Annotated in this window: 57 protein-coding genes and 2 tRNA genes (2 of these 59 cut by a window edge); 37 read left to right on the forward strand and 22 right to left on the reverse strand. The window is 55.1% G+C overall.

Translation table 11 applies throughout. The features are described 5' to 3' along the window. Together rstB and tus are read left to right on the forward strand one after the other, a co-directional pair. Positions 1 to 717 carry the 3' portion of a two-component system sensor histidine kinase RstB gene (rstB, locus tag ACOTYB_RS07300; RefSeq protein WP_220153781.1) on the forward strand. The gene continues 582 nt to the left of window position 1, outside the view, so the window shows 717 of its 1299 coding nt (coding positions 583-1299); its start codon lies beyond the left edge, outside the window; the stop codon is at positions 715 to 717. Positions 718 to 791: 74 nt separating this feature from the next. Beyond that, positions 792 to 1721, forward strand: a complete 930-nt coding sequence (gene tus / locus ACOTYB_RS07305; RefSeq protein WP_003857559.1) for a DNA replication terminus site-binding protein — start codon at positions 792 to 794, stop codon at positions 1719 to 1721. On the opposite strand, the gene fumC is transcribed toward tus, so the two are convergent. After that, a complete protein-coding gene (fumC, locus tag ACOTYB_RS07310) occupies positions 1722 to 3116 on the reverse strand; it encodes a class II fumarate hydratase (RefSeq protein WP_003857560.1) in 1395 nt (464 codons plus the stop codon). It lies immediately after the preceding gene. A gap of 182 nt (positions 3117 to 3298) precedes the next feature. Then, positions 3299 to 4945, reverse strand: coding sequence for a class I fumarate hydratase FumA (fumA, locus tag ACOTYB_RS07315; protein ID WP_032609072.1), 1647 nt, complete (start codon positions 4943 to 4945; stop codon positions 3299 to 3301). A 199-nt stretch (positions 4946 to 5144) separates the two neighbouring features. On the opposite strand from fumA, the gene manA reads away from it, so the two are divergent. Together manA and ACOTYB_RS07325 are read left to right on the forward strand one after the other, a co-directional pair. Continuing rightward, complete coding sequence (manA, locus tag ACOTYB_RS07320; protein WP_003857564.1) at positions 5145 to 6320, forward strand: mannose-6-phosphate isomerase; 1176 nt, start codon at positions 5145 to 5147, stop codon at positions 6318 to 6320. A 99-nt stretch (positions 6321 to 6419) separates the two neighbouring features. Then, positions 6420 to 7946, forward strand: a complete 1527-nt coding sequence (locus tag ACOTYB_RS07325) for a YdgA family protein (RefSeq protein WP_099544188.1) — start codon at positions 6420 to 6422, stop codon at positions 7944 to 7946. 101 nt (positions 7947 to 8047) lie between these two features. On the opposite strand, the gene ACOTYB_RS07330 is transcribed toward ACOTYB_RS07325, so the two are convergent. Continuing rightward, positions 8048 to 9076 (reverse strand): Mal regulon transcriptional regulator MalI, encoded by a 1029-nt coding sequence (locus tag ACOTYB_RS07330; RefSeq protein ID WP_003857568.1) that lies wholly within the window; start codon positions 9074 to 9076, stop codon positions 8048 to 8050. A gap of 179 nt (positions 9077 to 9255) precedes the next feature. Here ACOTYB_RS07330 and malX point away from each other — a divergent pair, with 179 nt between their 5' ends. From malX to add, 3 genes are all read left to right on the forward strand, one after another. Continuing rightward, on the forward strand, positions 9256 to 10848 hold the full coding sequence (gene malX / locus ACOTYB_RS07335; protein WP_032658247.1) for a maltose/glucose-specific PTS transporter subunit IIBC: 1593 nt from the start codon (positions 9256 to 9258) through the stop codon (positions 10846 to 10848). 50 nt (positions 10849 to 10898) lie between these two features. After that, complete coding sequence (locus ACOTYB_RS07340) at positions 10899 to 12071, forward strand: MalY/PatB family protein (RefSeq protein WP_220153779.1); 1173 nt, start codon at positions 10899 to 10901, stop codon at positions 12069 to 12071. A gap of 96 nt (positions 12072 to 12167) precedes the next feature. Further along, on the forward strand, positions 12168 to 13166 hold the full coding sequence (gene add / locus ACOTYB_RS07345; protein ID WP_220153778.1) for an adenosine deaminase: 999 nt from the start codon (positions 12168 to 12170) through the stop codon (positions 13164 to 13166). Between the two features lie 56 nt (positions 13167 to 13222). On the opposite strand, the gene ACOTYB_RS07350 is transcribed toward add, so the two are convergent. Further along, a complete protein-coding gene (locus ACOTYB_RS07350) occupies positions 13223 to 14263 on the reverse strand; it encodes an oxidoreductase (RefSeq protein ID WP_023313975.1) in 1041 nt (346 codons plus the stop codon). A 239-nt stretch (positions 14264 to 14502) separates the two neighbouring features. Here ACOTYB_RS07350 and blr point away from each other — a divergent pair, with 239 nt between their 5' ends. From blr to gstA, 12 genes are all read left to right on the forward strand, one after another. Further along, on the forward strand, positions 14503 to 14628 hold the full coding sequence (gene blr / locus ACOTYB_RS07355; protein ID WP_151884424.1) for a division septum protein Blr: 126 nt from the start codon (positions 14503 to 14505) through the stop codon (positions 14626 to 14628). Positions 14629 to 14857: 229 nt separating this feature from the next. Beyond that, complete coding sequence (gene ydgT / locus ACOTYB_RS07360; RefSeq protein ID WP_000217941.1) at positions 14858 to 15073, forward strand: transcription modulator YdgT; 216 nt, start codon at positions 14858 to 14860, stop codon at positions 15071 to 15073. Between the two features lie 85 nt (positions 15074 to 15158). After that, positions 15159 to 15599 carry a DUF2569 domain-containing protein gene (locus tag ACOTYB_RS07365; RefSeq protein ID WP_220153777.1) on the forward strand — a complete coding sequence of 147 codons (441 nt, stop codon included), beginning with the start codon at positions 15159 to 15161 and terminating at the stop codon, positions 15597 to 15599. Positions 15600 to 15675: 76 nt separating this feature from the next. Next, positions 15676 to 16257: an electron transport complex subunit RsxA gene (rsxA, locus tag ACOTYB_RS07370; protein ID WP_003857582.1), complete on the forward strand. Its 582-nt coding sequence runs from the start codon at positions 15676 to 15678 to the stop codon at positions 16255 to 16257. After that, positions 16257 to 16835, forward strand: coding sequence for an electron transport complex subunit RsxB (rsxB, locus tag ACOTYB_RS07375; RefSeq protein WP_003857583.1), 579 nt, complete (start codon positions 16257 to 16259; stop codon positions 16833 to 16835). The genes rsxA and rsxB overlap by 1 nt, the downstream gene beginning before the upstream one ends. Continuing rightward, positions 16828 to 18849 carry an electron transport complex subunit RsxC gene (gene rsxC / locus ACOTYB_RS07380; protein WP_409248978.1) on the forward strand — a complete coding sequence of 674 codons (2022 nt, stop codon included), beginning with the start codon at positions 16828 to 16830 and terminating at the stop codon, positions 18847 to 18849. Before rsxB ends, rsxC begins: the two co-directional genes overlap by 8 nt. Further along, complete coding sequence (gene rsxD / locus ACOTYB_RS07385; RefSeq protein ID WP_409248979.1) at positions 18850 to 19902, forward strand: electron transport complex subunit RsxD; 1053 nt, start codon at positions 18850 to 18852, stop codon at positions 19900 to 19902. A 10-nt stretch (positions 19903 to 19912) separates the two neighbouring features. Beyond that, entirely contained in the window at positions 19913 to 20533 is a 621-nt protein-coding gene (rsxG, locus tag ACOTYB_RS07390; RefSeq protein ID WP_003857590.1) for an electron transport complex subunit RsxG, read from the forward strand. Positions 20534 to 20535: 2 nt separating this feature from the next. After that, entirely contained in the window at positions 20536 to 21222 is a 687-nt protein-coding gene (locus ACOTYB_RS07395; RefSeq protein WP_003857592.1) for an electron transport complex subunit E, read from the forward strand. Beyond that, positions 21219 to 21854 carry an endonuclease III gene (gene nth / locus ACOTYB_RS07400; protein ID WP_003857594.1) on the forward strand — a complete coding sequence of 212 codons (636 nt, stop codon included), beginning with the start codon at positions 21219 to 21221 and terminating at the stop codon, positions 21852 to 21854. Before ACOTYB_RS07395 ends, nth begins: the two co-directional genes overlap by 4 nt. Positions 21855 to 22467: 613 nt before the next feature. Continuing rightward, complete coding sequence (gene dtpA / locus ACOTYB_RS07405; RefSeq protein WP_421765788.1) at positions 22468 to 24003, forward strand: dipeptide/tripeptide permease DtpA; 1536 nt, start codon at positions 22468 to 22470, stop codon at positions 24001 to 24003. A gap of 105 nt (positions 24004 to 24108) precedes the next feature. Further along, positions 24109 to 24714: a glutathione transferase GstA gene (gstA, locus tag ACOTYB_RS07410; RefSeq protein ID WP_003857598.1), complete on the forward strand. Its 606-nt coding sequence runs from the start codon at positions 24109 to 24111 to the stop codon at positions 24712 to 24714. Between the two features lie 90 nt (positions 24715 to 24804). On the opposite strand, the gene pdxY is transcribed toward gstA, so the two are convergent. The 5 genes from pdxY to anmK form a co-directional block, all read right to left on the reverse strand. Then, positions 24805 to 25665, reverse strand: coding sequence for a pyridoxal kinase PdxY (gene pdxY, locus ACOTYB_RS07415; RefSeq protein WP_058658201.1), 861 nt, complete (start codon positions 25663 to 25665; stop codon positions 24805 to 24807). A 66-nt stretch (positions 25666 to 25731) separates the two neighbouring features. Continuing rightward, on the reverse strand, positions 25732 to 27006 hold the full coding sequence (tyrS, locus tag ACOTYB_RS07420; RefSeq protein ID WP_003857600.1) for a tyrosine--tRNA ligase: 1275 nt from the start codon (positions 27004 to 27006) through the stop codon (positions 25732 to 25734). A 125-nt stretch (positions 27007 to 27131) separates the two neighbouring features. Then, the gene (gene pdxH / locus ACOTYB_RS07425) at positions 27132 to 27788 is read right to left on the reverse strand and encodes a pyridoxamine 5'-phosphate oxidase (RefSeq protein WP_003857601.1); all 657 of its coding nucleotides are present in this window, start codon (positions 27786 to 27788) and stop codon (positions 27132 to 27134) included. Positions 27789 to 27845: 57 nt separating this feature from the next. Next, a complete protein-coding gene (mliC, locus tag ACOTYB_RS07430; RefSeq protein ID WP_003857602.1) occupies positions 27846 to 28169 on the reverse strand; it encodes a C-type lysozyme inhibitor in 324 nt (107 codons plus the stop codon). 93 nt (positions 28170 to 28262) lie between these two features. Then, a complete protein-coding gene (gene anmK / locus ACOTYB_RS07435) occupies positions 28263 to 29387 on the reverse strand; it encodes an anhydro-N-acetylmuramic acid kinase (protein WP_022650944.1) in 1125 nt (374 codons plus the stop codon). A 255-nt stretch (positions 29388 to 29642) separates the two neighbouring features. Here anmK and slyB point away from each other — a divergent pair, with 255 nt between their 5' ends. Together slyB and ACOTYB_RS07445 are read left to right on the forward strand one after the other, a co-directional pair. Further along, positions 29643 to 30110 (forward strand): outer membrane lipoprotein SlyB, encoded by a 468-nt coding sequence (gene slyB, locus ACOTYB_RS07440; RefSeq protein WP_003857604.1) that lies wholly within the window; start codon positions 29643 to 29645, stop codon positions 30108 to 30110. A gap of 193 nt (positions 30111 to 30303) precedes the next feature. After that, positions 30304 to 31668 carry a GGDEF domain-containing protein gene (locus tag ACOTYB_RS07445; RefSeq protein ID WP_023313968.1) on the forward strand — a complete coding sequence of 455 codons (1365 nt, stop codon included), beginning with the start codon at positions 30304 to 30306 and terminating at the stop codon, positions 31666 to 31668. Between the two features lie 35 nt (positions 31669 to 31703). Here the strand turns inward: ACOTYB_RS07445 and slyA are convergent, their stop codons facing one another. Then, a complete protein-coding gene (slyA, locus tag ACOTYB_RS07450; RefSeq protein WP_006808997.1) occupies positions 31704 to 32144 on the reverse strand; it encodes a transcriptional regulator SlyA in 441 nt (146 codons plus the stop codon). Positions 32145 to 32331: 187 nt separating this feature from the next. On the opposite strand from slyA, the gene ACOTYB_RS07455 reads away from it, so the two are divergent. From ACOTYB_RS07455 to ACOTYB_RS07465, 3 genes are read left to right on the forward strand one after another with little or no spacing between them, the layout of a single operon-like run. After that, the gene (locus ACOTYB_RS07455) at positions 32332 to 32568 is read left to right on the forward strand and encodes a DUF1656 domain-containing protein (RefSeq protein ID WP_003857607.1); all 237 of its coding nucleotides are present in this window, start codon (positions 32332 to 32334) and stop codon (positions 32566 to 32568) included. A 2-nt stretch (positions 32569 to 32570) separates the two neighbouring features. Beyond that, positions 32571 to 33431 (forward strand): HlyD family secretion protein, encoded by an 861-nt coding sequence (locus ACOTYB_RS07460; protein WP_032610212.1) that lies wholly within the window; start codon positions 32571 to 32573, stop codon positions 33429 to 33431. Next, entirely contained in the window at positions 33431 to 35464 is a 2034-nt protein-coding gene (locus ACOTYB_RS07465) for an FUSC family protein (RefSeq protein WP_045344134.1), read from the forward strand. The genes ACOTYB_RS07460 and ACOTYB_RS07465 overlap by 1 nt, the downstream gene beginning before the upstream one ends. On the opposite strand, the gene sodC is transcribed toward ACOTYB_RS07465, so the two are convergent. The 3 genes from sodC to ACOTYB_RS07480 form a co-directional block, all read right to left on the reverse strand. Next, the gene (gene sodC / locus ACOTYB_RS07470) at positions 35443 to 35961 is read right to left on the reverse strand and encodes a superoxide dismutase [Cu-Zn] SodC (RefSeq protein ID WP_220153774.1); all 519 of its coding nucleotides are present in this window, start codon (positions 35959 to 35961) and stop codon (positions 35443 to 35445) included. The genes ACOTYB_RS07465 and sodC overlap by 22 nt on opposite strands. A gap of 81 nt (positions 35962 to 36042) precedes the next feature. Beyond that, positions 36043 to 36939 carry an aldo/keto reductase gene (locus ACOTYB_RS07475; RefSeq protein ID WP_045344117.1) on the reverse strand — a complete coding sequence of 299 codons (897 nt, stop codon included), beginning with the start codon at positions 36937 to 36939 and terminating at the stop codon, positions 36043 to 36045. 48 nt (positions 36940 to 36987) lie between these two features. Next, positions 36988 to 37227 carry a DUF1289 domain-containing protein gene (locus ACOTYB_RS07480; RefSeq protein WP_003857614.1) on the reverse strand — a complete coding sequence of 80 codons (240 nt, stop codon included), beginning with the start codon at positions 37225 to 37227 and terminating at the stop codon, positions 36988 to 36990. Positions 37228 to 37374: 147 nt separating this feature from the next. On the opposite strand from ACOTYB_RS07480, the gene eptA reads away from it, so the two are divergent. The 5 genes from eptA to rnt all read left to right on the forward strand — a co-directional run bounded on the left by eptA (position 37375) and on the right by rnt (position 42054). Next, a complete protein-coding gene (eptA, locus tag ACOTYB_RS07485) occupies positions 37375 to 39000 on the forward strand; it encodes a phosphoethanolamine transferase EptA (RefSeq protein ID WP_045344115.1) in 1626 nt (541 codons plus the stop codon). Between the two features lie 41 nt (positions 39001 to 39041). Further along, a complete protein-coding gene (locus ACOTYB_RS07490) occupies positions 39042 to 39641 on the forward strand; it encodes a TetR/AcrR family transcriptional regulator (RefSeq protein WP_003857618.1) in 600 nt (199 codons plus the stop codon). 53 nt (positions 39642 to 39694) lie between these two features. After that, entirely contained in the window at positions 39695 to 40792 is a 1098-nt protein-coding gene (locus ACOTYB_RS07495) for an alkene reductase (protein ID WP_015570682.1), read from the forward strand. Positions 40793 to 40891: 99 nt separating this feature from the next. Continuing rightward, entirely contained in the window at positions 40892 to 41299 is a 408-nt protein-coding gene (gloA, locus tag ACOTYB_RS07500; RefSeq protein WP_003857623.1) for a lactoylglutathione lyase, read from the forward strand. 95 nt (positions 41300 to 41394) lie between these two features. Next, positions 41395 to 42054, forward strand: a complete 660-nt coding sequence (gene rnt / locus ACOTYB_RS07505; protein ID WP_003857625.1) for a ribonuclease T — start codon at positions 41395 to 41397, stop codon at positions 42052 to 42054. Positions 42055 to 42132: 78 nt separating this feature from the next. Here rnt and grxD read toward each other — a convergent pair whose 3' ends face one another. After that, the gene (gene grxD, locus ACOTYB_RS07510; RefSeq protein WP_003832760.1) at positions 42133 to 42480 is read right to left on the reverse strand and encodes a monothiol glutaredoxin 4; all 348 of its coding nucleotides are present in this window, start codon (positions 42478 to 42480) and stop codon (positions 42133 to 42135) included. A 338-nt stretch (positions 42481 to 42818) separates the two neighbouring features. Between grxD and ACOTYB_RS07515 the strand changes: the two genes are divergently transcribed. Together ACOTYB_RS07515 and sodB are read left to right on the forward strand one after the other, a co-directional pair. Continuing rightward, entirely contained in the window at positions 42819 to 43577 is a 759-nt protein-coding gene (locus tag ACOTYB_RS07515) for a C40 family peptidase (protein ID WP_220153773.1), read from the forward strand. 122 nt (positions 43578 to 43699) lie between these two features. Continuing rightward, complete coding sequence (sodB, locus tag ACOTYB_RS07520) at positions 43700 to 44281, forward strand: superoxide dismutase [Fe] (RefSeq protein ID WP_220153772.1); 582 nt, start codon at positions 43700 to 43702, stop codon at positions 44279 to 44281. A gap of 37 nt (positions 44282 to 44318) precedes the next feature. On the opposite strand, the gene ACOTYB_RS07525 is transcribed toward sodB, so the two are convergent. Together ACOTYB_RS07525 and ACOTYB_RS07530 are read right to left on the reverse strand one after the other, a co-directional pair. Then, positions 44319 to 45485 carry an MFS transporter gene (locus tag ACOTYB_RS07525; RefSeq protein WP_220153771.1) on the reverse strand — a complete coding sequence of 389 codons (1167 nt, stop codon included), beginning with the start codon at positions 45483 to 45485 and terminating at the stop codon, positions 44319 to 44321. A 160-nt stretch (positions 45486 to 45645) separates the two neighbouring features. Next, the gene (locus ACOTYB_RS07530) at positions 45646 to 45735 is read right to left on the reverse strand and encodes a YnhF family membrane protein (protein ID WP_003857632.1); all 90 of its coding nucleotides are present in this window, start codon (positions 45733 to 45735) and stop codon (positions 45646 to 45648) included. 297 nt (positions 45736 to 46032) lie between these two features. Between ACOTYB_RS07530 and purR the strand changes: the two genes are divergently transcribed. After that, positions 46033 to 47058: an HTH-type transcriptional repressor PurR gene (gene purR / locus ACOTYB_RS07535; protein ID WP_003857634.1), complete on the forward strand. Its 1026-nt coding sequence runs from the start codon at positions 46033 to 46035 to the stop codon at positions 47056 to 47058. Between the two features lie 17 nt (positions 47059 to 47075). On the opposite strand, the gene punR is transcribed toward purR, so the two are convergent. Next, a complete protein-coding gene (punR, locus tag ACOTYB_RS07540) occupies positions 47076 to 47987 on the reverse strand; it encodes a DNA-binding transcriptional activator PunR (protein WP_003857638.1) in 912 nt (303 codons plus the stop codon). Positions 47988 to 48098: 111 nt separating this feature from the next. Here punR and punC point away from each other — a divergent pair, with 111 nt between their 5' ends. Then, a complete protein-coding gene (gene punC / locus ACOTYB_RS07545; protein ID WP_220153770.1) occupies positions 48099 to 49298 on the forward strand; it encodes a purine nucleoside transporter PunC in 1200 nt (399 codons plus the stop codon). 298 nt (positions 49299 to 49596) lie between these two features. Beyond that, positions 49597 to 50745, forward strand: coding sequence for a cyclopropane fatty acyl phospholipid synthase (cfa, locus tag ACOTYB_RS07550; RefSeq protein ID WP_409248981.1), 1149 nt, complete (start codon positions 49597 to 49599; stop codon positions 50743 to 50745). Positions 50746 to 50776: 31 nt separating this feature from the next. Here the strand turns inward: cfa and ACOTYB_RS07555 are convergent, their stop codons facing one another. Continuing rightward, positions 50777 to 51418 (reverse strand): riboflavin synthase, encoded by a 642-nt coding sequence (locus tag ACOTYB_RS07555; RefSeq protein WP_045907506.1) that lies wholly within the window; start codon positions 51416 to 51418, stop codon positions 50777 to 50779. 225 nt (positions 51419 to 51643) lie between these two features. Here ACOTYB_RS07555 and mdtK point away from each other — a divergent pair, with 225 nt between their 5' ends. From mdtK to ACOTYB_RS07570, 3 genes are all read left to right on the forward strand, one after another. Next, complete coding sequence (gene mdtK, locus ACOTYB_RS07560; protein WP_003857645.1) at positions 51644 to 53017, forward strand: MdtK family multidrug efflux MATE transporter; 1374 nt, start codon at positions 51644 to 51646, stop codon at positions 53015 to 53017. Between the two features lie 153 nt (positions 53018 to 53170). Further along, positions 53171 to 53247, forward strand: a tRNA-Val gene (locus tag ACOTYB_RS07565). Positions 53248 to 53251: 4 nt separating this feature from the next. After that, positions 53252 to 53328, forward strand: a tRNA-Val gene (locus tag ACOTYB_RS07570). Positions 53329 to 53506: 178 nt separating this feature from the next. On the opposite strand, the gene ACOTYB_RS07575 is transcribed toward ACOTYB_RS07570, so the two are convergent. The 4 genes from ACOTYB_RS07575 to tssE form a co-directional block, all read right to left on the reverse strand. Next, positions 53507 to 53977 carry an Hsp20 family protein gene (locus tag ACOTYB_RS07575; protein ID WP_220153769.1) on the reverse strand — a complete coding sequence of 157 codons (471 nt, stop codon included), beginning with the start codon at positions 53975 to 53977 and terminating at the stop codon, positions 53507 to 53509. Between the two features lie 172 nt (positions 53978 to 54149). Continuing rightward, the gene (gene glgS, locus ACOTYB_RS07580) at positions 54150 to 54350 is read right to left on the reverse strand and encodes a cell surface composition regulator GlgS (RefSeq protein ID WP_220153768.1); all 201 of its coding nucleotides are present in this window, start codon (positions 54348 to 54350) and stop codon (positions 54150 to 54152) included. Positions 54351 to 54706: 356 nt separating this feature from the next. Beyond that, complete coding sequence (locus ACOTYB_RS07585; RefSeq protein ID WP_045339057.1) at positions 54707 to 55102, reverse strand: hypothetical protein; 396 nt, start codon at positions 55100 to 55102, stop codon at positions 54707 to 54709. A 330-nt stretch (positions 55103 to 55432) separates the two neighbouring features. Beyond that, positions 55433 to 55763, reverse strand: the 3' portion of a protein-coding gene (gene tssE, locus ACOTYB_RS07590; protein ID WP_126524980.1) for a type VI secretion system baseplate subunit TssE. It continues 113 nt past the right edge of the window; the window shows 331 of its 444 coding nt (coding positions 114-444); its start codon lies beyond the right edge, outside the window; its stop codon occupies positions 55433 to 55435.

Genomic DNA, 55763 nt, shown 5'->3' on the forward strand with positions numbered 1-55763 from the left:
GGTATTGCCTTTAACCAGATGGCCAATAACATCAACGCCCTGATTGCCAGCAAGAAGCAGCTGATCGATGGCATTGCGCATGAACTGCGCACTCCGCTGGTACGCCTGCGTTATCGCCTGGAGATGAGCGAGAACCTCACCGGGGCGGAATCGCAGGCGCTCAATCGGGATATTGGCCAGCTTGAAGCGCTGATTGAAGAGCTGCTGACCTATGCCCGCCTCGATCGGCCTCAGACGGAGTTGCACCTCAGTACACCGGATCTCCCCGTCTGGCTACAGACGCATATTAACGATGTGCAGAGCGTTAACCCTCAGCGAAAACTGCTGACAGCCATTACCCCCGGCGCGTACGGCGCACTGGACATGCGCCTGATGGAACGCGTGCTGGATAATCTGATGAACAACGCCATGCGCTACAGCGAAACGACGCTGCGCATAGGTTTAGATTTGCAGGGAAGCCAGGCGATTCTGTGTGTGGAAGACGATGGCCCCGGCATTGAGCCGGCGGAGCGTGAAAAAGTTTTTGAGCCGTTTGTGCGCCTCGATCCCAGCCGCGACCGGGCTACCGGCGGCTGTGGTCTGGGGCTGGCTATTGTCCGTTCTATTGCCCAGGCGATGGGCGGTTCGGTTCGCTGCGAAGCGAGCGAGCTGGGTGGGGCCCGGTTCGTCTTTAGCTGGCCGATCTATCACAACATTCCCCTTCCCGTACCTGCCTGACCTAAACCGCACGCTGGCCTGACCCGGCGTGTTGTGCTATATCAATAGTATGTTGTAACTAATTAAGGGCTGCCATGACAACTTACGATCTCATCGAAAGGCTTAACACCACATTTCGGGAAATAGAGCAGGCGTTACTGACCCTCACGGGGCAACTTCAGGACTGCCGCCTGCTGGCCGCCCGCGTCTTTTCCCTGCCCGAGGTGGCAAAAGGCGCAGAACACGACCCGCTGAACACCATTGAGGTGACGCAGCATGTTGGCAAGGCGGCGCTGGAAATGACGTTGCAGCACTATCGTCGCCTTTTCATCCAGCAGCAGTCCGAAAATCGCAGCAGTAAGGCCGCCGTTCGCCTGCCCGGCGTCATCTGCCTGCAAACGGATGCCGCAACGCGTGAAGGAATTGAGGCGCAGATTACGCATATCAATACGCTGAAAGCCGCCTTTGAGAGGATTGTAACCGTTGAGTCCGGGCTGGCACCGGCTGCCCGTTTTGAATGGGTGCATCGCCAGCTTCCGGGGCTGATCACCCTGAATGCCTACCGCACGCTGACGGTACTGCGCCATCCCGCCACGCTGCGCTTCGGCTGGGCCAACAAGCACATCATTAAAAATTTCGCGCGGGACGAGATCCTGGCGCAGCTGGAAAAAAGCCTGAAATCGCCGCGAACGGTCGCCCCGTGGTCGCGGGAACAGTGGATTGAACGGCTGGAGCAGGAGTATCACAGCATTGCCTCCCTGCCAGCTGATACCCGTCTTAAAATAAAGCGTCCGGTGAAGGTGCAGCCTATCGCCCGTGTCTGGTATGCCGGTCAACAAAAGCAGGTGCAATACGCCTGCCCGACGCCGCTGATTGCGCTCTATGATGCCGATCAGGGTGCGGTGGTGCCGGATATCGGGGAACTGCTGAACTACGATGCTGAAAACGTTCAGCATCGCTATAAACCCCAGGCGCAGCCGCTACAGCTGATTATTCCGCGGCTGCACCTGTATGTGGCGCAGTGATTATCTGAGGCTGCCCACCATCGCTTCCGGTCGGACCCAGGCATCAAACTCGGCGTCCGTCAGGTAGCCCAGCGCCAGCGCAGAGGCTTTCAGGGTAAGCCCCTCTTTGTGCGCTTTTTTAGCGATTTCGGCCGCTTTGTCATAACCAATATGGGTGTTCAGCGCCGTTACCAGCATCAGAGACTCATTCAGCAGCTGGCTGATTCGCTCGCGATTAGGCTCAATGCCCACCGCGCAGTGCTCGTTAAAGCTCTCCATGCCATCGGCCAGCAGACGAATCGATTGCAGTACGTTGTGGATCACCATCGGACGATAGACGTTAAGCTCGAAGTTACCCGACGCGCCGCCCATGTTAACCGCCACGTCATTACCCATCACCTGACAGCACAGCATGGTCATGGCTTCGCACTGGGTCGGGTTCACTTTGCCCGGCATAATGGAGCTGCCCGGCTCGTTTTCCGGAATGCTGATTTCGCCGATGCCGCAGCGCGGGCCGGAGGCCAGCCAGCGCACGTCGTTGGCAATTTTCATCAGCGAGGCCGCCAGCCCTTTCAGCGCGCCATGGGTATGCACCAGGGCATCACAGGTCGCCAGCGCTTCAAACTTATTCGGAGCGGTAACAAACGGCTGCCCGGTAATCTTCGCCAGCTCTTCGGCCACGCGCACCGCGTACTCGGGATGGGTGTTTAAGCCAGTGCCCACCGCCGTTCCGCCGAGCGCCAGCTCCGCCAGATGCGGCAGGCTGTTGTCGATATGCTTAAGGTTGTGCTCCAGCATCGCCACCCAGCCGGAGATCTCCTGGCCGAGCGTCAGCGGCGTGGCGTCCTGAAGGTGCGTACGACCAATTTTAACGATGTCGCGGAAGGCCTGCGCTTTCTCGTTAAGCGTAGATTTAAGCACGTTGAGCTGCGGTATAAGCTGCTCGTGGATTGCGATGACGGCCGCCACGTGCATGGCCGTCGGGAACACGTCGTTGGAACTCTGGCTTTTGTTCACGTCATCGTTCGGGTGGACCTTGCGCTCCATGCCGCGCACGCCGCCAAGCAGCTCGCTTGCGCGGTTCGCCAGCACCTCGTTCATGTTCATGTTGCTCTGGGTGCCTGAGCCGGTCTGCCAGATGGCAAGGGGGAATTCGTCGGGATGTTTGCCCGCCAGCACTTCGTCGGCGGCATTGATGATGGCGGTGGCTTTATCGGCATCCAGCAGGCCCAGATCCTGATTGACTTTGGCGGCAGCGCGTTTGGTCAACGCCAGCGCCTGGATTAGCGAGACGGGCATTTTCTCTGTCGAAATGCGAAAATGCTCCAGCGAACGCTGGGTTTGTGCGCCCCATAGCTTGTCGGCCGGGACGTCGATGGCGCCCATGGAGTCTTTCTCGCGGCGATGCATTGTCATTACTTACTCCTTGATAACAAAGATGGGATTGCTCACATGCTTAAGAGATAAGTATTGATGACTTCTGAGAAACGTTATGGCGCTTTGTGCGCTCTTTTTGATGTCGGGTGGCGGCTGCGCCTTACCCGACCTACGAGTATGTAGGCCGGTTAAGCGTCAGCGCCACCCGGCAATTTACAGAATTACTTCACACACGCCGAACACTGGGAAGACTGGATCTGTTTGAAGAAGTCGTTACCTTTGTCATCCACGAGGATGAACGCCGGGAAGTCTTCCACTTCAATTTTCCAGATCGCTTCCATACCCAGTTCCGGGTACTCCACGCACTCAAGGCTCTTGATACTGCCCTGCGCCAGCACCGCCGCCGGGCCACCGATGCTACCGAGGTAGAAGCCGCCGTGCTTGTGGCACGCGTCCGTCACCTGCTGGCTGCGGTTGCCTTTCGCCAGCATGATCATGCTGCCGCCGTTGGCCTGCAACTGGTCGACGTAGGAGTCCATACGGCCCGCCGTGGTTGGGCCTAACGAGCCGGAAGCATATCCATCAGGCGTTTTTGCCGGACCTGCGTAGTAGATCGGGTGATCTTTAATGTACTGCGGCAGCCCTTCGCCGTTGTCCAGGCGCTCTTTCAGCTTCGCATGGGCGATGTCGCGGCCCACGATAATCGTCCCGTTCAGGGATAGACGGGTCGAGACCGGATACTGCGAAAGCTGCGCCAGAATCTCTTTCATCGGACGATTCAGGTCCACGCGAACCGCTTCCCCCTCGCCCGCTTTACGCAGTTCTTCAGGGATGTATTTGCCCGGGTTGTTCTCCAGCTTCTCGATCCAGATGCCGTCGCGGTTGATCTTCGCTTTGATGTTACGGTCCGCTGAACAGGAAACGCCCATCCCCACCGGACAGGAAGCACCGTGGCGCGGCAGGCGGATCACGCGAATGTCATGCGCGAAGTATTTGCCGCCAAACTGCGCGCCCAGCCCCAGGTTCTGCGCTTCGGCCAGCAGTTCCTGCTCAAGCTGCACGTCGCGGAACGCCTGACCATGTTCGTTACCTTCCGTTGGCAGGCCATCGTAGTATTTGGTTGAGGCCAGCTTAACGGTTTTCAGGGTGCTTTCGGCAGACGTACCGCCAATCACAAATGCGATATGGTACGGCGGGCAGGCCGCGGTGCCGAGGGTACGCATCTTCTCGACCAGGTAGTTTTTCAGCTTGCCCGGGGTAAGCAGCGCTTTGGTTTCCTGGTAAAGATAGGTTTTGTTGGCTGAACCGCCGCCTTTGGCGATGCAGAGGAATTTGTACTCGTCACCGTCGACGCTGTAGAGGTCAATCTGCGCAGGCAGGTTAGTGCCGGTGTTCACCTCTTTGTACATATCCAGCGCCGCGTTTTGCGAATAGCGCAGGTTGTCTTCGGTGTAGGTATTGTAAACGCCGCGCGCCAGCGCCGCTTCGTCACCGCCGCCGGTCCAGACGCGCTGGCCTTTTTTACCGGTGATAATCGCCGTGCCGGTGTCCTGGCAGGTCGGCAGAATGCCTTTCGCCGCGATATCAGAGTTACGCAGGAATTGCAGGGCAACGTACTTATCGTTCTCGCTGGCTTCCGGGTCGCTCAGGATATCAGCAACCTGCTGCTGATGCGCCGGACGGAGCATAAAGGAAGCATCATGGAAGGCTTGCTGCGCCAGCAACGTCAGCCCCTGCGGGTCAACTTTGAGGATCTCCTGCCCTTCAAACTCAGAGACAGTAACGTAATCGCGGGTTAACAGATAATACTCGGTCTGATCCTGACTGAGGGGGAAAGGATCCTGATAATGGAAGGGTTTATTCGACATTGTTCTCTCACTTACTGCTTCGGTCTGTTTATTCAGGGCAGATGTTCCGCTGCCCGGCTTAAAAGCGAGTCAGCTTATCCTACACAATTTTTTAACAAAAACTGAGACTAGTACGACTTTTTACATCCGCAGGTTACTTCCATTCGGTTTATTGCTTTAATACGCGGAGTTAATTCCACATATGAATCAGGGCTTGATAATGCAAAAACTCATCAACTCAGTGCAAAACTACGCCTGGGGAAGTAAAACTGCGTTAACGGATCTCTACGGTATCGCCAACCCGGACAACCTGCCGATGGCAGAGCTGTGGATGGGCGCGCACCCGAAGAGCAGCTCAAAAATTGAAGATGCCAGCGGTCAGGTTCGCAGCCTGCGTGACGTCATCGACGCCGACAAAGCCGCACTGCTCGGCGATAAAGTGGCGAATCGTTTTGGTGAGCTGCCGTTTCTGTTCAAGGTATTGTGCGCCGACCAGCCGCTCTCCATTCAGGTTCACCCGAACAAAAAAGCCTCTGAGCTGGGCTTTGCCAAAGAAAATGCCGCCGGTATTCCGTTAGACGCCGCAGAGCGTAACTACAAAGATCCTAACCACAAGCCGGAACTGGTTTTCGCCCTTACCCCTTTCCTGGCGATGAATGCCTTCCGCGAGTTTTCCGAGATCATCTCCCTGCTGCAACCGGTCGCCGGGGCTCACAACGCGATCGCCCACTTCCTTGAAAACCCGAACGCAGAAGCCTTGAGCGAGCTGTTTGCCAGCCTGCTGAATATGCAGGGCGAGGAAAAATCCCACGCGCTGGCGGTGCTGAAAGCCGCGCTGAACAGCCAGCAGGGTGAGCCATGGGACACCATTCGCGTAATTTCCGCGTTTTATCCGGACGACAGCGGCCTCTTCTCTCCGCTGCTGCTGAACGTGGTGAAGCTCAACCCGGGCGAAGCGATGTTCCTGTTCGCTGAAACCCCGCACGCCTACCTCAACGGCGTGGCACTGGAGGTGATGGCTAACTCCGATAACGTACTGCGCGCGGGCCTGACGCCAAAATACATCGACATCCCTGAGCTGGTTGCCAACGTGAAGTTTGTGGCGAAACCTGCTGCGGAGCTGCTTACTCAGCCGGTGAAAAACGGCGCAGAGCTGGACTTCCCGATTCCGGTTGACGATTTTGCCTTCTCCCTGCACGACCTCAGCGCAGACGAAACCGCCATTGCACAGGAGAGCGCCGCGATCCTGTTCTGTGTGGAAGGCGAAGCGACGTTGCACAAAGATAGCGAGCGTCTGGTGCTCAAACCGGGTGAATCCGCCTTTGTCGCAGCAAACGAGTCGCCTGTCCGGGTGAGCGGCACCGGTCGCCTGGCGCGTGTTTTTAATAAGCTTTAGGGACTTACTGAATTTTTTAACAACTCTTGCTAAGCTAGTAACAGGCGTTGTAACACCAGGCGGTTTTAACCGCCTGGTTTCATTTTAGGGATAATCGCAATGAAAAAATCGGTCGTAGCGGTAGGAGTGATTGTTGCTTTAGGCGTGATCTGGACGGGTGCTTCCTGGTATACCGGGAAACAGCTGGAAAGCCGTCTGGCAGAGATGATGACGCAGGCAAACAGCGAGATTAAGCGCAGCGCGCCTGAAGCAGGTCTGGAGCTGAGCTATCAGAACTACCAGCGTGGCGTGTTTACCAGCCATATGCAGGTGGTGGTGAAGCCGGTTGCGGGTAATCAGAGCGCCTGGCTGAAACCGGGCCAGAGCGTGGTGCTGGATGAAGTGGTCAGCCACGGTCCGTTCCCGCTGGCGCAGTTGAAAAAGTTTAACCTGATCCCCTCTATGGCATCCGCCAGAACCGTACTGGTGAATAACGAGGTGACGAAGCCGATTTTCGATATGGCGAAAAATGAGTCGCCGTTTGAGATCAATACCCGCATCAGCTATGCCGGTGATACGCATTCCGACATCGACCTGAAAGCCCTGAATTACGAACAAGGCACTGATAAAGTCGCCTTCAGCGGCGGTAATTTCCAGCTTGATGCCGATCGCGACGGCAAGAATGTCTCCCTGACCGGCGATGCCGCCAGCGGCCTGGTGAATTCAGTCAATGAATATAACCAGAAGGTGCAGCTTACCTTCAACAACCTGAAAGCCAGCGGCAATAGCCGTATGACTGATTTTGATGAGCGTATCGGCGACCAGAAACTGAGCCTCGATAAGATCGCCATTGCGATCGAAGGCAAAGAGATGGCGGTGCTTGAAGGCATGGATCTGGACGGTAAGTCTGACGTGTCCAAAGACGGTAAAAGCATCAACACCCAGCTGGATTACAGCTTGAAAAGCCTGAAAGTACAGAATCAGGATCTGGGTACCGGTAAGTTGTCCCTGAAAATCGGCAACATTGACGGCCAGGCGTGGCACGAATTCAGTCAGAAATACAGTAAAGAGAGCCAGGCTCTGCTGACCGATGCCGCCCTGCAACAGAACCCACAGGTTTACCAGCAGCAGGCGATGACGGTGCTGTTTAATAACCTGCCGATCCTGCTGAAGGGCGAGCCGGTGATTACCGTTGCGCCACTGAGCTGGAAAAACGGCAAAGGCGAAACCAACTTCAACCTGTCGCTGTTCCTGAAGGATCCGGCAGCCACGACCGGCGAGCCGCAGACCCTCGCGCAGGAAGTTGACCGCAGCGTGAAATCGCTCGACAGCAAGCTGACCATCCCGATTGATATGGCAACCGAGTTCATGACGCAGATTGCGAAACTCGAAGGGTATGGTGAAGAAGATGCAGGTAAACTGGCAAACCAACAGGTGAAAGGCCTGGCGGCGATGGGCCAGATGTTCCGCATCACGAAGGTGGAAGACAACACCATTTCCACCAGCCTGCAATATGCTAATGGCCAGGTGACGCTCAACGGCGACAAAATGCCGCTGGAAGAGTTTGTCGGTATGTTTGGTATGCCGACGCTGGGCATGCCTGAACCGGCCGAACCGGCTGCGCCGCCGGCAGTACCGCAGCAGTAAACGAAAAACCCCTCGCATGAGGGGTTTTTTATTGCCGGGTGGCGCTGACGCTTACCCGGCCTCCGATCCTGAGCCGTTGTAGGCCCGTGCAAGCAAAGCGTTTACTTCACCGTCACTAAGCGCGCAGCCACAATCTGATGCCCGGCCTGCACGTCCGTATTTTCAATGCGCTGCATAATTCGTTCTGCCAGGGTGTACCCCATTTCACGAGCCGGCGTCGTCGCCCAGACGATGGGGAGATCGTCTAACGCATTTTCACCGACATCTGCAAACGCCCCCAGCGCCACCTGATGGCCGAAGAACGTTTCTACCCCGCCCTCACCGCTCTGGCGTCCGGCGCGGATCAAACCGAACCACGCCCCCATCGCAATAACGTCGTTATAGCAAATCACCGCGCTGATCGTCGGGCTGTTGCGAAGCAGCGTGCCGATGGCTTCCGCGGCTTTTTTCTGGCTGGATTCACACTCCACCACCCATTCGCTGTGAAACGGCAGGCCATATTTGATGAGCGTGGAGCAGTAACCGCCCACCCGCTCGGCACGCGTCAGGGACGAGCTTTTACCGCCGAGCCAGGCGATGCGCTGATGGCCGCGATGAATAAGATGCTCGGTCAGCATTTGCGCGGCCTGCATGTTATCTGGCCGAAGGGTATCGGCTTCGTCGAGATAGCTGGCGCGCGACGCAAACACCAGCGGTACGCCTTTCTGCGCCGCGCGCTCACACAATTCACTGCCCACGCCGGACGCGCCGGCCACGATCACCCCATCCACCCCTTGCGTCAGCAGCAAATCCAGCCTGGAGAGCAGTTGCTCCGGTTCGCGCCCACCGTGGAGCAGGAAAACCATTCGCCCCTGCGCTTCAAGCGCCTCGGTCAGCCCGGCGGTCAGTTCTGCATAAAACGGCGACGCGAGATCGCGAACGATCAGCCCTATCACCCCGCTTTGCCCACCGCGCAGCGCCGACGCCTGGCGATTACGCACAAAGCCCAACTGCTCAACGGCCTCGTTGACGCGCTGACCCGTTGCAGGAGAGATGCGCCCCTTCCCGCTTAATACCAGCGAAACGGTGCTGACGGAAACCCCCGCCGCCAGCGCGACATCGTTGATGGTGATCTTTTTCGCTACAGCCATGTGGTGGCGTGACTCCTTGATAATGAGATCGCTAAAACGTTTTATCAATACGTTATCTTTATACTACCAGTAAAAGCCTGAGAATGTGATTTAGCGCGCACTAAAGTTTGATAAAACGTTTTATCTTCTCGCCCCATCGAGGTCGTTAAATCTCTTTCTACCATTTAAGGAGTCGTTTTATGACGACGAAAGCAGCACAAAAAATATCGCTGTGGGAGTTTTTCCAGCAACTGGGTAAAACCTTTATGCTGCCCGTGGCGCTTCTCTCTTTTTGCGGGATTATGCTGGGGATCGGCAGCTCGTTAAGCAGTCATGACGTCATTACTCTGATCCCTTTCCTGGGAAATCCGGTACTTCAGGCGATCTTCATCTGGATGAGCAAGGTCGGATCGTTTGCCTTTAGCTTCCTGCCGGTAATGTTCTGTATCGCCATTCCTCTGGGTCTGGCGCGCGAAAACAAAGGCGTGGCGGCGTTTGCGGGCTTCGTTGGCTATGCGGTCATGAACCTTGCGGTTAACTTCTGGCTGACCGCCAAAGGGATCCTGCCGACGACCGACGCGGCGGTACTGAAAGCCAATAACATTCAGAGCGTGATTGGTATTCAGTCCATCGATACCGGGATCCTTGGAGCCGTGATCGCGGGGGTGATTATCTGGATGCTGCACGAGCGCTTCCACAACATCCGCCTGCCCGATGCGCTGGCCTTCTTCGGCGGGACCCGCTTTGTGCCAATCATTACGCTGGTTGTGATGGGTCTGTTTGGTCTGATCATCCCTCTGATTTGGCCGATTTTTGCCATGGGGATCACCGGGATTGGCCGCATTATCAACGGCGCGGGTGATTTCGGCCCGATGATTTTCGGTACGGGTGAACGTCTGCTGCTACCGTTTGGTTTACAGCACATCCTGGTTGCCCTGATCCGCTTTACGGAAGCAGGCGGCACCATGGACGTTTGCGGTCATTCCGTTAGCGGCGCGCTGACCATCTTCCAGGCCCAGCTGAGCTGCCCGACCACTCACGGCTTCTCTGAAAGTGCGACGCGTTTCCTTTCTCAGGGTAAAATGCCTGCCTTCCTCGGCGGCCTGCCGGGTGCTGCGCTGGCGATGTACCACTGTGCCCGTCCGGAAAATCGTCATAAAATTAAAGGTCTGCTGATCTCCGGCGTTATTGCCTGCGTGGTGGGCGGTACGACAGAACCTATCGAGTTCCTGTTCCTGTTCGTGGCACCGGTACTGTACCTCATCCACGCCGTACTGACGGGCCTGGGCTTTACCGTGATGGCTGTGCTCGGTGTGACCATCGGTAACACCGACGGTAACGTGATTGACTTCGTGGTATTCGGTATCCTGCACGGCCTGTCCACCAAGTGGTATCTGGTGCCGGTTGTGGCCGCCATCTGGTTCGCGGTTTACTACGGGATCTTCCGCTTCGCCATCACCCGCTTTAACCTGAAAACGCCAGGCCGCGATGCCGATACGGCCACCAGCGTTGAACAGGCGGTGGCCGGTACCGTTGGGAAATCCGGATATAACACGCCGGCTATTCTGGCGGCGCTGGGCGGTGCGGATAATATTACCTCTCTGGATAACTGCATCACCCGCCTGCGTTTGTCGGTGGCGGACATGTCCAAAGTGGATACCAACGCACTTAAAGCTAACCGGGCTATTGGCGTAGTACAGTTAAATCAGCACAATTTGCAGGTCGTCATTGGCCCGCAGGTACAGTCAGTGAAGGATGAGCTGGCAACCCTGATGCGAACCGTCGAAGCCTGATGCCTCGCCCCCCCTCGTCATGAGGGGGTTTTACTTTACGGAGCACCGTCATGTTTGATTTTTCAACCGTCGTGGATCGACACGGCACCTGGTGTACCCAGTGGGATTATGTCGCTGACCGTTTTGGCGCTGCCGACCTGCTGCCCTTCACCATCTCTGATATGGATTTCGCCACCGCCCCCTGCATTACCGATGCGCTGCACCAGCGAATAAACCACGGGGTGTTTGGTTACAGTCGCTGGAAAAATGACGAATTTCTGGCCGCCGTGGCGCACTGGTTCCGGCAACGCTTTAACAGTCAGATTGATACCGAAACCGTGGTGTATGGGCCGTCGGTCATTTATATGGTCTCGGAGCTGATCCGCCTCTGGTCCTCGCCTGGCGACGGCGTGGTGGTCCATACTCCGGCTTACGATGCCTTTTATAAAGCCATCGAAGGCAACCAGCGTACCGTTGTTTCCGTGCCGATGCAGAAAACAGCGCATGGCTGGGAGGGGGATATGGCCTCGCTGGAAGCGGCGCTATCAAAACCGGAAAACAAGGTGTTGCTGCTGTGTAGCCCGCAAAACCCGACCGGAAAAGTCTGGACTCGGGAGGCGCTGACCACAATGGCGGCCCTGTGTGAACGTTATGACGTAGCGGTGATCAGCGACGAAATTCATATGGACATGGTATGGGGCAAGCATCGTCATACCCCGTGGAATGAGGTTGCGCACGATAAATGGGCGCTGCTGACCTCGGGTTCCAAAAGCTTCAACATTCCGGCGCTGACGGGCGCCTGGGGGCTTATCGCCGATGACGCCAGCCGTAACGCCTATCTGAATGCATTAAAAGGTCGGGACGGACTCTCTTCCCCTTCCGTGCTGGCGCTGACCGCGCATATTGCTGCTTACCGACAGGGCGAACCCTGGCTGGACGCGCTGCGGACCTATCTCGAAGAGAATCTGCGGTATGTTGCTCGCGAATTAAACAGTGCTTTTCCGGCACTCAGCTGGCAACCACCTGAGGCTACCTATCTCGCCTGGATCGACCTCAGCCCGCTCGGTATTGACGACAATACGCTGCAAAAGGTGCTTATTGAGCAGCAAAAAGTGGCCATCATGCCGGGATATACCTATGGAGCCGAAGGGAAAGGCTACGTTCGTCTGAACGCGGGTTGCCCCCGTAGTAAGCTTGAACAGGGCGTTCAGCGCCTCATCGCGGGCATCAACACGCTGCTGTAAATTATTTGCGCAACGGAATATTCCCTTGCGCAAATAGCTTTTTACCCCGTTTTGTTTTTATAATATGGCGCACTTTAACCAGCAAAGAGTGCGACCATGATTGATACACGCCTGCCTTTAACCGATATTCACCGCCACCTTGACGGCAACATTCGTGCCCAAACCATTCTCGATCTTGGTCGCCAGTTCAATTTAACCCTCCCTGCCGAAACGCTTGAAACCCTGATCCCTCATGTTCAGGTCACGTCGAACGAACCGGATCTGGTGAGCTTTCTGAGCAAGCTCGACTGGGGCGTGAAGATGCTGGCCTCGGTCGATGCCTGTCGCCGTGTCGCCTTTGAAAACATCGAAGATGCCGCGCGCAACGGCCTGCACTATGTCGAACTGCGTTTCTCCCCGGGCTATATGGCGATGACCCACAATCTCCCCGTAGCGGGCGTGGTTGAAGCGGTCATTGAAGGCGTGCGTGAAGGCTGCAAAACCTTTGACGTTCAGGCGCGTTTGATCGGCATTATGAGCCGTACCTTCGGTGAAGCGGCCTGTCTTCAGGAGCTGGAAGCATTACTGGCGCATCGCGACCAGATCACCGCCATCGACCTGGCCGGTGACGAGCTGGGCTTCCCGGGCAGCCTGTTCCTGTCTCATTTCAACCGCGCACGTGATGCAGGATGGCATATTACCGTTCATGCAGGCGAAGCCGCGGGGCCGGAAAGCATCTGGCAGGCCATTCGTGAACTGGGTGCGGAACGTATTGGTCACGGCGTGAAAGCCATTGAAGATCGCGCGCTGATGGATTTCCTCGCCGAACAACGTATTGGAATCGAATCCTGCCTGACCTCCAATATTCAGACCAGTACAGTGGCATCGCTGGCGCAACACCCGCTGAAAACCTTCCTTGAACACGGGGTGCTGGCTTCACTGAACACGGACGATCCGGCGGTTCAGGGCGTGGATATTATTCACGAATACAACATCGCCGCGCCGCAGGCCGGGCTGAGCCGCGAGCAGATCCGTCAGGCGCAAATCAACGGGCTGGAGATCGCCTTCCTGACGCCTAAAGAGAAACAGGCGCTGCGCGATAAAGTTGCTCAGTAGTCCTCTTTACTGCCGGGTGGCGCTGCGCTTACCCGGCCTACGAAAGCGTTTGGCACTTATGCCAGACAGAGCGTTGCGCGATGTTTGGCAGATTCGATCCCCAGCTCAATGAGCTCCATAATCTGGATTGCCTGGCTTGCGGGAACCGGATTTTCACCTGAACCGTTCAGCGCGTTACGAATGGCGGCGTAATACGCCGGATAGTTCCCCGGCAGGGTCAATACCGTCTCTTCAACCAGCGCCTCACCCTCCGCACGCGTCACCACCCCGTCGCGCATGTCGTAGCCCCAGTCCTCCTGCGGTAAGCGTTCGCCATTTTTGAGGCGCTCTTCCTGCGGATCCTGGCCGAACTTCACATAGCTGCCGCGCGCCCCATGAATGATATAGCGGGCCGATTCCGCCGCCGCAAGCATTGTCCCGTGCAGCACAATGCGCCGCTGCGGATAACTCAAAATGGCATGGAAATAGTCGGTGGTCTGCGCCCCCGGCCTGAGCTGCGCTAAATCGACCGCCATGCTTACGGGCAGACCAAACAGATGAACGGCCTGATCGAGAAGATGCGGCGCTAAGTCATACCAGATGCCGCTGCCCGGTCCCGCCTGCTCGCGCCAGCGATCTCGCACCTGCGGACGATAACGATCGAAGTGCGACTCAAAAAAGGCAATTTCGCCGAGCGTGCCTTCGTTGATCAGCGCTTTGACCGTCAGGAAATCGCTGTCCCAGCGCCGGTTGTGAAAGACCGATAATAACCGACCCAGACTTCGCGCCAGCGCATCCAGCTCGCGCGCCTGTGACAACGTCACGGTGAAGGGCTTATCGACAACAACATGTTTGCCTGCCTCCAGCGCCGCTTTCGCCAGGGGGAAATGAGTGTCGTTAGGGGTAGGAATGACAATAAGGTCAATATTAGGATCGTTAAACAGATGCTTAGGCTCCGTTACCACCGGCACAGCTGGCCAGTCGGCGCGGACCTTAGTCTCATCGCTGCTTGTGATGGCCGCCAGTTCCATTCCCGGCGTGCCGGCAACCAGCGGTGCATGAAAGGTTTTGCTTGCGTACCCGTAGCCAATAAGACCGACGCGGATGTTTTCACTCATCGTTTGCCCCCTCGCTGTGCGCTTATTTATCACTGGCCTTGTGCTTAACGCACACATTAATAATGTGCCCTGTGAGTTAAAATAGCATCTCACGACAGCGTTTTTTGTTACCTCGCATTAAAGTGTGCATAGGGGGCCGGGGAATCGTTCCCAAAGCGCTTGCTCTGAAGAAAAGGGCGCTGTAACATTTGTAATCTGTATTTATGGATAAATTACAAACACAAATTATGACGTCAATAATTAATCGAATCATTGAATTAGCGGGATGGATTGTCCTTGGGGTTTCAGTCGTGTTGCTCGGCATTGCCAGCCATATCGATAACTACCAGCCGCCGGAGCCTGTGACTGTCGCACAACAAAAGTAAGCCGTGTCGTCATAAAGCGTGACACATTACGTCATGGAACATATTGCCAGCCGTAATGAACGGGGTTACCCTTCTCTTTCAGGCATCTCCTGATGCCTGATTCTTCGCAAAGAAAACTCCTAATTTCGTCGCGTTACCCGAGTGGACAGTTTACGTCTTTATTAATCCGTTTATTATTCGAACGCATTACCTTTATGGGTATTACCCTTTTATATGGAAACTTATTAATATGACAGTTCAGGACTATTTATTAAAATTTCGCAAGATCAATTCCCTTGAAAGCCTGGAAAAACTGTTTGACCATCTGAACTACACGCTGTCGGATAATCAGGACATCATCAATATGTACCGCGCTGCTGACCATCGTCGCGCCGAACTGGTCTCTGGCGGTCGTCTGTTCAATGTGGGGGAAGTGCCTAAATCCGTATGGCGTTACGTTGTATAAGAAAGTAGCCTTCGGCGTGAAATGTTATATACTCTCCGCCCTGCAAATTTCTGTATAACATTTCGCGCAGACTATGGGAGAGCGTATGACCGCATTGCCTGGAGAGAGAATTGGGGGCTGGTTAATCGCCCCGCTGGCATGGCTGCTGGTGGCATTATTAAGCGCTTCACTGGCGCTGTTGCTTTACACCACCGCACTGGTTACGCCTCATGCTATCCAGACACTGATGTCCCAGAGTGCGCTCAATATTGCGACGTGGTTTGTGTCGTTCGTTTTCGCGATCGCGATGTGGTACTACACGCTGTGGCTGACTATCGCCTTCTTCAAACGCCGCAAAAGCGTGCCAAAGCATTACATTATCTGGCTGCTGGTCTCCGTGCTGCTGGCTGTCAAAGCGTTCGCTTTCTCGCCTGTGTCTGACGCGCTGGCGGTTCGCCATTTACTGTTTCCGCTACTGGCGACGGCGCTTCTGGTCCCTTATTTCAAGCGTTCGACGCGCGTTAAGAAGACCTTTGTCAACCCGTAATAACCTTACAGTTAACCTGTTGTGGCCTGTTGTCGTTTATCCGATAATAGGCGGCTATTTTATTTCAGGCTAAATAATGACCGATTACTTACTGCTCTTTGTCGGAACTGTGCTGGTGAATAACTTCGTACTGGTGAAGTTCCTTGGCCTGTGCCCGTTTATGGGCGTCTCCAAAAAGCTGGAGACGGCAATGGGCATGGGGCTGGCAACCACCTTCGTGATGACGATGGCCTCCATTTGCGCATGGCTGATTGATACCTGGATCCTAATCCCGCTCGACATGCTCTACCTGCGCACTTTGGCCTTTATTCTGGTCATTGCGGTCGTGGTGCAATTTACCGAAATGGTGGTGCGGAAAACCAGCCCTGCCCTGTATCGCCTGTTGGGTATTTTTCTGCCCCTCATCACCACTAACTGTGCGGTGCTGGGCGTGGCGCTACTGAATATCAACCTTGGGCATAATTTCCTGCAATCGGCGCTGTATGGTTTTTCCGCCGCGGTCGGTTTTTCTTTTGTTATGGTCCTGTTCGCCTCGATTCGCGAGCGTCTGGCCGCGGCGGATATTCCCGCGCCGTTTCGCGGTAACGCCATCGCTCTGGTGACCGCAGGTTTAATGTCTCTGGCCTTTATGGGCTTTAGTGGTCTGGTGAAGTTGTAATGAGTGCTATCTGGATTGCCATCGCGTCCATCAGCGTGCTGGGACTCGTCTTTGGCATCATTCTGGGTTACGCCTCCCGCCGGTTTGCGGTGGAGGACGATCCGGTGGTTGAAAAAATTGATGAACTTTTACCTCAGAGCCAGTGCGGGCAGTGCGGCTACCCTGGCTGCCGCCCTTACGCTGAGGCGGTGGGCGTGCAGGGAGAAAAGATCAACCGCTGCGCGCCGGGTGGCGAAGCGGTCATGCTTAAAATAGCTGCCCTGCTGAACGTCGATCCCCAGCCTGTCGACGGCGATGAACAGGCCCAGGAGCCTGTTCGTGCCCTTGCTGTTATCGACGAAGCCAACTGCATTGGCTGCACAAAATGTATTCAGGCGTGTCCTGTTGACGCCATTGTGGGCGCAACGCGCGCGATGCATACCGTTGTGGCGGATCTGTGCACCGGCTGTAATCTCTGCGTGGCGCCCTGCCCGACGCAGTGTATAGAACTACGCCCGGTTGAAACGACTACCGAAAACTGGAAGTGGGACCTTCAGACCATTCCGGTTCGCAATATTCCTGTGGAACAACATGCTTAAGTTATTTTCTGCCTTCAGAAAAGAGAAGATCTGGGATTTCGACGGCGGCATTCATCCGCCTGAGATGAAATCGCAGTCTAACGGCACGCCGCTGCGCCAGATCCCGCTGGCGACCCGTTACGTTATGCCCCTGAAACAGCATATCGGCGCGGAAGGCGAATTGTGCGTGAAAGAACGCGATAGCGTTCTTCGCGGCCAGCCGCTGACCTTTGGTCGCGGACGGATGTTGCCGATACATGCCCCGACTTCCGGTAAGGTGGTGGCTGTTGCCCCCCATACCGTTGCCCATCCGTCGGCGTTGTCTGAGCTGAGCGTGATCATTGAAGCCGATGGTGAAGACCGCTGGATCGAGCGTGACGGCTGGAGCGACTACCGTTCCCACAGCCGTGAAGCGCTGATTGAACGCATTCATCAGTTCGGCGTGGCGGGTCTGGGGGGCGCAGGCTTCCCGACCGGCGCTAAGCTTCACGGCGGCGGCGATAAAATCGAAACGCTGATCATCAATGCCGCCGAGTGCGAACCGTACATCACCGCCGATGACCGTCTGATGCAGGACTGTGCCGCGCAGGTGGTGGAAGGTATTCGCATTCTTGCGCATATCCTGCAACCCCGCGAAGTGCTGATCGGTATTGAGGACAATAAACCGCAGGCCATTTCGATGCTGCGTGCGGTTCTGGCGGACAGCCATGATATCGCCCTGCGCGTGATCCCGACCAAATATCCGTCCGGCGGGGCAAAACAGCTGACGCAGATCCTGACCGGCAAACAGGTCCCCCACGGGGGCCGTTCGTCCGACATCGGCGTGCTGATGCAAAACGTGGGGACTGCCTACGCGGTGAAACGTGCGGTGATTGACGGCGAGCCATTGACCGAGCGCGTCGTCACGCTGACCGGCGAGTCCGTCTCCCGTCCCGGCAACATCTGGGCGCGTCTGGGTACGCCGGTGCGTCATCTGCTGGAACAGGCTGGCTTCTGCCCGGGTAGCGATCAACTGGTCATTATGGGCGGCCCGCTGATGGGCTTTACCCTGCCGTGGCTTGATGTGCCGGTGGTGAAGATTACCAACTGCCTGCTTGCCCCTTCCCTGACGGAGATGGGCGAAACGCAGGAAGAGAAAGGTTGCATACGCTGTAGCGCCTGTGCGGACGCATGCCCGGCAGATTTACTGCCGCAGCAGTTGTACTGGTACAGCAAAGGCCAGCTGCACGATAAAGCCCAGGCGCATAACCTGGCTGACTGTATTGAATGCGGTGCCTGCGCCTGGGTCTGCCCAAGCAATATTCCGCTGGTGCAGTATTTCCGTCAGGAGAAAGCTGAAATCTACGCCATCTCCATGGAAGAAAAACGTGCCGCTGAAGCGAAGGCCCGCTTTGAAGCGCGCCAGGCGCGACTGGAGCGCGAGAAACAAGCCCGTCAGGAACGCCATAAGCAGGCTGCCGTGCAGCCTGCGGCGAAAGATCAGGATGCCATTAACGCAGCCCTGGCCCGCGTACGCGAGAAGAAAGCCACCGCCGCCCAGACGGTTGTGATCGCTCCGGGAGAAAAACCGGACAACAGCGAAGCGATTGCAGCCCGCGAAGCGCGGAAAGCCGAAGCACGCGCGCGTCAGGCGGAGAAAGCGCAAAACGCCAAACCGGAAGCCGACATCGACCCGCGTAAAGCGGCGGTGGAAGCGGCTATTGCCAGGGCAAAAGCCCGCAAAGCCGGTCAGCAGACAGTGGTGGTTGAACAGGAAGCGACGGATCCGCGCAAGGCGGCCGTTGAAGCCGCTATCGCCCGCGCCAAAGCACGTAAAGCGGCACAGCTACAACCTGCCGAAGAGAGTGAAGCCCCTGTCGATCCGCGTAAAGCCGCCGTTGAAGCGGCCATCGCCCGTGCCAAAGCACGAAAAGCGGCACAGCAGGACGAACTGCCTGCGGCCGCTAATGACGATCCACGCAAAGCCGCAGTCGCCGCCGCGATTGCGCGCGTTCAGGCAAAGAAAGCCGCGCAGCAAGCCGTTAACGAGGATTAAATGGTTTTCAGAATTGCAAGTTCCCCTTATACCCATAACCAGCGCCAGACATCGCGTATTATGATGCTGGTGTGCCTGGCCGCGCTGCCAGGTATTGCCGTACAGTGTTGGTTTTTCGGCTGGGGTACGCTTTTCCAGTTAGTTCTGGGTTGCGCCAGTGCCGTCGCAGCGGAAGCCGCGATCCTGAAGCTGCGCAAAATGGAGGTGACTCGCATCCTGAGCGATAACTCCGCCCTGTTGACCGGCCTGTTGCTGACCATCAGCATTCCCCCGTTCGCCCCGTGGTGGATGGTGGTATTGGGAACGGTGTTTGCGGTGATCATCGCCAAGCAGCTGTACGGCGGGCTGGGCCATAACCCGTTTAACCCGGCGATGATTGGCTACGTAGTACTGCTGATCTCCTTCCCGGTACAGATGACCAGCTGGCTGCCGCCGCATGAGATCGCCGCCACGGTGCCCGGCTTTATGGATGCCCTGCACGTTATCTTTACCGGCCACACCGCGCTGGGCGCAGATATGAACGCGCTTCGCATGGGCGTGGACGGCATCAGTCAGGCCACTCCGCTCGATACCTTCAAAACCTCCCTGCGTGCCGGACAAAGCGTGGAGCAGGTGATGAAATCGTCTATTTACAGCGGCGTACTGGCAGGTGCTGGCTGGCAGTGGGTCAATCTGGCCTACCTGTTGGGTGGCGCGTTCCTGCTGCAACAGAAGGCGATCCGCTGGCATATTCCGGTGAGCTTCCTGGTGACGCTGGCCGTCTGCTCGACGCTCGGCTGGGTTATCTCACCTGAGTCACTGGCCAGCCCGCAGCTCCATCTGCTCTCCGGCGCGACCATGCTCGGGGCATTCTTTATTCTGACCGATCCGGTCACCGCCTCTACCACCAACCGTGGTCGACTGATTTTCGGCGCGCTGGCAGGCTTGCTGGTCTGGCTTATTCGCAGCTTTGGCGGCTATCCGGACGGCGTGGCATTTGCCGTGCTGCTGGCTAACATCACCGTTCCGCTCATCGACTACTACACGCGTCCACGCGTGTACGGTCATCGCTAAGGGTCGCGCCATGCTCAAGACAATGCAAAAACACGGCGTCACGCTGGCGATCTTCGCCGCCGCCCTCACCGGGCTGACCGCGCTGGTAAATGAACTGACGAAAACCACCATTGCAGAGCAGGCAATGAAGCAGCAAAAAGCGCTGTTCGATCAGGTGATCCCATCCGATCTCTACGATAATGACCTGCAAAAAAGCTGCTTTGTCGTGCAGGCTCCGCAGCTTGGTAAAGGACCCCATCGCGTTTATATTGCCCGCAAGGGCGATAACCCCGTGGGCGCCGTCATGGAAGCCACCGCGCCGGACGGTTACTCCGGTGCGATTCAGCTGCTGGTGGGCAGCGATTTTTCCGGCACCGTACTGGGTACGCGCGTGACGGAGCATCACGAAACGCCGGGCCTTGGCGACAAAATTGAAACACGCTTAAGCGACTGGATCTTACACTTCGCCGGAAAGATGATTCATGGCGAGGACGATCCTGCTTTCGCGGTGAAAAAAGATGGCGGCGAATTTGACCAGTTTACGGGCGCCACGATTACCCCGCGCGCGGTGGTCAACGCCGTAAAGCGCGCCGGGCTGTATGCCGAAACGCTGCCCGCGCAGATCAATCATCTTTCCACCTGTGAGGAGTGACCATGAGCCAGGTTAAAGAGGTTATCGTCCAGGGTCTCTGGAAGAACAACTCCGCGCTGGTGCAGCTGCTGGGGCTGTGTCCGCTGCTGGCGGTGACGTCTACCGCCACCAACGCGCTCGGGCTGGGGCTGGCGACCACGCTGGTGCTGACCCTGACTAACTTTTCCATTTCTGTTTTGCGCCGCTGGACGCCGTCAGAAATCCGTATTCCGATTTATGTCATGATCATTGCGTCGGTGGTCAGCGTCGTGCAAATGCTGATTAACGCTTACGCATTTGGCCTGTACCAGTCGCTCGGGATCTTCATTCCGCTTATCGTGACTAACTGTATTGTCGTAGGCCGCGCTGAAGCCTTCGCCGTGAAAAACAATCCGGCCATATCCGCGCTGGATGGGTTTTCCATCGGCATGGGCGCGACTGCCGCCATGTTCGTCCTCGGCTCTCTGCGTGAAATTTTGGGCAACGGTACGCTCTTCGACGGTGCGGACGCGCTGCTTGGCGGCTGGGCGAAGTCGCTGCGTATTGAGGTGTTCCATACGGACACCCCGTTCCTGCTGGCCATGCTACCTCCTGGCGCCTTCATTGGCCTTGGGATGATGCTGGCGTTAAAATACCTGATTGATGAAAAACGTAAACGCCGCGCCGCTGAACGCAGCGTACAGGAAGGGATCCCCGAGAAAGCAGTATGAATAAAGAGAAACGCATTGCGATCCTGACGCGCCTGCGCGATGAGAATCCTCATCCAACGACAGAGCTGAACTTTAACTCGCCGTTTGAACTGTTGATCGCGGTGCTGCTCTCTGCACAGGCGACGGACGTGAGCGTCAATAAAGCCACTGCCCTGCTCTACCCTGTCGCCAATACGCCGCAGGCCATGCTGGAGCTGGGCGTTGAAGGTGTGAAATCCTATATCAAGACCATTGGCCTGTTTAACAGCAAGGCCGAAAACGTCATTAAGACCTGCCGGATCCTGCTGGAGAAGCACGGCGGTGAAGTCCCTGAAGATCGCGCCGCGCTGGAAGCGTTGCCGGGCGTCGGGCGTAAAACGGCAAATGTGGTGCTGAACACGGCGTTTGGCTGGCCGACCATCGCCGTGGATACCCATATCTTCCGCGTCTCAAATCGCACCCGTTTCGCGCCGGGTAAAAACGTGGAAGAGGTTGAAGAGAAGCTGTTAAAAGTCGTTCCTGCGGAATTTAAGGTGGACTGCCACCACTGGCTGATCCTGCACGGACGGTATACCTGTATTGCCCGTAAGCCACGCTGCGGTTCCTGCATTATCGAAGATCTCTGCGAATACAAAGAAAAAGTCTATCCCTGAGCGTAAACCACCTTACTTCTTACCTCTTCAAGCCCTTAGAATTAACAAGGGCTCTGATATCTTCTCGATTGACCATAAATTGCCCTCTCTTTCTCCTTTACGCATTGTCGATTCTTCGGTCATTTAACACTCAAACAGGTTAATAGTTTTTTCATCACCAAAAATTTCTATACATCTGTGATCGCGATCACTCTGATAACCTGATGTTGGATTTTTGTTGTTAAAACCCGCCCACCCCCTTTATCAGACAAGATTTCGTCTATTCAACACCGCACATAAGACCAGTCATTTTTCAGAACATGGGCTATATCACTGCCAATCACCCGAAATAGCAGAACATATCGCCATACAGCCATTAAACAGGGTCGCTCACAGTCAAAAAAACCGCTAATTTTCAACCAATGAAATTTAAAGCTGCATAACATTTGCGTGAACCGATGATTATACCGCCAGAGTTATATGTAACAGATTATTACAAACGTATTGCCAGATGGGGCTGGATAGTGAACATTACCCGCCGTTTCCCCTCCCAATATAACTATAAAGCGGATGTACTACGGTCATCACGCTATGAACACCCCCGTTAATATGGGATGTAAAAAAAGAGGTATATGTGTCTACTGCAAACAATAAACCAACAGATGAGAGTGCAAACAATAAACCAACAGATGAGAGCGTAAGTCTTAACGCTTTCAAACAGCCTAAAGCGTTCTATCTCATTTTCTCTATCGAATTATGGGAACGTTTTGGCTACTACGGCCTGCAAGGGATCATGGCGGTTTACCTGGTTAAACAGCTGGGTATGTCTGAAGCCGATTCCATCACGCTATTCTCTTCCTTCAGCGCCCTGGTGTATGGCCTCGTCGCTATCGGCGGCTGGTTAGGCGATAAAGTCCTCGGTACTAAACGAGTCATTATGCTGGGCGCCGTTGTTCTGGCGATTGGCTATGGGCTGGTTGCCTGGTCCGGGCACGATGCAGGTGTGGTTTACATGGGCATGGCTACCATCGCGGTAGGTAACGGCCTCTTCAAGGCGAACCCATCTTCCCTGCTCTCTACCTGCTACAGCAAAGATGACCCACGTCTGGACGGTGCATTTACCATGTACTACATGTCCATCAACATCGGCTCCTTCTTCTCTATGCTGGCAACCCCATGGCTGGCCGCAAAATTCGGCTGGAGCGTAGCGTTTGCGCTGAGCTTCGTGGGTATGCTGATCACCGTTGTGAACTTCCTGTTCTGCCGTAGCTGGGTTAAAGACTATGGTTCAAAACCAGACTTCGAACCCGTGCACATGGGCAAACTGCTGGCAACCATCGTCGGCATCGTGATCCTGGCCGCTGTCGCCACCTGGCTGCTGCATAACCAGGGCGTTGCACGTGCCGTACTGGGCGTGGTTGCGCTGGGTATCGTGATTATCTTCGCGAAAGAAGCCTTCGCGATGCAGGGTGCGGCACGTCGTAAGATGATTGTGGCGTTCATTCTGATGCTGGAAGCAATCATCTTCTTCGTTCTGTACAGCCAGATGCCAACGTCTCTGAACTTCTTCGCTATCCGCAACGTTGAGCACTCCATCCTCGGTATCGCGTTCGAGCCGGAGCAGTATCAGGCCCTGAACCCGTTCTGGATCATGATTGGTAGCCCGATTCTGGCCGCTATCTATAACAAGATGGGCGACCGTCTGCCTATGCCGCACAAATTCGCTATCGGTATGGTGCTGTGCTCTGGCGCATTCCTGGTGCTGCCGCTGGGGACGAAATTCGCGACCGACGCGGGTATCGTTTCTGTTAACTGGCTGATCCTGAGCTATGCGCTGCAATCCATCGGTGAACTGATGATCTCCGGTCTGGGCCTGGCGATGGTTGCGCAGCTGGTCCCTCAGCGTCTGATGGGCTTCATCATGGGTAGCTGGTTCCTGACTACCGCTGGCGCGGCCATCATCGCAGGTAAAATTGCTAACCTGATGGCGGTACCAGACAACGTTACCGACCCGCTGGTTTCCCTGAATGTCTACGGCACCGTGTTCATGCAAATTGGTATCGCAACCGCCGTGATTGCCGTACTGATGCTGCTGACCGCACCTAAACTGAATCGTATGACGCAGGACGACGACAAATCCGCTAAAGCGATTAAAACCGCGAACGCGTAATGTCATCGGGAAACGACTGAACAGAAGCCGCTATTTGATTAGCGGCTTTTTTTTTATCCGAACGCGCACTAACATAGCTGGAACCTCAGCAAAAAGGAGTTACCGATGAAACTGTTCTATAAACCGGGCGCCTGCTCTCTTGCTTCCCATATTACGCTTCGCGAGAGCGGTAAAGATTTCACGCTGGACGGCGTTGACCTGATGAAAAAGCGCCTGGAAAACGGGGATGACTTTTTTGCGATTAACCCAAAAGGGCAGGTTCCGGCCCTGCTGCTGGATGATGGCACCCTGCTGACCGAAGGGGTGGCGATTATGCAATTCCTGGCGGACAACGTACCGGATCGTCAGCTCCTTGCCCCCACCGGCAGCATTGCGCGTTATAAAACGCTGGAGTGGCTGAACTATATTGCCACCGAACTGCACAAAGGCTTTACGCCCCTGTTCCGCCCGGACACGCCAGAAGAGTACAAACCTACCGTGCGCGCGCTGCTGGAGAAAAAGTTGCAGTACGTTAACGACGCGCTGAAAGACGACCAGTGGATCTGTGGCTCGCGTTTCACTATCGCCGATGCCTATCTGTTTACCGTTCTGCGCTGGGCGCGCGCGGTTAAGTTGAACATGGAAGGATTAGACCATGTCGCATCGTATATGACGCGCGTGGCGGAGCGTCCTGCGGTGGCGGCGGCTCTGAAAGCGGAAGGGTTGAATTAACGGAGCGGCCTGGGGAGCCGGGTGGCGCTGACGCTTACCCGGCCTACAAATTCCGTAGGCCCGTGCAAGCGCAGCGCCGCCGGGCAGTGTCTATAGCTGCGTTGCGCTAAAATAGTGCTCCGGCTTCGCGATGCGATCCTGTGCCGCGACGACCTGGAGCTCATATTCCTGCATCGTCTTCGTCGCAATCATGATTTCATAAACGGCTGCGGTGACGTGCTCCAGCGCATCGCGCAGGCTCGCGCCCTGCAATAGTTTCACCAGCAGCAAACCGCTGGTCACATCCCCGACCCCGACAGGCTGACGTGTACCGAAATCCACTAGCGGTCGACTGATATGCCAGGCTTCATCCTTCGTCACCAGCAGCTTCTCAAAACGGTCCTGGCTCAACCCTGCGCGTGCCAGGTGTTTCACCAGTACAATCTCTGGCCCTTGGGCGATCAGCTCGCGAGAGGCGCTTACAGCCTCTTCTACGCTGTTAACCGGATGCTCGCTGAGGATCTCCAGTTCAATCAGGTTGGGGGCAATAATATCGCTGGCGGGCAATGCATGACGGACATGAAACTCCGCAACGCCCGGCGCTACGATGCAGCCTTTTTCCGGATGTCCCATCACCGGATCGCAGAAATATTTCGCCGCGGGGTTTGCCGCTTTCATCTGGCGCACAATGCCGAGGATGTGCTCCCCCTGCTCCGCCGATCCCAGATAGCCGCTCAGTACGGCATCGCAGCGTTTAAGCTGGTCGATATCCGCAATCCCCTGAACGATTTCCGTCAGATGCGACGGCGGCATCACGCAGCCGGTCCATTTACCGTACTGGGTGTGATTCGAAAACTGGACGGTATTGAGGGGCCAGACGTTAACGCCGAGGCGGCGCATCGGGAATTCCGCAGCGCTGTTGCCAGCATGTCCAAACACAACGTGGGACTGAATGGCGAGGATGTTCTTCATGTTGTACTTACCAAACCCTGTCAAAACAAAAGGGGCGTGGTTTCCCACGCCCCTGCATACTTTTAATTACTTCCAGCAGACCAGGCAGTAATTTTTCTTACCGCGACGCAGTAGCGTGTAGCGACCATAGAGACGGTCGTTCTCGGTAAAGGTGTATTCCGGATCGGCCTGTTTTTCGCCATTAATGGTGATCGCGTTAGAGGCGATGGTTTTACGCGCCTGACCGCGAGACGGCTGGAGCTCGGAGTCCACCAGCGCCTGCATCAGATCGGCGCCTTTTTCCATCTCCACCATCGGTACGCCATCCTGCGCCAGCTGTTCGAAATCCGCTTCGCTTAAATCGCTCAGGGTCCCGTTGAACAGGCTCGCCGTAATGCGTTTCGCCGCCGCCAGACCTTCTTCGCCGTGAACCAGTTTGGTTACTTCGTCCGCCAGCACGTACTGGGCGCGTGGTGCTTTACCGCTGTTCTTGTCTTCTTCTTCCAGCGCATTGATTTCTTCGATATCCATAAAGGTGAAGAACTTCAGGAAGCGATAAACGTCGGCATCCGCCGTGTTGATCCAGAACTGGTAGAATTTATACGGGCTGGTTTTCTTCGGATCCAGCCATACCGCGCCGCCTTCGGTCTTACCGAACTTGGTACCGTCTGCTTTGGTGATCAACGGCACGGTCAGACCAAACACCTGATTCTGGTGGAGGCGACGGGTCAGATCGATACCGGAGGTGATGTTACCCCACTGGTCGGAACCGCCAATTTGCAGAGATACGCCGTGCAGCTTGTTCAGGCAGGCAAAGTCATACCCCTGCAACAGGTTGTAAGAGAACTCGGTGAAAGAGATACCTTGGTCGTCACGGTTAAGACGCTGCTTCACTGCTTCTTTGTTAATCATCTGGTTAACAGAGAAGTGTTTGCCGATGTCACGCAGGAACGTCAGCACGTTCATGCCACCAAACCAGTCGTAGTTGTTCGCCGCAATCGCAGAGTTCTCACCGCAGTCGAAATCCAGGAATGGTGCAACCTGTTTACGGATCTTATCCACCCACTCCTGCACGGTATCTTCGGTATTAAGCTTACGCTCAGCGGCTTTGAAACTTGGGTCGCCAATCAGACCGGTCGCGCCGCCAACCAGAGCGACAGGCTTATGGCCGGCCATCTGGAAGCGTTTCAGGCATAACAATGGAACAAGATGCCCCAAATGCAAGCTGTCAGCGGTGGGATCGAAGCCGCAATAGAGCGCGATCGGGCCTTGCGCCAGTCGCTCTGCTAACGCTTCCTCGTCCGTCACCTGGGCCACGAGGCCCCGCTCTTGCAATTGTTTAATCAAGTTACTGCTTGCCATCAAATTCTCCATGTATAAACGACTGCACCTTTGCCGGTACACGACTTTTCGCCTGATGCGAAAGGACCATAGAATAAAGCGCCAGCGCGGTGTGCGCTAGCGCTTAAATCAACAAATTTTGGGGATTACGGTGCCAGTCTGTCGATTTTCCAGCCACCGTTGTCGCGCTGGTATAAAAAGCGGTCGTGGAGACGGTGTTCACCGCCCTGCCAGAATTCCATCTGCTCAATGGGGATGCGGAACCCGCCCCAGAAACTCGGCAGCGGTACTTCACCCTGCTGAAACTTTTGTTTGAGTTCGAGGAATTTACTCTCCAGCACGCCGCGGGCTGAGATTCGGCTGGACTGTTTAGAGACCCAGGCACCGATCTGACTGTCGCGCGGGCGGCTGTGGAAATATTTCACCACTTCGAGCGTAGAGAGGCGCTCCGCCTTGCCGGTAACCATCACCTGGCGCTCAAGCATATGCCACGGGAAGAGCAGGCTAATACGCGGATTATTTTCAAGGTGATGCGCTTTACGACTGCCCAGGTTGGTGTAGAACACCAGCCCTTTCTCGTCATAATGCTTGAGAAGAACGATGCGTTGATACGGCTGACCATTTTCATCAACCGTGGCAACAACCATCGCGGTCGGGTCGGCCAGTTTCGCTTCGCAGGCCTGCTTCAGCCAGCGTTCAAAAAGCACCAGCGGTTCGGCGGGAAGATCCTGGCGTCGCAGACCGCCTTTGGTGTATTCACGGCGCAGATGCGCAATTTGCTGTAGTTCGTCGTTATCTGACATGGCGTTAGCTGAAAGTGAGATTGGGTGGCGCTATTGTGCGCGCCCCCTTCAAAAATCTCAACGCTTCGGATTTTGAAGCTGACAATTGTTCAGCACAATGCGGTCACGCTTGTAGACGGTGGCGCTGTCGCCTTTCGACCAGAAGACGTAGATCCCGTCTGAGTAGCGCGCACCGGAGGCCGACATTCCCTGCTTCAGCGTCAACAACTTATTGTCATAAACAAAGCTGGCTTCCTGACGCGGGTTGTTCAGCTTCACCGTCAGCGGTTTTTCATCACAACGATATTCCAGCGTATCGGTTTGCATACGCTCAACGAACTGGTTATAGACGCTGCATCCGGTCATAAGAAAAGGTACAGCAATGAGAAGAAGTTTTTTCATGGGCAGATTCCGAAGACTATCCTGGTCCTGGAGGGCCTAACCGCCCTCCTGTTTTTCCCTATTTTACGGGTTACGCCTCCCGCTGAATTTCAGTTAACTCTGATTATGGCGCGGGTTTGCGGGGAAAATGGCCCCGAGGACGCTCGCCTCCCGCGCACCGGTTACGGAGGGTAAATTACCCGGCAGACCGGCAACCGTACGCCAGGCAAGCCAGGCGAAGGCCAGCGCTTCCATATCGTCTCCGCTGATCCCGGCTTCATCAGTGGTCGTGACTTCGGTGCCCGGCAGCAAGGCGGCGAGGCGTGCCATCACCAGCGGGTTTCGGCTTCCGCCTCCGCATACCAGCAAGCGCTCACACCCGCCGCTCAGCAACACCTGTTCAGAGATCGACACCGCGGTGAGCTCCGTCAGCGTAGCCTGAACATCCTGAGGCGCAAGGCCGGGGAAGCGCGCCAGCTGACGTTCAAGCCAGCCGTAGTTGAAATATTCCCGCCCCGTGCTTTTTGGCGCAGGCAGAGCAAAGAAAGGATCGCTTAACAGGGTTTGCAGCAAGGGAAGGATCACTTTCCCCTGGCTGGCCCACTGCGCGTCTTTGTCATAGGCTTTACCGCTCTGACGCCAAATCCAGGCATCCATCAGCATATTACCGGGTCCGGTATCGTACCCCCGCACGGGCTGCCCGGGAATAAGCATCGACAGGTTGGCGATCCCGCCGATGTTCAGGACCATCCTGCGCTCTACCGGGTGCGCCAGCAGCGCCTGATGAAATGCCGGAACCAGCGGCGCCCCCTGCCCGCCGAGGGCCATATCGCGACGGCGGAAGTCGCCCACCACCGTCACGCCGGTTTTTGCCACAATCTGGTTGTTATCGCCAATTTGCATCGTGTGCGGCGCCTCGCCGACAGGTTCATGCCAGACGGTCTGCCCATGGCAGCCTATTGCCACGATATCCTGCGGGTGGAGTCTTTCCTGCTGCATCAGGGCCAGTACCGCATCAGCAAACAGCGCCCCCAGACGCACATCCAGTTGGCCCAGTTGGGAAAGCGTCAGCTGTTGCCCCTGGCAGATGTTCAGGATCTCTTCTTTTAACGAGACCGGAATTGGCCAGGTCAGGCTTGCCTGCTGCGCCACCATGTTTTCATCAATGGCGGCCAGAACGACATCCACACCGTCAAGACTGGTACCAGACATCACACCGATATAGCGACCCGATTTCATGCGCTTTCCTTACGTTACATGGGCTAAGTGCAAACACTCCATCATAAATAACGCGGCTTTGCTATGCGGTGATAATAATTTTTAACAATCTCAGACCTGTAGCACAGGCGATGTTTGTTTATGTCCCGTTAAGCCCTGTTCAGGTAAAATTTATTTATTCGGCATGCAAAGATATGAACTGTGGTCAGGAATGCCATATAATTTAGCCATAACGGATGCCCCAACCGGGCGTTTTTTGGTGAACAGGAGAGTCAAATGATTTTACGTGTACTGGGCGTTTCGCTGATTGGTTTAACACTGGCGGGTTGTGTGAATGACAGTTCACTCTCCGGCGACGTATATAGTGCTTCTGAAGCTAAACAGGTACAGAACGTGACATACGGTACTATCGTTAATGCCCGTCCTGTTCAGATTCAGGGTGGCGATGACACGAACGTGGTGGGCGCAATCGGCGGTGCTGTGCTGGGTGGTTTCCTGGGTAATACCATTGGCGGCGGCACCGGACGTTCTCTGGCGACCGCAGCGGGCGCAGTTGCAGGCGGCGTAGCGGGTCAGGGCGTTCAGGGTGCGATGAACAAAACTCAGGGCGTTGAGCTGGAAATCCGCAAAGACGATGGCAGCACTATTATGGTTGTGCAGAAACAGGGTAACACCCGCTTCTCTGCTGGCCAGCGTGTTGTTCTTGCAAGCAACGGCAGCCAGGTCACCGTCTCCCCGCGTTAATATCCTGATGGATGTGGTCTTTCAGACCGCATCCATTTACCAAAATCATCATTTCCAATAATATATTGGCACAATATATTCACATGGTGAATTATTCATTTCACCCGCTCTTGTCCGTGCGCAAAGTATTTTTTATTTCCCTCGCTTAGACTCTTCGCAATCTCTTTTTCCTTTTTTAATTTTTAAATTCTCTATGCTTGCGATCTGTCGATTTGTAAAGAACCGCTTTGTGGCCTTCGCGCTTGGGTGCATTGTTATCATTGCCGTATTACAAGGTTTTTTTATAAAACTTGTTGAATGGGTTCCTTCGTTTTCACCTTTGTTTTTCCCTACACTGACGATATTTCTTCTGGTGTTCCATCTGTTTATTGCCTGTTTTATGGCAATGAAATACTGGTGCGACAAAAGGCGATTATATCTTGTTCCCATTGCCCTGGCCTTTGCCGGTTCGGCGTTACTGATGGTGGGGACACTGGCCAGCTTCCCGGCCTGGCTTGATCTCTATCAGTTCAACGAAGCGAACTATAACGACGCCATGATTTTCTACATGTTCCGCCACTTTTTAATGGCGGTGCTGATGATCGTCGCAGCATTACTGTATACCCTGCGCAATTCTGCGCTCTCACGAAGCGCCCATGTTGGTATCGTTGTCGGCGCCTCGCTCTTTACGGGCTGTATGCTTGGGCTGGCATTGTTCTATTCCAGCCATTCAACCCTGCTCACACTGGACCTGGTGGATAATGAAACCCGACAGTTTATGGTTCTCTGGAGCCAGGCGATCAATATCATTTTGATCGTCCTGTGGGTAGTAACGTTAATCACCCTGTTGGCCATTACCCGCGTGAGGAATTTGTTTTGGGTCGGCGGCAATTTTTTATGTGTCTGTTATATCGTCACTCTGCTCATGCTATTGTTAGGCGGACACGCTGAAGATATTTCATGGTACCGGGCACGGTTATTCGAAACTGTCGCTACGTTAATGATTATTTTCATCTTACTTTCCGACGTATTTAATTTGTATCGTGACTCGCATGTAAAATATCAGCAGTCTTATCAAAATTCCATCCGCGACCCCCTCACCCGTCTTTATAATCGCAGCTATTTCTATGATTCATTAAATCACGCGCTAAACACGGCCACGGTGACACATCCGGTGTCGGTGGTCGTGAGCGATCTTGACCGTTTTAAACGCATTAACGACTGCTACGGTCATTTGCAGGGGGATAGGGTTTTACAGTTTGTCTCAAACCTGTTGACCGATTCGGTGCGACCGCAGGATATCGCGGCGCGGATCGGCGGCGAAGAGTTTGTGCTCATGCTGACAAATACACCGTCCGATGTCGCGCATCAGGTTGCCGAACGTATTCGCCTCAAGTTGAGCGGGTTTGACAAGGCCAGCAGCGGTGGGCAGCTTCCGGAACCGATTACCATTAGTATGGGAGTATTCACCGCTACCTCGCCGGAAACCAGCGCTGAAACCTGTGTGGAAAGCGCGGATAAAGCCATGTACGAGGCAAAAGAGACGGGCCGCAACCGGGTGGTGGTGTTCAGAACATGACAAAGGCCTTGCACGAGCAAGGCCAGTGAACAACGTCAGTCGCGCGACTGTAAATCGTGGATGTTTTGCTCAAGACGGGCGATGAGTCCGATCAGCATCTCCAGCTCAGCGGGTGAAATACCGGCCAGGATCTCCCCTCGCGTTTTACTGATGACGGTTTCCATCTCAGTAATAATCGGGGCCGCTTTTTCCGTCAATTTGATCCGCTTGGCGCGACGGTCGCTGGCGCAGGTTTGTCGGGAGATGAGTCCCTTCTCTTCCAGCTGGTCAAGGGTACGCACCAGGGAAGGCTGTTCAATACCAATCGCTTTTGCCAGTTGGATCTGTGACTGATCGGGCGGAAGCTGATGGATGTTGTGCAGCGTAACCCAGTGCGTCTGTGTGAGTTCCAGAGGTTTCAGGCGATGGTCAATCAGAGCACGCCAGATGCGTACCAACCTTGCCAGATCAGAACCTAATGGCGATTCCAATTTCATCTCCTTATAATTAGCTTGCTAAGTGATTATAGTGATTTTAGAATAGTTTGCAGTATTTGTATTGCCAAAACAAATGCAATCACGGTATTCATCATTCCTTAAAGGATGATTTACACTGAACGGTAATGCGCCATCGCATTGAAATCTGCCATTGTGGCCCTCATTCCACCGCAAAGGATCGCTGCTTGTGACGTTGTTTTCCTTCTCCGCAGGGTTGCCCCTACAGGATCTGATTGTTGGCGCATCGGTCTACTTTCCGCCACTGTTTAAAGCCGTGATGGTCGGTTTTGTGATCTGGCTCATTGCGCATCGTCTGCTGCGCGACTGGATGTATTCCGGTGAAATCTGGCACCCGATGTTAATGGATCTCTCCCTGTTTACCCTCTCCGTCTGTCTTGGCCTTGCCGTGTTAACCGTGTGGTGAGAATAGCATTGAAAACGTTAAAATATTTTTCCACTCTTTTCGTCTTAGCGCTGGCGCTTATCGCCGGCTGGTGGCTCTGGAATTATTACATGCAGTCGCCCTGGACGCGTGACGGCAAGATCCGCGCGGAACAGGTCAGCATCACGCCACAGGTGTCCGGCAGTATCAGCGCGCTGCTGGTGAAGGACAACCAGTTCGTTCATGCGGGTGATGTGTTATTCCGCATCGACGAGACCCCTTTTCACATTGCGGTGCTCAATGCCCAGGCGCAGCTCGCAAAAGCTCAATCCGATCTGGCAAAAGCCAATAACGAAGCCGAACGTCGCCGACATCTGTCGAGGAATTACATCTCTGCGGAAGATCTCGATACCGCCAATATCAATGTAAAAGCCATGCAGGCCAGCCTGAAGGTTGCAGAGGCAACGCTGAAACAGGCCGAGTGGCAACTGACCCAGACCGTTGTCAAAGCTCCGGTGGATGGATGGATCACGAGCTTGTCGACCCGTGTGGGGGATTACGCCACCACAGGCCAGCCGGTCTTTGCCCTGGTCGACAGCCGCTCTTTCTATGTTGTAGGTTATTTTGAAGAGACCAAGCTGCGCCATATCCGCGAGGGAGCGCCTGCCCGAATCACGCTTTACAGCGGCGCAGAAACGTTACAGGGTCACGTTAGCAGCATAGGTCGGGCAATTTACGATCAGAGCGTGGAAACCGATTCTGGCCTGGTGCCCGACATCAAACCCAACGTACCGTGGGTGCGTCTGGCTCAGCGGGTGCCTGTTCGCGTCGAGTTTGATCAACTGCCGAAAGACATTACCCTGGTCTCTGGCACAACCTGCACCGTCGCCATCGGATCGCGATGATGAACCTGGGAGCTCTCTCCTGGCGCAATACGCCGTGGATAAAAGCGACACGGCCGCAGTGGCGTTACGCGCTGCGTAACGGCATCGCCATGTGCCTTGCGCTTACGGTTGCCTATTATCTGAATCTGGATGAGCCTTACTGGGCGATGACCTCTGCGGCGGTCGTCAGCTTCCCTACCGTCGGGGGCGTTATCAGTAAAAGCCTCGGGCGCGTGGCAGGTAGCCTGCTGGGGGCAACCGCCGCACTGCTTCTTGCCGGCCATACTCTGAACGATCCCTGGCTCTTTTTGTTAAGCATGTCGGCATGGCTGGGGCTGTGTACCTGGGCCTGCGCTCATTTTACCAATAACGTTGCCTATGCGTTTCAACTGGCGGGTTACACCGCGGCCATTATCGCCTTTCCGGTCGTCAACGTGCTGGATACCACCGAGCTGTGGGATATCGCCCAGGCACGCGTGTGTGAAGTGATGGTCGGCATTCTGTGCGGGGGCGTCATGATGATGATCCTGCCCAGTACCTCAGATGGCACTACGCTTATCACCGCCCTTAAAACGATGCACGCACGTTTGCTGGAACATGCCAGCCTGCTCTGGCAGCCTGACAGCAGCGATGACATCCGCCTCGCGCACGAAAAGGTCATCGGCCAGATCCTGACCATGAACCTGTTGCGCATCCAGGCTTTCTGGAGCCACTACCGTTTTCGTCGCCAGAACACGCTTCTGAACTATTTACTGCACCAGCAATTGCGGATGACGAGCGCGATCTCGAGCCTTCGTCGGATGTTGCTGAACTGGCCTGCACCGCCAGCCCATACCCGGGAGATTATCGAGGCGCTGCTCGCTGCCCTTGCGCGTTCGGATGCCGATATTTATACCGTGGCCCGCATTATCGCGCCGCTCGTCCCAGCGGATGAATATGACTACCGGCATCGCGCCTTCTGGCAGCGTCTGAACTATTTCTGCCGCCTGTATCTGCGCAGCAGCCGCTGGTTAAAAGCCGTCGAGAATGCCACGCCCGTCACCGAATTTTCCGTTCCCGGTAGTCCTGCTCTGGCGCGGCATACCGACGCAATGGAGGCGCTGTGGAGCGGTTTTCGTACGTTTTGCGCGTTGACGGCCGTAGGCGCATGGGCCATCACCACGCAATGGGATGCGGGCAGTGCGGCCCTGACGCTTGCGGCAATCAGCTGCGTGCTCTATTCCGTCGCCGCTTCCCCCTTTAACTCCCTGACGCTTCTGCTGCGTACGCTGGTGCTGCTGTCGCTGTTCAGCTTCGTGGTGAAATTTGGTTTGATGGTGCAGATAACCGACCTCTGGCAATTTCTGCTGTTTCTCTTCCCGCTATTAACCACCATGCAGTTGCTCAAACTGCAAATGCCTAAACTGGCCGGTCTGTGGGGTCAGTTAATTGTTTTTATGGGCTCATTTATCTCTGTAACGAATCCACCGGTTTACGATTACGCTGATTTTCTCAACGACAACCTGGCGAAGATCCTCGGCGTGGGGCTGGCGTGGCTGGCTTTCGCCGTGCTACGCCCGGGCTCGGACGCGCGTAAAAGCCGCAGGCATATTCGGGAGTTGCGCAGGGGTTTTGTCGATCAGCTGAGCCGCAGGCCGCATCTGCGCGAAAGCGAGTATGAATCGCTGGTTTACCATCATGTCAGCCAGCTGAACAACAGCCAGGATTCACTCTCCCGTCGCTGGCTACTGCGCTGGGGCGTGGTGCTGCTAAACTGTTCGCACGTGGTGTGGCAGTTGCGCGCCTGGGAGACGCGTTCCGATCCGCTGTCGCAGGTCCGTGATAACTGTATTTCCATGCTCCGCGATGTGATGAGCGAGCGCGGGGTGCAGCAGCGCCCCCTGAGCGTCACGCTCGCCGAGCTTCAGCGTATTTGCGACACGCTGGCGCACCATCATCAGCCTGCGGCCCGCGATCTGGCATCCATTATCTGGCGGCTGCACTGCTCCCTGTCACAGCTTGAACAGGCGCCGCCACCCGGAACGATTGGCGATCAGATCACCCCGCAGGCATAGCGCGCCCCGCCGCCGCCAAGCGGTTTAGGTTGATCGGACATGTTATCGCCGCCCACGTGGATCATCAGCGCCTTGCCTTTGACCTCGTCAAGCTTTTTGAGTCGTGGCGCCACAACCGGATCGGTGGCTTTACCATCGTTATTTACCACCAGCACCGGCAGATCGCCGAGGTGTCCCATCCCTTCCGGGCCTTCATGCTTACCGGAGTTCTGCGGGTCGAGATGCCCCCCTGCGGCTTCCGCAGCTGTTGGTTTCCCCTCTTTCATCGCGGGTTGACAGCTGCCTTTAGCATGAACGTGAAAACCATGTTCGCCGGGTGGAAGAGCCTTGAGATCGGGAGCAAATTCCAGCCCTTTATCGGTTTCGGTGATTTGCACCGTCCCGATGGACTGACCTACCCCCTGAGAAGTGACGAGATTCATTTCAACGTCCTCGCTGGCTGCCTGCGCCCCTGCGCAAACAACCAGCGTGACCATTGCCAGAGCAAAACGCTTCATATGACCTCCACGGGTTATTTTTTGCACCTTAAGTCTATACCAGAGGCGCAGATTTCACTGGAAAGTCAGGTTCAGGCGTGCTCAGGGTACGTCGTAGCCCAGCGCCGCCTTACGAATGCGGAACCACTGCTGACGCGTCATATCCAGCTCCTCAGCAACAAGCGCAGCGCGGACACGCTCAATTTTGCCGGAGCCAATAATTGGCAGCGGTTTAGACGGCAGGCGCAGGATCCAGGCGTAAACCACCTGCTCGATACTCTCCGCATTCAGTTCGCGCGCCACCGTTTCAAGCTCGTTGCGCAGCGGCTGGAATGCCTCATCGTTAAACAGACGGCCGCCTCCCAGGCAAGACCATGCCATTGGACGGATGCGCAGCTGTTGCAGTTGGTCGAGCGTGCCATCCAGCAGCAGCGGCTGATGAACAGGCGAGATCTCCACCTGATTCGTCGCCAGCGTAAACGGCAGGCGCGACTGCAATAGCGCAAACTGTGCCGGGGTGAAGTTAGACACGCCAAAATGGCGCACTTTGCCGCTCTGGTGCAGCGTCAGGAAGGCTTCCGCGACCTCATCCGCATCCATCAACGGATCGGGACGGTGGATCAGCAGCAGGTCGATACGATCGGTGGCCAGGTTGACCAGTGACTGCTCGGCGCTTTTAACGATATGCGCGCTGTCAGTGATGTAATGTCCAAGCGCATGCTCCGGTTTTGCTGTGGTGGCAATACCGCATTTGGTCACAATGTCCATTCGTTCACGCAGCCCCGGCGCACGCTTCAGCGCTTCGCCAAAGGCGGCCTCGCACTGATAGCCGCCATAAATATCAGCGTGATCGACGGTGGTGATACCGAGATCGAGATGCTCTTCTATAAAGTCCGCCAGCTGGACCGGAGACATATTCCAGTCCATGAGGCGCCAGTAGCCCATAACAAATCGGGAGAATTCCGGGCCCTGTGGGGCAAGGGTAATACGCTGAACCATAACATTTTCCTCAAGGAAGTCATGTCACCAGTATACGCAATTACCCTGCTAAAACAGTGAAGGTTGCTGAGGTTCTTCGGGTTCAACCGCTTTGTTTGCACGAATTTTACGCAGCAGACGCTGTCGGCAAAGCCGTAAGACCTCCTGCTTTTGCGCGTCGCTGAAATTTTGCCAGTTAAAACGTTCATCGCGCGTGCGCATGCAGCCACGACAGTATCCTCGTTCATCAACCTGGCAAATACCCCGGCACGGGCTCTGGACAGGGAAAAATTCCAGTTGCTCTGCCACACCTACCTCCAGAACGTCATTATTCCCTACAGTGAAGACCCTAAATGGCTTGCATGCAAGGATGTCTGCCACAAACAGGACATTAAGGTTTCGCTAATCTTCCCTTCTTATACTCGCCGCATTGATATAACGAATGGTCTGCTCATCATGTGGTTCGCAAAAAAGTTACACTGTAACGATATAAAATTTACTCTGGGCTGTGCACTTTTCTTTACCGTACTGAATGCACTGTTTATCCAGCGCAGCTGGTCAATTATTGCGCCTGCGCATCTGCACGATGTCCTGTTTGCTGCCAGCGTGCCGCTGGTACTGTTCTGCGGCTGGGTGATTGTCTTCAGCCTGTTAAATATCCCCTATATTCGTAAGCCGCTCCTGATTGTCCTGACCCTGGGATGTGCCGCCGCGACCTGGTTTATGTATACCTATGGCGCGGTTATCGATCAGAACATGATTGTGAACGTGTTCGAGACTAATTCTCAGGAAGCGACAGCCCTGGTGACGCCGCAGATGATCCTGTGGCTGGTCGTAGCGGGTCTGGTTCCATCTGTTGTGTTAGCCCTGACGCGCATTCGCACCGGAAAATGGTGGTATGCCCTCCTGACGCGCTTCGCCGCTATGCTGGGTGCGCTGCTGGTGATCATTCTGGTCGCGTCAGTGTTCTATAAAGACTATGCTTCGCTGTTCCGCAATAACAAAAGCATCGTAAAAATGGTCACCCCGGCGAATTACGTGAGCGCCCTGGTGAAATACAGCAAAATGCGCTGGTTTGCCGGCGACCAGACGCTGGTCCGCATTGGCGAAGATGCTCATAAAGGCGCGCTGATTGCCAGCCAACGCAAGAAAACCGTGCTGGTTGTGATGGTGGGCGAAGCCTCCCGCGCTGCAAACTACTCGTTAAATGGTTACCCGCGTGAAACCAACCCCGAGCTGAAAAAGCAGGATGTCATCAACTTCCCGCGGGCCTCCTCCTGTGGCACGGAAACCGCTGTTTCCGTCCCCTGCATGTTCTCCGGCATGACGCGGAAAAAATATGACGCGGACCTCGCCCATCATCAGGAAGGTCTGCTTGATGTGCTTAACCACGCCGGGTTCAACCTGCTGTGGCGCGACAACGACGGCGGATGTAAAGGCGCCTGCGACCGCGTGCCGCACACGGACATGACCCAGTGGAAACTGGATCAGTTCTGTAAGGACAAATCCTGTATCGACGACGTTAACCTGTACCGCCTGGACAACGTGCTGGATGGAATAAAGCAGGATACGGTTCTGGTTATTCACCTGATGGGCAGCCACGGTCCGGCCTATTACAAACGCTACCCTGATAGCTTCCGCAAGTTCACCCCAACCTGCGATACCAATGAAATTCAGGATTGCGATCATCAGTCGCTGATCAATACCTATGACAACACGATTCTGTATACCGACAGCGTCGTCAGCCGAACCCTCGACGCACTGAAAGCCCGGCAGGCCAACATGAACACGGCGCTCATTTACCTCTCCGATCACGGTGAATCGCTGGGCGAAAGCGGAATTTACCTGCACGGTACGCCGTATATGCTGGCCCCGGAGCAGCAAACGCATATTCCTTTTATGTTCTGGCTCTCCCCGGATTATGCGAAAAACTTCGGCGTAAACACGGATTGCCTGCGTGACCATGCCGCAAAAGAGGCGGTTTCACAGGACAATTTATTCGCCACCGTTCTGGGCATGATGGACGTGAAATCAGCGGTTTATCAGCCGCAGCTGGATATTCTGTCGCAGTGTCGTCGCTAAGCGGGCTTGCATTAGACCGAACGGTCTATTAGAGTAAGGGCATGAGCAGACACACTGAACACGATACACGAGAACATTTGCTGGCTACCGGCGAGCGCCTTTGCATGCATCGCGGGTTTACCGGGATGGGGCTTAGCGAGTTGTTAAAAACCGCTGAAGTACCTAAGGGATCGTTTTATCACTATTTTCGTTCCAAAGAGGCGTTCGGCGTTGCCATGCTGGAGCGGCACTACGCCAGCTACCATCAGCGCCTGGCAGCCCACTTCGCCAGCGGTGAAGGTGACTACCGGGATCGTGTTCTGAACTACTATCAGGAAACGCTGACGCAGTTCTGTCAGCAGGGCATCATCAGCGGCTGCCTGACGGTAAAACTGTCTGCCGAAGTGTGCGATCTCTCCGAAGATATGCGCACCGCCATGGATAAAGGGGCCAGCGGCGTGATTGCACTGCTGGCTCAGGCGCTGGAGAGCGGGCGCAATGAAAAAACGCTCTCCTTCTCCGGCGATCCGCTCACGCAGGCACAGGTGCTCTATTCCCTCTGGTTAGGCGCCAACCTGCAAGCAAAAATGTCTCGCAGCGCCGTGCCGCTCGAAAGCGCGCTGGCGCACGTGAAAAACTGTATAACCGCGCCTGGCGTGTAGCCGGCGTTTTTATTTACCCTTTTACTAGTCGACTGGTCTACTCAGGAGCCATTATGTCCGCTGAAAAGCTGTTTACCCCACTGAAAGTGGGTGCCGTTACTGCCCCAAACCGCGTGTTTATGGCCCCACTCACCCGTCTGCGCAGCATCGAGCCGGGCGATATCCCAACGCCATTGATGGGTGAGTATTATCGTCAGCGCGCCAGCGCGGGCCTGATTATTTCCGAAGCCACGCAGATTTCAGCCCAGGCAAAAGGCTACGCCGGTGCGCCGGGTCTGCACAGCCCGGAACAGATCGCCGCGTGGAAAAAAATCACCGCAGGTGTTCATGCTGAAGATGGCCGTATTGCGGTTCAGCTGTGGCACACCGGTCGTATCTCACACAGCAGCATCCAGCCTGGCGGTCAGGCGCCGGTTTCTGCTTCTGCCCTGAACGCCAATACCCGCACTTCCCTGCGCGATGAAAACGGTAATGCGATCCGCGTTGACACCACCACGCCACGCGCGCTGGAGCTGGACGAGATCCCGGGTATTGTGAATGATTTCCGTCAGGCCGTCGCCAACGCCCGTGAAGCGGGCTTCGACCTGGTTGAGCTGCACTCTGCGCACGGTTACCTGCTGCATCAGTTCCTGTCCCCTTCTTCCAACCAGCGTACCGACCAGTACGGCGGCAGCGTTGAAAACCGCGCGCGTCTGGTGCTTGAAGTGGTGGATGCTGTCTGTAATGAGTGGAGCGCAGACCGCATTGGTATTCGTGTCTCCCCGATCGGTACTTTCCAGAACGTCGACAACGGTCCGAACGAAGAAGCAGACGCGCTGTATCTGATTGAAGAGCTGGCGAAACGCGGTATCGCCTATCTGCACATGTCCGAGCCGGACTGGGCAGGCGGCAAGCCTTATAGTGAAGCCTTCCGCCAGAAAGTGCGCGAGCGCTTCCACGGCGTGATTATCGGGGCGGGCGCGTATACGGCAGAGAAAGCTGAAGATCTGATCGGGAAAGGCCTGATCGACGCCGTGGCCTTTGGCCGTGACTACATTGCTAACCCGGATCTGGTTGCCCGTTTGCAGAAGAAAGCCGAACTGAACCCGCAGCGCCCTGAAAGTTTCTATGGCGGCGGCGCGGAAGGTTATACCGACTACCCTTCACTGTAATCCCGCTTTGTACATTGATAGCGGCGACCTTTCGCCGCTATACTAAAACATCGTTTCTGTTCAAAAAGATAATCCATTCCACTGGTTAATGAGGAAATTATGCGCCTACTTCACACCATGCTGCGCGTTGGCGACCTGCAACGTTCCATCGATTTCTACACTAACGTTCTGGGCATGAAGCTGCTGCGCACCAGCGAAAATCCGGAATATAAATACTCTCTGGCGTTTGTCGGTTACGGCCCGGAATCTGATGAAGCGGTCATCGAGCTGACCTACAACTGGGGCGTGGACAGCTATGAGCTGGGTACGGCTTACGGCCACATCGCGCTGGAAGTGGATAACGCCGCCGAAGCCTGCGAACGTATCCGCAGCAATGGCGGTAACGTCACCCGTGAAGCCGGTCCGGTTAAAGGCGGCACCACCGTCATTGCGTTTGTGGAAGATCCGGACGGTTATAAAATCGAACTGATTGAAGCCAAAGACGCTGGTCGCGGTCTGGGCAATTGATCCCGCTGGGCGCACTATGCGCCCGTTGTTTTGCTGCATCCCCACTCAAAATTTGCCATAATGCGCACTGCTTTTTCCCCTTGTAAGAGACCCTGATGTCCGATAACGCTCAATTTACCGGTCTGTGCGACCGTTTTCGTGGTTTTTATCCCGTTGTCATTGATGTTGAAACAGCCGGATTTAACGCTAAAACCGATGCGCTGCTTGAGATTGCCGCCATCACGCTGAAGATGGATGAACAGGGCTGGCTTGTACCGGACACCACGCTGCATTTCCACGTTGAACCCTTTGAAGGGGCAAACTTACAGCCAGAGGCGCTGGCCTTTAACGGTATCGATCCGACAAACCCGCTGCGCGGGGCGGTAAGCGAATACGAGGCGCTGCACGCCATTTTCAAAATGGTGCGCAAAGGCATGAAAGAGAATGACTGTAGCCGCGCCATCATGGTAGCCCACAACGCTACGTTCGATCACAGCTTCACCATGGCTGCCGCCGAGCGCGCCTCGCTAAAGCGTAATCCATTTCATCCGTTTGTGACCTTCGACACCGCCGCGCTGAGCGGCCTGGCGCTGGGGCAAACCGTGCTCTCGAAAGCCTGCATCACGGCGGGTATTGCGTTTGACGGTACCCAGGCGCATTCCGCGTTATACGACACCGAGCGTACGGCGGAGCTGTTCTGTGAGATCGTCAACCGCTGGAAACGTCTGGGCGGCTGGCCGCTGCCGATGGGCGACGAGGCCGATCTTCAATCGTAGGTTGGGTTATCAACAGCCCCACAGGACAAAAAAAAGCGACCAACATAATGTGGTCGCTTTTTTATAGCCGCAGAAAACTTATTCTGCGTCCGGCTCTTCGGTTTTATACTTCGCCGCAGTCTCTTTGATCAGCTGTTGCAGTTCGCCGCGCTGATACATTTCAATCAGGATATCGCATCCGCCAACCAGTTCACCATCAACCCACAGCTGTGGGAAGGTCGGCCAGTTTGCGTATTTTGGCAATTCAGCGCGAATGTCCGGGTTTTGCAGGATATCAACGTAAGCAAAACGCTCACCACAGGCGGACAGCGCCTGAACCGCTTGCGCGGAGAAGCCGCAGCTTGGCAGCTTCGGAGAACCTTTCATGTACAGGAGAATCGGGTTTTCAGCGATCTGGCGCTGAATTTTTTCAATAGTGGTGCTCATGTCTTGCTTCCTTTAACTTCTGTTACGGCATCAGTCTGACATTGTAGCGGGTCAGGCCGACATCGGAAAATAACATTTTTGTCACGTCTAATTATTTTATCGCTTATCGCATAAAGTTGCATTGCTAATGTCGTTTATCGCCAGACGGGGTGCGGTTTTGCTTAAGGAGCGAACAGGAGTGCGTCAGAATGGTGAATTTTTTTGCACTTGCTAACGAAACATAATTTTTGAATGAAAAATGCTATTAACTTCTTCTGATTTTATGGATTAGAATCGACAGGTTTTGTAAATCTCACGCGGGTATGCATTGTGGCCTGCATTTATCAGGGGACTGCCCAGTGGCGCGGATAACTAAAATCTCGATGACGCTCTGTGCTTTACTGTTTACCACACTCTCATTTACGCCAGCGGCGAACGCCTCTGAACAGGCGCGGCATTCTGCTGTACAAAAAACGCATCTGGCAAAATCCACAGAACGTAAGAAAAAAACCACCAGTAAAACAGTAAAGAAGAAAACCACCGCTCAGACCAAAAAGACCGCCTCCAGTAAAACCAAAACTCTCCGTTCCGGCACGCACAAAACCACCCGCACGACCGCCAGCCTGGTGAATGAAAAATGCACCGTGCGCAAAGGCCATAAAACGAAATGCGCAAAAGTGACGAAGCTGGCTGACGTGCATAAAGCGCGTATGCAGAAAGCGCAAAAAACGGCGATGAACAAACTGATGGGGCAAATAGGTAAACCGTATCGCTGGGGTGGCACCTCTCCGCGCACCGGTTTTGACTGTAGTGGGCTGGTTTATTATGCCTATAAAGATCTGGTGAAGTTTCGCATTCCACGCACCGCCAATGAGATGTACCATCTGCGCGACGCCGCGCCTGTAAACCGTGGCGAACTGCAAAATGGCGACCTGGTGTTCTTCCGCACCCAGGGACGCGGTACGGCCGATCACGTTGGGGTGTATGTGGGTAACGGTAAATTTATCCAGTCACCGCGCAGCGGTCAGGACATTCAGATCGCCTCTCTCAGCGAAGATTATTGGGTGCGCCACTATGTGGGTGCGCGCCGCGTGATGACGCCAAAAACCATTCGCTAAACCCTGCCCTGCCGCCTCCATGGCAGGGTAAGTTCCTCTTTTGCATACCCTTTCAATTTGCTATTCTGTCCTTGTTGTCTGTAGGGTTATTGGCAACGTATAAAACTATAAGGAGAGAAGCAATGTCGTTCGAATTACCTGCACTACCGTATGCAAAAGACGCCCTGGCCCCGCACATTTCCGCGGAAACCCTGGAGTACCATTACGGCAAGCATCACCAGACCTATGTCACCAACCTGAACAATCTGATCAAGGGCACCGATTTTGAAGGCAAAACGCTGGAAGAGATCGTGCGCAGTTCAGACGGCGGCGTATTCAACAACGCCGCACAGGTGTGGAACCACACCTTCTACTGGCACTGCCTGGCCCCCAATGCAGGCGGAGAACCTACCGGTGAGCTGGCGGCAGCGATTAACGCCGCGTTCGGCAGTTTCGCGGATTTTAAAGCGAAGTTTACTGACGCTGCCGTTAAAAACTTTGGCTCCGGCTGGACCTGGCTGGTAAAAGAGGCTGATGGCAAACTGGCTATCGTTTCCACTTCTAATGCGGGTACCCCTCTGACCACCAGCGCCACGCCGCTGATGACCGTGGACGTATGGGAACACGCCTATTACATTGATTACCGTAATGCGCGCCCGAACTACCTGGAACACTTCTGGGCACTGGTTGACTGGGAATTTGTTGCGAAGAACTTCGCCGCGTAAGAGACACGCAGAAGGGGCAGCCCTTCTGCGTTTTTGTTTATTCCGCCGTACACACCGCTTCAGGCTGTTTACGACCAGACATCATCACCAGCAGCAGGCCGAGTGCAGCAATGATCGCCCCCATCACCGGCACAAAGCTGTAACCCAAACCACCTGAGATCACCGCCCCGCCCGCTGCGGCCCCCAGCGCATTGCCCAGGTTAAACGCACCGATATTCACCGACGAAGAGAGCCCCGGCGCTTCGTGCGCAACGCGCATTACGCGCATCTGCAACGGTGGCACCACGGCAAAGGTTGCGGCGCCCCACACCACCATGGCAATCGCGGCACCCACTTCGTTACGCGCCAGCCACGGAATCGCCACCATGATGACAATCAGCAGCGTTAAAAAACCTTTCAGTGTTCCACTGACGGAGCGGTCGGCAAATTTCCCGCCGAGATAGTTGCCAATCGAGAACCCGACACCAATCAGCACCAGCATCGCGGTAACAAAGAGTGGCGTTGCGTGGGTAATGTCGTGCAGCACCGGGGAGATATAGGTGTAGAGCGTAAACATCGCCCCGGCCCCCAGTACCGTGGTGAGCAGCGCGGACAACACCTGAGGACGCATCAGCACCGCCAGCTCTTTACGTACTTCCGGACGTTCTCCCGCACTTCCTTTCGGCAGTGAGAAGAACAGCGCAACCATCGCGACCACGCCCAGTCCGGCGGTTGCGAGGAAAGACATACGCCAGCCGATGGCTTCTCCCAGCCAGGTGGCAGCGGGAACGCCGCCGATATTAGCGATGGTGAGGCCCATGAACATAGTGGCTACCGCGCTGGCCTGCTTATGTTTTGGCACCACGCTGGCGGCAACAACCGAGCCCAGTCCGAAGAAGGCGCCATGGTTGAGGCTGGTCAGAATGCGCGAAAGCATCAGAGTGGTGTAATCGGGCGAAATCGCGGAAAGCACATTTCCGAGAGTGAAAATCGCCATCAGGAAGATCAGCGCATTGCGGCGAGCGCGGAGGGAAAGCAGCAGCGTCATCAGCGGCGCGCCCACCATCACGCCAATCGCGTAGGCGCTAATTAACATACCGGCCGCAGGAATTGAGACGTCCACACCCCGGGCGATAACAGGCAATAACCCCATCGGGGAGAATTCAGTGGTGCCAATCCCAAAGGCGCCAATCGCCAGGGCCAGCAGGGGAAAATTGATTTTCATGAAGAGACTCCGGATACCGTGCCATAACCCGGCACAGAACTAAGAAGTCAAAAGCATGACATCAATCACAAAAAATGAGAAGTTAACATTTTGGCAAAAGATTTTTGCCGGAGAGGTAACAATAGCGGCAAGAGAGGGAGAAGGTTCTCCCCCTCCTGAATCAGTGTAGCGCAGCGGTTAAACCACCCGCAACAATCAGGGCAAGAACAACAATGGTGGTAAACAGCGAAAACTTCAGATCGGTACTCATCAATTTTTCTCCTTTTATTCACCCTACGAAAAGTGAGCTTGCTCATTTTTACACAGTTCAGGTCAAAAATCTTCCAGGATTTAAGCGGATATCCACTTTACCTCTTCCCCTTTTCATCAAGATAGGACAAAATTCCACGCTAAATTTATTAGCGTACCGGCCACTGACCCCCTCCTGACGTCCTGTGTCGTTTTCCCGGCGTGTCGCAACTCATGTTTGCGTGATAAGGGTGAGAGAAGGCAAACGTTTACCTTCGATTTTTTCAGGAGCTTAGGATATGGTCTGGAGTGACATTTAATGGCAACAATTAAAGACGTAGCAAAACGCGCAAACGTTTCCACTACAACCGTATCACATGTTATTAACAAAACGCGTTTCGTCGCTGAAGAGACGCGTAATGCCGTCTGGGCGGCAATCAAAGAGCTGCACTACTCGCCAAGTGCGGTCGCCCGCAGCCTGAAGGTTAATCACACCAAATCGATTGGTCTGCTGGCCACCAGCAGTGAAGCGGCCTACTTTGCTGAAATCATCGAAGCCGTTGAAAAAAACTGCTTCCAGAAAGGCTATACCCTGATTCTGGGCAACGCGTGGAACAACATTGAAAAACAGCGCGCTTACCTGTCAATGATGGCGCAAAAGCGCGTCGACGGCCTGCTGGTAATGTGTTCTGAATACCCCGAGTCGGTCCTTTCCATGCTGGAAGAATATCGCCACATTCCGATGGTGGTCATGGACTGGGGCGAAGCGCGCGCAGACTTTACCGACTCCGTTATTGATAACGCCTTTGAAGGCGGCTACATGGCGGGGCGTTATCTGGTAGAACGCGGTCATCGTGAAATTGGCGTGATCCCGGGTCCGCTGGAGCGTAACACCGGGGCTGGCCGTCTGGCCGGTTTCATGAAAGCGATGGAAGAGGCGCTGATCACCGTGCCGGAAAACTGGATTGTTCAGGGCGACTTCGAGCCGGAGTCGGGCTACCGCGCCATGCAGCAGATCGTCTCCCAGCCGCATCGCCCTACCGCGGTGTTCTGCGGCGGCGACATCATGGCGATGGGCGCGCTCTGCGCGGCGGATGAACTCGGCCTGCGCGTCCCGCAGGATATCTCGGTGATCGGCTATGACAACGTGCGCAACGCCCGCTTCTTTACCCCGGCGCTGACCACCATTCACCAGCCGAAAGATTCGCTGGGTGAAACGGCCTTCAACATGCTGCTGGACAGGATCGTCAACAAGCGTGAACAGTCCCAGTCCATTGAAGTTCACCCGCGCCTGATTGAACGCCGTTCCGTTGCGGACGGTCCGTTCCGCGACTACCGTCGTTAATCACTTTACGGGACCAGCTATGCTGGTTCCCGCAACCACTCCCGGTTCAGCGTTTCGCTGTCGCCCAGATAATCCAGCAGCCAGGCCATGGCGGGCGAGACGTCGTTTTGCTGCCACGTCAGACAGCACGCGGCATCCGGGAAGGGGTTTTCCAGCGTCAGGGCCACCCACTCTCCCGCGTCGATGCGCGGGCGCGCAAAATGCACCGGCACCATGCCAACGCACAGCCCCGCGCTCAGACAGGTGGCCGACGACTCCCAGTCCGGTGCGACCACGCGGCGCTGATTATCCAGCAGCCAGGTAATGCGCTTGGGCAGCGAGCGGGAGGTATCTTCCAGCACCAGCGAGGGCCAGTTGCGTAAGGTGTCATCGCTCAGCGGACCTTCCAGCGCCGCCAGCGGGTGATCACGCGCGACCACGCAGGTCCAGCTCAGCATGCCCATGTCGCGAAACGCGTAGCGCCCCCCAACCGGGATCGCCTGGGTTGCACCAATCGCCATCTCCGCCCTGCCGTCCGCCAGCGCATCCCAGACGCCGTTGAACACTTCCTGCGAAACACGCAGTTCGACGTCGGAAAAATGACGATAGAAATCGACGATCATCTGCCGGGTCCGCTCCGGCTTAACGATGTTATCCACCGCGATAGCGAGATGCCCGCGCCAGCCGTTGGCGATCTGCTGGCACTGCTCACGGGTGATCTGCATTTTTTTGATAACAGACCGCCCTTCCTTCAAAAACCACGCTCCGGCAGGCGTGAGCTCCACGTCGCGATGGCGCCGCTCGAACAGCGGGACCGCCAGCCACGCTTCCAGCTGGCGCACCGTATAGCTGATAGCCGAGGGAACGCGATGCAGCTCCTGGGCGGCACCGGTAAAGCTGCCGTTACGCGCCACGGCATCAACCACTTCAAGGGAATAATCTGACCACATCTTTAGCCTGCAAATTTTTTGAACGCACCCGCCAAATATTAGCGTTTCACAAGCCGCTTTGCACTCCCTACACTCTGCGCCAACGTACACCTGCCTCCTCAGGAGAAAAAAGTGCAACCCAGGAAAGGATTTTTAGTCTGGCTCGGCGGCTTAAGCGTGCTGGGCTTTTTGGCAACCGATATGTATCTGCCCGCGTTCGCCGCGATGCAGGAAGATTTGCAAACCCCTGCCGCCGCCATCAGCGCCAGTTTAAGTTTGTTCCTTGCCGGTTTTGCTTTTGCGCAATTGCTGTGGGGGCCGCTCTCGGATCGTTTTGGCCGTAAGCCCGTCCTGTTGTTGGGGCTGGCGATTTTTGCCGCAGGCTGTCTGGGCATGCTGTGGGTCCGCGATGCCGCCTGGCTGCTGGCGCTGCGCTTTATTCAGGCGGTCGGCGTCTGCGCCGCAGCGGTGACCTGGCAGGCGCTGGTGACCGATTACTACCCCGCCTCGCGCACTAACCGCATATTCGCCACTATTATGCCGCTGGTCGGCCTGTCGCCGGCGCTTGCCCCGTTACTGGGCAGCTGGATCCTGGCGCATTTCGACTGGCAGGCCATTTTCGCCACGCTCTTTGCTATTACGCTGGTCCTGATGCTGCCTGCTTTCGGGCTTAAACCTGCGCATAAAAAAGAGACGCATCCGGACGCAAAGCCCATCACCTTTACCTCTTTACTGCGGTCGAAAGCCTATCGCGGTAACGTGCTGATTTATGCTGCCTGCTCTGCCAGCTTCTTTGCCTGGCTAACCGGTTCGCCGTTCATTCTGCATGACATGGGCTACAGCCCGGCGGCTATCGGCCTGAGCTATGTACCACAGACCATTGCCTTCCTGGTGGGTGGCTATGGCTGTCGCGCCGCGCTGCAAAAATGGGAAGGCCAACAGATGCTGCCCTGGCTGCTGGTTTTGTATGCACTAAGCGTGATTGCGACCTGGGCTGTCGGCTTTATACCCGGCGCCGGGCTTGCAGAAATTTTGATTCCGTTCTGCGTCATGGCGATCGCTAACGGGGCTATCTACCCTATCGTTGTAGCCCAGGCGTTGCGTCCATTCCCGCAGGCGACAGGCCGCGCTGCCGCGCTGCAAAATACCCTGCAACTTGGCCTGTGCTTCCTGGCAAGTCTCGTGGTCTCGGCGTTGATTGCAACCCCGCTGCTCACCACTACCAGCGTGATGCTGGTCACCGTTGCGCTGGCGGGTTTGGGCTATCGCATGCAGTCCTCAGCCCATCGCGAGCAGAGTGAAAACGCGCAGACAGAAACGTCGCACGCCTGATTGCGCGGGAAACTATGTTAAATACCAGTGATTAGGTTGCTAACAATTTTCTGTTGAATCGCCAAATTTTGCGGCCTATACTAAATTTGGTTCGATTAAATACGATAAATATTAAGTGTTAACGGGAGCCGGAGCGCTCCCGTTTTACCATGGAAGGCATTTCGGCAAGGGTTATCTCCCTTCCTCTGTTCTACGTCGGATATTAGCCTCGCGGGCATTTACCGTGAGATTTCTCACAAACCAAAAAAGCGTCTACGCTGTTTTAAGGTTCTGATCACAGCAAGGTGATGGAGAAGCTATGAGTTCATCGTGTACAGAAGAAGTCAGCGTTCCGGACGATAACTGGTCCCGGATCGTCAGTGAACTGTTGGGACGTGCGGGCATTACGATTAATGGCTCATCCCCCTCCGATCCCCAGATAAAGCATCCCGATTTTTTCAAACGCGTGTTACAGGAGGGATCGTTAGGGCTGGGTGAAAGCTATATGGACGGCTGGTGGGAGTGTGAGCGGCTGGATATGTTCTTCTCCAGCGTATTACGCGCCGGTCTTGAAAAACAGCTCCCTCGTCATTTCAAAGATACCTTACGCATTGCCTCCGCCCGCCTGTTCAATCTGCAAAGTAAAAAACGGGCGTGGATCGTCGGTAAAGAGCATTACGACCTGGGCAACGATCTGTTCAGCCGTATGCTCGATCCTTTAATGCAGTACTCCTGCGGATACTGGAAAAAAGCGACGACCCTGGAAGAGGCGCAGCAGGACAAGCTGCAACTGATCTGCGATAAATTGCAGTTACAGCCCGGTATGCGTGTGCTGGACATCGGCTGTGGCTGGGGTGGTCTTGCCTGGTTTATGGCTAAAAATTACGGCGTCAGCGTAGTCGGCGTCACGATTTCGGCTGAACAGCAGAAGATGGCGCAGGAACGCTGTCTGGGTCTGGATGTTGATATTCGGCTTCAGGACTACCGCGACCTGAACGAGCAGTTCGATCGCATTGTTTCCGTAGGTATGTTCGAGCACGTGGGGCCGAAGAACTACAAGACTTACTTCGAGGTCGCCGATCGTAACCTGAAGCCTGAGGGAATTTTCCTGCTACACACCATCGGCTCTAAACGCACCGATAACAATGTGGATCCCTGGATCAACAAATATATCTTCCCGAATGGCTGTTTACCCTCTGTTCGCCAGATTGCGAACGCCAGCGAACCGCATTTTATTGTGGAAGACTGGCATAACTTCGGCGCAGATTACGACACCACCCTGATGGCCTGGCATGAACGTTTCCAGGCTGCATGGCCTGAAATCGCCGACAACTATTCGGAACGATTCAAACGGATGTTTAGCTATTATCTGAATGCCTGTGCGGGCGCGTTCCGTGCGCGGGATATACAGCTTTGGCAGGTGGTGTTTAGTCGTGGGATTGAGCACGGTTTGCGTGTGGCTCGCTGAAAAAATAACCCCGGTTAACCGGGGTTATTTTTTATTCTTCTTCCATGGTTTTAATTATCGCCGCCTCTTTCGCCGCCAGTACGCGCTCAACGGTATCCACGACCGCCTGGGTCTGGGGATCAATTTCGATATTTACGCGCTGCCCCAGTTTTTTTGCGCCAAGCGTAGTACGTTGCAGCGTTTCAGGAATTAAATGCACGCAAAAACGCGTTGGCGTCACTTCACCGACGGTCAGACTAATCCCATCGATGCCAATAAATCCTTTATACAGGATGTATTTCATTAATGACGAATCCTGCACCTTAAACCAGATTTGACGGTTATTTTCCGAGGTCACGATTTTCGCCACTTCTGCGGTGGTCATAATATGGCCCGACATCAGATGCCCGCCAATCTCATCGCTGAATTTCGCCGCGCGTTCCACGTTGACGATATCTCCCACCACCAGCTCACCCAGGTTAGTGATACGCAGCGTCTCTTTCATTAAATCAAAGCTAATCTGGTTACCGTTAATTTCGGTCACCGTCAGGCAGCAGCCGTTATGCGCTATCGACGCCCCGGTTTCAATGCCGTCGAGCATATATTCAGGCAGCTCAACTACGTGAGTGCGGAAATTCGGTTTTTCATCAATGGACACCACTTTGGCAGTGCCCTGCACAATACCAGTAAACATGCTTACAGCTCCTGTTCATTCCGAACGGCGATGACACCGTATAATCCCACCACAATAACAGTTGAAAAAACAGGTTGCCAGTGATGCGCAATTTCTGGCGATTTTTTCACTAGATAATTAGTTAAACCCCGCTACAATAGCTGGCATCCCTCTGTTTTTTCTTCTTGCTGCCAGTAACGGCGGCCTTTTTAGTCTCTAAAATAACTACAATACAAAGGTGTTCACGTGCAGAAGTATATGATCGAAGCGCGTCAGTTATTGGCACTGGCAATACCGGTGATCGTCGCGCAGGTAGCCCAAACCGCAATGGGATTTGTGGATACGGTAATGGCCGGTGGTTACAGCGCCACCGATATGGCCGCCGTGGCGATCGGAACCTCAATCTGGCTCCCGGCCATTCTGTTTGGTCACGGCCTGCTGCTGGCGCTAACGCCCGTCATCGCACAGCTTAACGGCTCCGGTCGACGTGACCGCGTGGCCCATCAGGTGCGCCAGGGCTTCTGGCTGGCCGGGTTCGTCTCCGTCCTGATTATGATCGTCCTGTGGAACGCCGGGTATATTATTCGCGCCATGCATAATATCGACCCGGCGCTGGCGGATAAGGCGGTCGGTTATCTGCGCGCCCTGCTCTGGGGCGCGCCCGGCTATCTGTTCTTCCAGGTGGCACGTAACCAGTGTGAAGGGCTGGCAAAAACCAAGCCGGGCATGGTGATGGGCTTTATCGGCTTGCTGGTGAACATTCCCGTGAACTATATCTTCATTTACGGTCATTTTGGCATGCCGGAACTCGGCGGCGTGGGCTGCGGCGTGGCGACGGCAGCGGTGTACTGGGTGATGTTCGGAAGCATGCTCACCTACATTAAGCATGCGCGATCCATGCGCGACATTCGCAACGACACCACCTTTAGCACGCCTGACTGGTCGATGTTGACCCGCCTGACACAGCTGGGTCTGCCCATTGCGCTGGCGCTGTTCTTTGAAGTGACGCTGTTTGCCGTCGTCGCCCTGCTGGTCTCGCCGTTAGGGATTATTGATGTGGCAGGCCACCAGATCGCGCTGAACTTCAGCTCTTTGATGTTTGTTCTGCCGATGTCGCTGGCGGCTGCGGTGACGATTCGCGTGGGCTTCCGTCTGGGGCAAGGTTCTACGCTGGATGCGCAAACGGCTGCCCGCACCGGGCTGGGCGTCGGCGTCTGCATGGCGGTCTGTACCGCCCTCTTTACCGTGCTGTTGCGTGAGCAAATTGCCCTGCTCTATAACGACAACCCGGAGGTAGTGACTCTGGCCTCGCACCTGATGCTGCTGGCGGCCATTTATCAGATCTCTGACTCCATCCAGGTTATTGGCAGCGGCGTGCTGCGTGGGTATAAAGATACGCGTTCCATCTTCTTTATCACCTTTATCGCTTACTGGGTGCTGGGTCTGCCGTGCGGGTACATTCTGGCGCTCACGGATCTGGTGGTGGATCGCATGGGGCCAGCCGGATTCTGGATGGGCTTTATCATCGGCTTAACGTCTGCGGCCATTATGATGATGCTGCGCATGCGTTTCCTGCAACGTCAGCCCTCTACGGTTATTTTGCAGCGCGCTGCACGTTAATGACCATGTAGCCGCCGGCTGGCGGCTACTTTCTCTTCACTTTGCGCGGTAATGAAGCAATCGCGTGAAATCAGAGAGAAAAATGCATTTTCCCTCTTGCCACCTTGGTGCTGTGCCGCTAATATTCGTCCCCGTTGTCACCGACAACACAATGCGTTCATAGCTCAGTTGGTTAGAGCACCACCTTGACATGGTGGGGGTCGTTGGTTCGAGTCCAATTGAACGCACCATCTTGCGTCTGTAGCTCAGTTGGTTAGAGCACCACCTTGACATGGTGGGGGTCGATGGTTCGAGTCCATTCAGACGCACCAATCTGTTTTCTCTCACATTTCATTCCCGTTCAGCCTCATGCAGAGGCAGCAAACCTTTTAAGCACATCGAAAGTGACCTCCAGCCCGCGCGTACCGGGAAAAGCGGAATGGCATAAGCCCCATCAGGTTAGCAAAACGCCCGGCGTTTGCCGGGCGTGAAAACAACGTCAGTCAACGATTACGGCTTATGTTCAATCGCCGGGTTGTTGTTGATAGCGATGCGCTGCGGTTTCTCTTCTTCCGGGATATCCTGGTGTAATTCAATTGCCAGCAAGCCGTTTTCCAGCGAAGCGCCGGTCACTTTCACATGCTCCGGCAGACTATAGCTGGCCCAGAAGTCGCTGCGGCTGATACCCCGATGGATCCATCCTTCTTCGCCGTTTTCGGTTTTCTCCTCTTCACGTTTACCGCTGATGTTCAGCTGACCGCCGACGGTTTCAATTTCCAGTTCGCTCTCTTTCCAGCCTGGCACGCTGAGCGTCAGTTCATAGCGGTTATCGCCCAGCCGCCGGATATTGTAAGAAGGCGTGGAGGGCAACGGCGTACTGCCGGTTAGCTGGCTAAAAAGGCGATCGATACGGTTAAAACGGTCCGCAAACAGAGAGTCGGAGAGATCGTTCAACACGGGAAAGGTTCTGAGAGTCATCATGTACCTCCTGAACAGTAAAAAAGAATATTCAAAAAGTTCATGTCTTATGGGCAGGTGTTCCTTACCCGCTTTCTATATGAGGTTACCGCAAAATATTTCAACCTCAGGAGCCTGCAAAAATGTAGCTGGAACCTAAAAAAGCAACGGGCCGTTAAGCCCGTTGTTCGTTACATCATCGCAGTTCTATAACTCTCGCCCGCTCAGCCTGCTTTCGGTAGTGGTCATATCGCTCCCGGAACCATGCCTGCTGTTTATTACTCTTATTGCCGGTCACGGCATCGATATCAACTGGCTGGCCCAGGGCATACATACGGGCAAAACTGCGTGCCAGAAAATCAAAATTCTTTAATGCGTTTATATCTTGTCGCTTCATTAGCATATCCCTCCAGTCGCTGTGGTTACTGTTCAAGGTCATATGCTTTTCTGATCACAGTATCCGCCTGAAAAAGATCGTTTTTTGAGCGATGCGTGCGCATCCATCTGCCAGTGTTCACATTTCAGGAACGACAAAACTCTTCAGCCCTGGTCATGATTTTCCCTCCCTTTTATCACTCATGCAGAAAACATAAACGCCAGCCATGCAGTAAGTTCGCCACGTATCCGAAAGGTGCGAACGGCGTGCTTTAATGCCAGACGCTGTAACAGGTCGCCCAGCGCGTTCAGGTGGGTTTCCAACTGCAAGCGTCTTATCAGTTCGAATAACAGACAAAGAACGTTTACACTGGCGGATTAATACTGATTACCTGAACAAATGGGTAAATGGGTGAATCCGGGCTTGTTGGCCATATAGAGAGGGGCGCATGTAGGTTGCCGCGGTTGTGTATCGAACTGCGCATTGTTTTCTACAACACGCTGCTCCTGGCCTTTCACGGCTATTCTCTTTTTCGTCTGCGCTTTCCTGGCGGAGGGGGAGGGTTTTACCTGCCGGGGCAGTTCGGAGGCACCATAACCTGAACAGAATCGCTTCGACTGGCTCAGACTTCCGTCATTGCAGACAAAACGACCATCCGATGTACAGTGTGCTATGCCACCTTTTGAGCCAGAGCAGGGCTGTCTTCCACGGGCGGCACCAGCCTGCATGTTAAAAAGTACACTGACCGTAAGAAGGAGAATTCTCATTTTCATATCTGTATCCATGATTGACGTCATCATACTCAGGGTATCCCCTCAGCCATTGACCTTTTCGCCAGATAAAATGCAATGACTCATGGCGAAGAAATCAATTATTAATATTTCAGTACCCGCTACAGCACAAGCTCTACAATAACTCATTGAAAAGTAACTCTTTAATGTATCTTTTCTGACCAGGGTAAAATAAATATCTGGTCGTTCAGGTTGCCGCTCGCCCAATTTTCATGAAGTGGTTATTTTCGCAGGCAAAACTCTGCAATATGCATCCTCGCGATGTCGGTAAAAGATGTGGGGTGGTTTTGCGTGCTGAATTTCAAAATTGGCTCACAATTGGGCTGTATTATCCAGATACTGCTGTTGTTTCAGATGACGGATTAATACCCTGCCCTCGGGCATAAACTCCGTGCCGTAGCGCACCAGCCCCACCCCCTTCAGCTCCGCATCAATGGCGTAGCGGAGTTCACCGGGCTGAATCTGTTCCTGCATCACCACATTAATCCGGCTCAGGCGCGGCTCGTATTTCAGCAACACAGCCGACAGTGTGGTAATCAGCTGGTTGGCGGTCCCGGGCATTCCCTGGAGGATTTTTGTCATATCCGGCAGACCGTAGCCCGGCAGGTGAGCCAGCGTACCGGCGCGGCAGTTGAGGATGCGC

Origin of the sequence: Enterobacter cloacae complex sp. IR5450 (assembly GCF_049238665.1) — a bacterium.
GTDB lineage: Bacteria > Pseudomonadota > Gammaproteobacteria > Enterobacterales > Enterobacteriaceae > Enterobacter > Enterobacter hormaechei_C.

What these genes read in the sequence shown, in the direction of transcription:
- tus (WP_003857559.1), top strand. Translation starts at nt 792, where the DNA reads ATGACAACTTACGATCTCATCGAAAGGCTTAACACCACATTTCGGGAA.
- fumC (WP_003857560.1), bottom strand. Translation starts at nt 3,116, where the DNA reads ATGACAATGCATCGCCGCGAGAAAGACTCCATGGGCGCCATCGACGTC.
- fumA (WP_032609072.1), bottom strand. Translation starts at nt 4,945, where the DNA reads ATGTCGAATAAACCCTTCCATTATCAGGATCCTTTCCCCCTCAGTCAG.
- manA (WP_003857564.1), top strand. Translation starts at nt 5,145, where the DNA reads ATGCAAAAACTCATCAACTCAGTGCAAAACTACGCCTGGGGAAGTAAA.
- ACOTYB_RS07325 (WP_099544188.1), top strand. Translation starts at nt 6,420, where the DNA reads ATGAAAAAATCGGTCGTAGCGGTAGGAGTGATTGTTGCTTTAGGCGTG.
- ACOTYB_RS07330 (WP_003857568.1), bottom strand. Translation starts at nt 9,076, where the DNA reads ATGGCTGTAGCGAAAAAGATCACCATCAACGATGTCGCGCTGGCGGCG.
- malX (WP_032658247.1), top strand. Translation starts at nt 9,256, where the DNA reads ATGACGACGAAAGCAGCACAAAAAATATCGCTGTGGGAGTTTTTCCAG.
- ACOTYB_RS07340 (WP_220153779.1), top strand. Translation starts at nt 10,899, where the DNA reads ATGTTTGATTTTTCAACCGTCGTGGATCGACACGGCACCTGGTGTACC.
- add (WP_220153778.1), top strand. Translation starts at nt 12,168, where the DNA reads ATGATTGATACACGCCTGCCTTTAACCGATATTCACCGCCACCTTGAC.
- ACOTYB_RS07350 (WP_023313975.1), bottom strand. Translation starts at nt 14,263, where the DNA reads ATGAGTGAAAACATCCGCGTCGGTCTTATTGGCTACGGGTACGCAAGC.
- ydgT (WP_000217941.1), top strand. Translation starts at nt 14,858, where the DNA reads ATGACAGTTCAGGACTATTTATTAAAATTTCGCAAGATCAATTCCCTT.
- ACOTYB_RS07365 (WP_220153777.1), top strand. Translation starts at nt 15,159, where the DNA reads ATGACCGCATTGCCTGGAGAGAGAATTGGGGGCTGGTTAATCGCCCCG.
- rsxA (WP_003857582.1), top strand. Translation starts at nt 15,676, where the DNA reads ATGACCGATTACTTACTGCTCTTTGTCGGAACTGTGCTGGTGAATAAC.
- rsxB (WP_003857583.1), top strand. Translation starts at nt 16,257, where the DNA reads ATGAGTGCTATCTGGATTGCCATCGCGTCCATCAGCGTGCTGGGACTC.
- rsxC (WP_409248978.1), top strand. Translation starts at nt 16,828, where the DNA reads ATGCTTAAGTTATTTTCTGCCTTCAGAAAAGAGAAGATCTGGGATTTC.
- rsxD (WP_409248979.1), top strand. Translation starts at nt 18,850, where the DNA reads ATGGTTTTCAGAATTGCAAGTTCCCCTTATACCCATAACCAGCGCCAG.
- rsxG (WP_003857590.1), top strand. Translation starts at nt 19,913, where the DNA reads ATGCTCAAGACAATGCAAAAACACGGCGTCACGCTGGCGATCTTCGCC.
- ACOTYB_RS07395 (WP_003857592.1), top strand. Translation starts at nt 20,536, where the DNA reads ATGAGCCAGGTTAAAGAGGTTATCGTCCAGGGTCTCTGGAAGAACAAC.
- nth (WP_003857594.1), top strand. Translation starts at nt 21,219, where the DNA reads ATGAATAAAGAGAAACGCATTGCGATCCTGACGCGCCTGCGCGATGAG.
- gstA (WP_003857598.1), top strand. Translation starts at nt 24,109, where the DNA reads ATGAAACTGTTCTATAAACCGGGCGCCTGCTCTCTTGCTTCCCATATT.
- pdxY (WP_058658201.1), bottom strand. Translation starts at nt 25,665, where the DNA reads ATGAAGAACATCCTCGCCATTCAGTCCCACGTTGTGTTTGGACATGCT.
- tyrS (WP_003857600.1), bottom strand. Translation starts at nt 27,006, where the DNA reads ATGGCAAGCAGTAACTTGATTAAACAATTGCAAGAGCGGGGCCTCGTG.
- pdxH (WP_003857601.1), bottom strand. Translation starts at nt 27,788, where the DNA reads ATGTCAGATAACGACGAACTACAGCAAATTGCGCATCTGCGCCGTGAA.
- mliC (WP_003857602.1), bottom strand. Translation starts at nt 28,169, where the DNA reads ATGAAAAAACTTCTTCTCATTGCTGTACCTTTTCTTATGACCGGATGC.
- anmK (WP_022650944.1), bottom strand. Translation starts at nt 29,387, where the DNA reads ATGAAATCGGGTCGCTATATCGGTGTGATGTCTGGTACCAGTCTTGAC.
- slyB (WP_003857604.1), top strand. Translation starts at nt 29,643, where the DNA reads ATGATTTTACGTGTACTGGGCGTTTCGCTGATTGGTTTAACACTGGCG.
- ACOTYB_RS07445 (WP_023313968.1), top strand. Translation starts at nt 30,304, where the DNA reads ATGCTTGCGATCTGTCGATTTGTAAAGAACCGCTTTGTGGCCTTCGCG.
- slyA (WP_006808997.1), bottom strand. Translation starts at nt 32,144, where the DNA reads ATGAAATTGGAATCGCCATTAGGTTCTGATCTGGCAAGGTTGGTACGC.
- ACOTYB_RS07465 (WP_045344134.1), top strand. Translation starts at nt 33,431, where the DNA reads ATGAACCTGGGAGCTCTCTCCTGGCGCAATACGCCGTGGATAAAAGCG.
- sodC (WP_220153774.1), bottom strand. Translation starts at nt 35,961, where the DNA reads ATGAAGCGTTTTGCTCTGGCAATGGTCACGCTGGTTGTTTGCGCAGGG.
- ACOTYB_RS07475 (WP_045344117.1), bottom strand. Translation starts at nt 36,939, where the DNA reads ATGGTTCAGCGTATTACCCTTGCCCCACAGGGCCCGGAATTCTCCCGA.
- eptA (WP_045344115.1), top strand. Translation starts at nt 37,375, where the DNA reads ATGTGGTTCGCAAAAAAGTTACACTGTAACGATATAAAATTTACTCTG.
- ACOTYB_RS07490 (WP_003857618.1), top strand. Translation starts at nt 39,042, where the DNA reads ATGAGCAGACACACTGAACACGATACACGAGAACATTTGCTGGCTACC.
- ACOTYB_RS07495 (WP_015570682.1), top strand. Translation starts at nt 39,695, where the DNA reads ATGTCCGCTGAAAAGCTGTTTACCCCACTGAAAGTGGGTGCCGTTACT.
- gloA (WP_003857623.1), top strand. Translation starts at nt 40,892, where the DNA reads ATGCGCCTACTTCACACCATGCTGCGCGTTGGCGACCTGCAACGTTCC.
- rnt (WP_003857625.1), top strand. Translation starts at nt 41,395, where the DNA reads ATGTCCGATAACGCTCAATTTACCGGTCTGTGCGACCGTTTTCGTGGT.
- grxD (WP_003832760.1), bottom strand. Translation starts at nt 42,480, where the DNA reads ATGAGCACCACTATTGAAAAAATTCAGCGCCAGATCGCTGAAAACCCG.
- sodB (WP_220153772.1), top strand. Translation starts at nt 43,700, where the DNA reads ATGTCGTTCGAATTACCTGCACTACCGTATGCAAAAGACGCCCTGGCC.
- ACOTYB_RS07525 (WP_220153771.1), bottom strand. Translation starts at nt 45,485, where the DNA reads ATGAAAATCAATTTTCCCCTGCTGGCCCTGGCGATTGGCGCCTTTGGG.
- ACOTYB_RS07530 (WP_003857632.1), bottom strand. Translation starts at nt 45,735, where the DNA reads ATGAGTACCGATCTGAAGTTTTCGCTGTTTACCACCATTGTTGTTCTT.
- purR (WP_003857634.1), top strand. Translation starts at nt 46,033, where the DNA reads ATGGCAACAATTAAAGACGTAGCAAAACGCGCAAACGTTTCCACTACA.
- punR (WP_003857638.1), bottom strand. Translation starts at nt 47,987, where the DNA reads ATGTGGTCAGATTATTCCCTTGAAGTGGTTGATGCCGTGGCGCGTAAC.
- cfa (WP_409248981.1), top strand. Translation starts at nt 49,597, where the DNA reads ATGAGTTCATCGTGTACAGAAGAAGTCAGCGTTCCGGACGATAACTGG.
- ACOTYB_RS07555 (WP_045907506.1), bottom strand. Translation starts at nt 51,418, where the DNA reads ATGTTTACTGGTATTGTGCAGGGCACTGCCAAAGTGGTGTCCATTGAT.
- ACOTYB_RS07575 (WP_220153769.1), bottom strand. Translation starts at nt 53,977, where the DNA reads ATGATGACTCTCAGAACCTTTCCCGTGTTGAACGATCTCTCCGACTCT.
- glgS (WP_220153768.1), bottom strand. Translation starts at nt 54,350, where the DNA reads ATGAAGCGACAAGATATAAACGCATTAAAGAATTTTGATTTTCTGGCA.
- ACOTYB_RS07585 (WP_045339057.1), bottom strand. Translation starts at nt 55,102, where the DNA reads ATGAAAATGAGAATTCTCCTTCTTACGGTCAGTGTACTTTTTAACATG.